This window comes from Psychrobacter glacincola, assembly GCF_904846215.1.
GTDB lineage: Bacteria > Pseudomonadota > Gammaproteobacteria > Pseudomonadales > Moraxellaceae > Psychrobacter > Psychrobacter glacincola.
Window position 1 is genome coordinate 173,015 of record NZ_CAJGZK010000003.1, and the last position, 57,671, is coordinate 230,685.

Sequence of the window (57,671 nt, forward strand, 5' to 3'; positions counted from 1 at the left end):
CAATCACTACTGAGGTTGTTTTTTTTTGCTTGCTGGGCCTACGCAGATATAGGCTGCAAATAATTAACCTTAGTAGCGCTGTGCTCTTTAAAAAGTAGAACAACTATATCTTAGTTGGGGATAGATAAAAAATTTTATTTTACGTTTCACATGAAACTGTGTATAACTTTGTTTCACATGGAACGCTTAATCTAACCTAGCGTTCAAATTATAAAATAAGTTGTTATTAATCAATTACTTAAGCGGATTTTATTATTACTTTAAACCATGAGTATAAATCAAAGCTATTGTGGATAACTTATTAATAATCAAGGTTTTATATGCTTTTTTAAAGCGCTGCTCACTATTTATCCACAACTTATCCTATGTGTTATTAATAAAGCTCAGACCATTGCTTAGAAATACCGATACGTTCAAACGAGGAACACTGTCTATAATGACAATATAGTCAATCCTAAATAAAAGAAATACAAATATTATCAATCACTACTGAGGCTAATTTTTCTTACTTGCTGTGTCTACGAAGACAGAGGCTGCGAATAATTAACCCTAGTAGTGCTGTACTCCTTTAAAAGTGGATCAACTATACAATAATGAAAAGAGGTCGATATGTTTACTGGAATCATAGAGAGTGTTGGGAAAGTTAAATCGATGCAGCCTACGGGCGGTGATATTCGCCTCACTGTAGAGTCAGATGGGCTAGATTTTAGTGATGTAAAGCTGGGTGATTCAATTGCTTCTAATGGTATTTGCCTGACGGTTGTGGATTTTGGTAGTAATTATTACTCTGTCGACGTTTCACGTGAAACTATTGCCCGTACGGCGTTAGAGGATTTAAAACCGGGGTATATCGTAAATTTAGAAAAGGCGATGCTACCGACCACACGTTTTGGTGGGCATATTGTCGCAGGTCATGTCGATGGGATAGGGATAGTCAGGAAGCTACAAAAAGATGCGCGCTCAATTTATATCGAAATCGAGATACCAAAAGAGCTGGCGCATTATACAGCGACTAAAGGCTCTATTACCCTTGATGGTATTAGCCTCACGACCAACCTAGTACGCGATAATATTGTTTCTCTCAATATCATTCCGCATACAGCCCAAGTGACCAATATTGCACAGCATTGGTTAGTAGGAGACAAGGTCAATGTAGAAGTCGATATCGTGGCTCGCTACTTGGAGCGTTTATTGAATAAGTCGCAGGGAGATACGGCAAGTAATAGCCCGCAAAGTAATAGCCCGAAAAGTAATATCACCGAAGCTTTTTTAGCAGATAATGGCTTTATGAAATAGATATCATTTATTATTAAATACAAGAGGTGGCAAGCATTGTTGATTAGGTTTTAATAAATGATGCCAACACTTCTTGTAGTTTATCCTTATTGATAGGTTTGGCTAAAAACTCATCCATCCCTACCTCTAAGCACGCTGAGCGGTCTTCTTCGGTATTATTTGCTGTCAGAGCAACGATAGGAATATCATCGCCTTGCGCTCGGATAAATTGGGTGGCTTGTAATCCATCCATCACCGGCATCCGGCAATCCATTAGAATAAGATCAATCTCTTGTCGATTTGCTTGTAGTACATCTAATGCTTGCTGACCGTCTTCTGCCACCACACTACGATAACCAAGTTTGGCGAGCATTTTGCAGGCAATTTTTTGATTGGTAGGACTGTCTTCTACTACCAAAATCAGAGGCGAGATGGTTTCGGTTTCATGGACCATACTGTTCGCTGTTGCTATGTCGCTATCGTTATGTTTAACCTCTGCCTCTGGTATGAGCGTCTGTCTGGTAGGGAGCGTTAAGCGTAGGAGCTCAGATAGCAATAAGTTTGCATCTAGCGGTTTGGTCAAAAATCCATCACATTTATCCAATAGCATTGCGGCAATGCTGCGCTCAGATTTCATACTCAGTAATATCTTTGGTAACGACGCATTAGCCAATAAGTGATCTAATGCATACTGCCTATCAATATTACTAAGTACTTTATCTTGCAAATATTCTTCTTTTATTTGTTCCTCTATCATATTGGCATCGGTACTTTTGTCATCTTTTATTTCTGATTGATTGGATAAAGCAAGCGTAATGCTTTCGTAATAATCGTAATCGAGCAGTAATATCGGAGCAAGGGTTTGTTGATTTTGCATCAATTCGTCGCTGAGATGCTGTAGGGTCACGCTATCAGTAGACGTAAAAATAGTGAGTGTGATGGCTAAATGGTCACATAAGCGTTTTAGGTGCTCAGCGGTAAGGGGCTGATTGATGATGGCAATAAGATGCAAGCGCGTTAACTGCTGATTGAGATGGTAGATTGGCTGATAGTTTGGATTTTGACAAGGCAGATAAAGATCAAAGGTGCTCCCAACATCAGGTGTGCTATGCAACTCTATAAAACCGCCTAATAATTTAGCAAAACTATAAGCGGTCGTCAGTCCTACGTCTGCTTGAGTGATTTGCGTATGTATTTGACTGGTTTTTTGCGAGTAACTCGACTGGTCTGCTTGCGTGTTTTCTAGTTGAGCCATTTCTTTAAAATAAGTGTGCAACTTATCTCTTTGGGTTGTCTCTAAGCCAATGCCATTATCTTGGATGCTAAAGAGAACCCAGTCATGCGTATGGTTTGCTTCTTTGTTGGTATTATCAGCCACTAAGTCATTCGTTGCACCGCTGACTGAAGCATTAACCAAAATGGTGTTTTCGGCTGATAGTTGTTCAGCACTCAGCGCTTCGATCGTCAGCGCAACGTAGCCTGAGCTGGTATATCTAATGGCGTTATCCAGTAAGTTACGTAAGATTATTTGCAGACGTCTATGGTCGGTATCGATGAGGCGAGGGCAATCAGCAGCAAAAAAGTACAGCAGTTCAAGCCCATGCTGTCTTGCATCTTTTGTGACTAAATGACTGACTTGTTGCCCTGTTTTATAGATGTCGACAGTTTCAATACTCAAACGGGTTTTTCGAACCTCTATCTCGCCTATATCGAGCATCTCATTGAGCATAATGAGCATAGAATGACTGGTTTCAATCAACGTATTGACAATCTGATTCTCTTTGACAGTCAAAACGCTAGTATCAATCGGCTCCAAAGTATCAATCATCGCTTCTAGTGGTAGGCGTAAGTCATGACCCATAGTCGACTTGAGCGCGTTAAATTCATCAAGTTGTCGCTGTATTTCTATATTTTGTTGTTGTAACTGTGTGTTCTGGCTCACCAAATCATTGATGCTGTTTAGGAGTACGGTAAAACCGTGAACTTGACCGTGTTCACCGAACCACGGGGTCACATGCAGCTGATAGGCTTTTTTATTAGCCAATCCGTATACCGTAAGCGTACGCGTAACACGAAGATTTACCAGATGTTGTAATAGTAATTGGGTTGACTCATCTTCAGCAAAGACAAAATCTGTTAATTGATAGTTACTGTCATTTTGAAAGGCAGTCGAAAATACTTGCTCAAAACGTTGATTAAAAAAGCTAATTTGACCCTGTCTCATAATCATTAGCATTGGTAGCGGGGCGTGATCAACCAAACGCTCTAGGCGATGCTTTAGAGTGGTAATATGGCGATGATTGTTATGTAGCTGATAATGAATACGACTAAGTGCATGACCTAAATGCAAAAATTCAGCCGTGGATTTTTTGCTAACAAACGGCGGCGGTGTATAAGCCTCTTTTGCATGACTGCTCAAGTTGTCGGTATAAAGCAGTAACTGTTCCCAATTGGCACGGCGTTTTAAGGTATAAAGTAGTGCCAAAGTAAAAAACATAATGGCTGTCATTAAAGGTAGCCAATAGCGATAAGATACCCAATTAATATCGAGCGGCTTATGGCGCAACATGGTATAAAACTTATGACCGCTTTTAAGCTCAATGGTTCCCACCAGTTTGTCGGTGGATAACGTATAAGTGCTATGAGTATTCCTATTTGATAACAGCGAAGTCTCAATGCTTGGAAACATGATACCGTTAAATGCACGCTCATCAGCTTCGGTGTGATTGTAAATATAAGTTTGACCGGAGGGCATCATAAAAATCAGCTGATAACTGATCCCTGCCAAAAAAGGCTTTTCTACTATTTTTTTAACAGCAGGGTTTATAGGATTACTAAGCTCAGAAATCTGATATTGCAGGGTATGAAAAATCTCTACACTGTGCTGCTTGCTGTCATTCTTCATCTCGTGAAACATGATGAAGTAATATAATGACAACATGGCAAGTAATGTCAAAGTATAGAAAGCCAGTAAGCGCTGCAGAGACTGAAATTGTGGCATAAAGGCATGACCCTAAGTCGGCATGATAATACACAGTGAATTTAAGATGATTTCGTGAGATTTAATGGCTATCTTTTTTATTGTTAGCCTACGATAAAGCAATAAAAAATATCGAGAGCTAGCCATTATATGACAATGTAAAAAATGAGACTGAGTCTTAGTGCTATTATAAAGATAAATAGGCGCATTAATAGCGCTTGATTGTGGCTGTTACAATCATGGCACTGCACTACAATCATGGCACTGCGCTACAAACTCACCTATAATAGCTGCATTACTCATCAATACTGCCTAACTATGACGACACTTGCTTGTGCTCCTGATGTATCCCTTACTACTGATACCGCTAATACCATTGATGAACCGAAGCGTACTGCGCCATTGAGAGTGGTGTTTGCTGGTACGCCTGAGTTTGCAGCGATAAGCCTTGAGGTATTAATCAAGCAGCAACAAGCGTTGAATATCACTATTGTGGCGGTCTATAGTCAGCCTGATCGTAAAGCGGGACGCGGGCAAAAGCTTGCAGCATCGGCGGTCAAGCAAGTAGCATTGGCACATGATATTGCTGTTGAGCAGCCTGAAACCTTTAAAAAATCTAGTCATGAAGGCCTAGTAGCAAGGCAAACTTTGCAAGACTATCAGCCAGACGTGATGATTGTCGCCGCTTATGGTCTGATTCTTCCGATTGGTGTCTTGAATACGCCGACTTATGGTTGCCTAAATATTCACGCCTCATTATTACCACGTTGGCGCGGTGCAGCGCCGATTCACCGCGCATTGCTGGCGGGCGATAGTGAGACAGGCATTACCATTATGCAGATGGATAAAGGGCTTGATACCGGTGACATGCTCTATAAAGTCAGCGCGCCTATTGAGTCAGACGATACGGCTGCCAGCCTACATGATAAGATGGCTGCGCTTGGTGCGACTGCTATTACTACCGTGCTACAGGATTTACGACATTATCAAGCGCAGGCTATCGCTCAAGATGATAGCCAAGCGAACTATGCCGAAAAGCTGGTTAAAACGGAAGGCGAGATTAACTGGACACAGTCTGCTGCTGATATTGAACGCCAAATTCGCGGATTGACGCCATGGCCAGGTGCTTATACTTTTTTGGCAGGGCAGCGCGTTAAAATACTAGCCAGCTTGCCGGTGAATGCATCACAGCCAACCGATAAATCGGCAGGCACGATCATTAGCGTTGGGCGCAAGGCAATCTTAGTCGCTTGTGGCAAAGAAGCTGATACCAAACAAGCTGATATCAAACAAGCTAATAAAGCAGAAAACACTGAGCAATTAGCCAGTACTTTGGCTATTACACACTTGCAGTTTGCTGGCGGTAAGCCGATGTCAGCTGAGCAAGTTTGCCACGGTAATCAGCTAAACGATGGTGAGAAATTTACTGGTGAAACAACCTAATTTAACCGCATCTAATTTGATATTAATTTAATAATAAGTCGCTTATCTATAAATAATCTATTGATAAGCAACCTCACTTGCACAAGACGTCATCGATAATACGTCAAGGAAATAAAACTGAATGAGACAAACCAGCACTGCGCCAAGAAACAATAAGCTCAAACCGTCAAGCAACCTTATTATGAATGGTAGCGTCCGCGTCCGCGTCATTCGCACTTTACTGGCTATTCAAAACGGTAAGTCGCTCGCAAGTGTTCTTGACCCGTTATTGAACAGTATGCACGATGGCGATAGAGGGTTTGCTCACGCGTTGTTACTGACGACATTGCGCCAGTGGTATGCACTCTCACGTTTGCTCGATACGCTGGCGGATAATCCTATTGATGAGGTTGAAGTACGTACGACGATTCAAGTGGGTTTGGTGCAGCTGCTGTATTTAGAAGTGGCTGACCATGCGGCGATTCATGAAACAGTCGAAGCGGCAAAAGAAATCGAATTTGCGCATGCAACGGGTTTAATCAATGCTATCTTGCGTAAAGTCGCTAAGAACCCAAGTAAGTTCCGTAAAAAGTGTGATAAAAAGCACAGCTTACCGAATTGGCTTGCTTATCAGCTTAAGCAAGATTGGAGTGAGGAGTATGATGATCTGATGCAGGGTTTACGTCAACCTGCGCCGATGTTTTTGCGCGTGAATACAGCGGTTACTTCGATAGAGGATTATCAACAAGCATTAGTAGAATTTGAAGTTGAAGCAGATTTGGTTGAGCTTACGAGTGGTTTACAACTTGAGAACTCGTCGGATACAGCGACATCTAATAGTATATTAACCAAAGGTTTGAGATTACATCAAAGCACGGCAGTGAATGCCTTACCGCAATTCGCTGAAGGGGCTGCTAGTGTACAAGATATGCACGCGCAGCTTGCAGCGCCGCTGATCCATAGTGCTCTGCTCAATAAGCTGAGTATTAAAAACGATGATGCAGATGTCGATACGGATACGAATACCAATAACAATGAGATTCGTATTTTAGATGCTTGTGCAGCGCCGGGTGGTAAGCTTGCTCATTGGTTAGAATTAATTAGCTCAAATGAGTCTTCGTTGTTTCACGTGAAACAAGACAATGCTGAAACGTCGCCTGTGATTTCGAAAGTGAAGATTACTGCGATAGATAATGAAGCACCACGTATCGAGCGCATTCATACCAATTTACAGCGCTTAAATTTAAGTCAGCACGACTTGCAGCAAGCTGAAAAAAATATCGAGCTCAATATTGTTTGTGCGGACGCAACCACATGGCAAGGGGCTGGTAAGAAAAAGAGCAAGCTCGTATTTGACGCTATATTGCTAGATTCACCTTGTACGGCGACTGGCGTGATTCGTCGCCATCCTGATATTAGCTTATTGCGTACCGAAGAAGACGTCGAGCAAACGGCATTGTTACAAGCCGATATCTTGCATAACCTATGGCCACAGCTTAAAGTTGGCGGTTATCTGTTATATGTCACTTGCTCTATCCTAAAGCAAGAAAACGTCGAGCAGATGCAGGATTTCATGACTTACTATAATAATGTAGTAGCCGTTGAATTTAGCGACGATTGCAGTTGGGGTATCGAACAAGCGATCGGTCGCCAGTGCTTACCCATTGATAGCGAGAGCGGCGATGGCTTTTATTATGCCTTGCTGCAAAAAACTGCTGAATAAACTGTTTTAATCAATCATCTCATTGTAGACAGGACAATCTAATGAAATATATCAGTACCCGTGGTCAGACAGCGCCGATGGATTTTAGTGATGTGTTATTAATGGGTCTTGCGCCAGACGGTGGTTTGATGCTGCCTGAACATTATCCGAATATTGATAGTGCGACACTGACTGAATGGCGCGCGCTGAGCTACCCACAGCTTGCGATGGCGATTATGCAGCGCTTTGCGACCGATATTCCTGCCGCTGATTTGCAAGATATTATTGAGCGCACTTATACCGCTGAGGTATTTGGCTCTGATGAGATTGTTCCTGTCCGTAAACTTGAAGACAATTTATATATTTTAGGCTTGTCGAACGGTCCGACCTTGGCATTTAAAGACGTTGCCATGCAGTTTTTGGGCAATGCTTTTGAATACGTGCTTAAAAGAAAAGACGCTCGTATTACCATCATTGGTGCCACAAGTGGCGATACCGGTAGTGCGGCAGAATATGCCCTACGTGGTAAAGAAAATATCGAAGTCTTTATGCTATCACCACATGGCAAAATGAGCGAATTTCAGCGCGCACAGATGTATAGCCTGACTGATAAAAATATCCATAATATTGCCATCGACGGTATGTTTGATGATTGCCAAGATATTGTTAAAGCATTACAACAGGATGCAGAATTTAAAGCGGCTTATAACTTAGGTACCGTAAACTCGATTAACTGGGGTCGTATCCTAGCGCAGATTGTTTATTACTTTAAAGCTTACTTTGCCGTGACTACGAGCAACGATGAAAAAATCAGCTTTAGCGTGCCATCAGGTAACTTTGGTAATGTTTGCGCCGGTCATATTGCACGCGAAATGGGCTTACCAGTTGAGCGTTTAATCGTCGCGACCAATGAAAACGATGTGCTTAATGATTTCTTTAATCAAGGCGCCTATCAGCCGCGTCCGACTGCCAAAACTTATATCACCTCAAGCCCCTCAATGGATATCTCCAAAGCCTCTAACTTTGAGCGTTTTGTTTATCTACTCCTTGATAAAGACAGCGCACGCGTTCATGAGTTGTTTGACGGGGTGAAATCTGGTCAAGGTTTTGATTTGTCTGACTTGATGGAAGCGGTCAACAGCCGTTATGGTTTTGCTGCGGGTAAATCTGCTCATAGTGACCGACTGCAAACCATTAAGGCGCTTTATGAGCAGCATGGTGAGCTGGTCGATCCGCATACAGCTGATGGTATTAAGGTTGCCAAAGAATTGCAGCGTGAGGGCGAGGTGATTGTCTGTGCAGAGACAGCGTTACCTGTTAAATTTGCCGAGACTATTATTGAGGCCATTGGTCAAATAGATATCGCTCGTCCTGCTCACACCGAAGGCTTAGAAGCGTTACCACAAAATGTGGTGGTGCTTGATAATGATGCTGAATTGGTCGCTGAACAAATCCGTCAGCATGTCACGCCGAACCCTGTGTAATAGGATCATTTTCTGAACGAGTTTTAAAATAGACATCCAGTTTAAGGTTACGCCATTGTAATAAAGTGTTTATGATTGTGTTATGGTGGATATAATTGTAATATTAGAAATCGCGTCGGTAAGTCATCGTTTTACCAGACGTTTTTTTAGAAATCATACCTGTCACTCATATCAGTCACTAACACTGAATAGCTGCTCTATAAACGTTATGATAAGGTACTATGAGTCTTTATTTTCCTTAATTCTTTGTTGTTATTCTTGAAGAGAAGCAAAGTAAGCCAACTTAAATAGCCTTAATTATGGCGTTGCTACCAGCCTTACATATTGTGGATATAACCATGAAGATGAGCTTAAAAAATATAGCAAAAGCGCTATTGGTTACGACCTTTAGTGGTGCCATGCTGATGAGCACAGCCCACGCTAACAATCCGCCGCCGACCATCAAAGCGGATGCGCCCAATCGCTATATTGTCAAAAAAGGCGATACTTTATGGGATATCTCAGGGCGCTATTTGGACAGCCCATGGCGCTGGAAAGAGATTTGGGCGACCAATAAGCAGATCAAAAACCCCAACCTTATTTATCCTAATGATGTTTTGATTCTATGTGTCATTCAAGGTAAGACTTTGATCGGCGTTGATACGGGTGAGGGCTGTGCAGGGATTGAAAAGCAATTAACAGGCAATGTGGTCACTACGACGGTCGCTGTTACCTCTGCTGTCAATAGTATTGCACCCATTCCATGGTCTGCCATTCAGCATTGGCTTGATAAGACACTGATTGTCAATCCAGCAGACTTTAATACCACGCCTTATATTTTGGCCTCAAAAAAAGGCAACTTAATCACTGCTAGTGGTGACAAAGTTTATGCCAAAGGCGTACCACTGCTTGTAGGTCAACGTTATGGTGTCTACCGTGAAGGCGAGATGTATATCGAGCCAAGAACACAAAAAGTTATTGGCTTAGAAGTCACACAAGTGGCGACGGGGCTGGTTACTTCTACAGCAACCAATGGCGTGACGAGCTTACAGCTTATCGACAGTTACGGTAAAGAAGTGCGTGAAGGCGATCGAGTATTTGTTGAATTAGACAATGCAATCCCGCCAGTCTTTTATCCGACACCTGCAACCGTCAATCGCGGTGGTACGATCGTCCGCGTTATGGATTCTATCAGCTCAGCTGCTAAAGGTAGTGTGGTTGCTATCAATTTAGGTCGTGTACAAGGCGCTAAGCCGGGCGATGTGTTGACCGTTTATCAAAAGGGCGCAGTGATACGCGATATCAAGGACAATGATACACCAGTACGCTTGCCGAGCGAGCCAAGCGGTATGGTGATGGTATTCAATAGTTTTGATAATATCAGCTATGCTTATGTGCTTGAGTCTGAGCTGCCATTGAGTGTTGGTGATCAGCTGTTACCACCTCCTTATTTGTAATCTTGCATCAGGTTTTAGTGAGCAGATTTTAAATAAGCCTATACGAGTCGTACGATGATGACAGTAGCTACTTTTACTTTATCAGACGAGCAGCGCGCCATACTGGCGCTGTGGTTTGAGCTAAACGCGTCATTATCGTCTTATCATAAACTTATCCATACCTATGGCAGTGCGCAGCTGGCATGGCAAGCTGGCGTAGAGTCGTGGCGTCAGTTAGGTATTCATCATACTCATTTGGTACGCCACGGACAGCCAGAGCAAACGCGCGCTAGTATCGACAATATTCAACAGGCATTAATAGCAGAAAAGTACGGTCTATTATTTGCCGACCAGCCTGATTATCCTGCTCAATTATTAGAAATCTACGATCCACCGCCGTTATTATTTTACCGTGGTAATCGTGAATTATTGCGTTGGGCGCAAATCGCTATCGTTGGCAGTCGCAAGCCGACCCCACACGCGCAAAAAGCCACCTTTGATATGGCGCAGTATCTTGCACAAGCAGGATACGTCATTACCAGTGGACTTGCCATTGGCGTGGATAAGCGCGCCCATCTTGGTGCGTTGGCACAGACCGATGTAGCGTGCCAAGGTCGCACAGTAGGCGTCATGGGTACAGGTATTGATGTTAATTATCCCAATCACCACGATCATCTGTTTGGCCAAATCATTAAGCAAGGTGGCTGTATCATCAGTGAGCTGCTACCGCATACGCTACCACACAAGCATACTTTTCCACGCCGCAATCGATTGGTTGCAGGGTTGAGCCTTGCGACCATCGTGACTGAGGCAACCATCAAAAGTGGCTCGCTAATTACTGCGCGCTTAACTTCTGAGCAAGGTAAGCAAGTCTTTGCGATTCCAAGTCATATAGACAATAGCAATGCTGAAGGTTGCCATCATTTAATACGTGAGGGCGCGACCTTGGTTTACCATCCTCAGCAAGTATTGGATGATATCAGTGTGCAATTGCCAAGCCAGTCTCAGCAGCATCAGCTTGATAATAGCTCAAAAGCACAAAGCCTTGATAAGTCAGTATTTAGCTCGCCCGCTACTAGTAAAACAACAAAACCTCAGCAAACAAAGCCTCAGAAAACAAAGCCAGCACCTAGCATGACCATACCTGAGCATCTAACCACACTGTTTGAAAAGTTAGATTGGCATGGTCAAGATTTGGATGCACTCATCCTTGCGACTGATCTTACGCCCGCGCAATTGATTGGACAATTAATGGAGCTTGAGCTATTGGGTACAGTTACTGTCCAAGGTGGGCGCTATTTACGTATTTAAAAGTACTTATAGTTTTAAAAGTGCTCATGTTTCTACATTTCTTGTAAAATAAATTCACGATATCTATTCACAGTAACTCTTTTAACTATCTTTATCTTAAAGTCCTTATCTTATGTCCTTATCTGCGCCTCTCATTACTGACTCCACTATTGAAGCCGCTACTTGGCTTAAAAAAGGCCAATTACTTGCTTACCCAACCGAAAGCGTGTGGGGCATCGGCTGTGACCCATTCAATAAGCAGGCTGTGATGCAGCTACTGGATATCAAACAGCGCCCGATAGAGAAGGGGGTGATTGTGGTCACTGATAGCACAAGTCGCATTACGGCTCTGCTAGAAGGTTTAAGTGTTACCCAACATCAAAGGGTGCTTGATAGTTGGCAAACTGATTCGAAAGACACTACTGCCAAACAGGCGCATACCTGGTTATTGCCTGTCTCAAAAAAGCTGTCTATCGCTATACCAGCGTGGATTACGGGTGCTCATAATAGTGTTGCCGTGCGTGTGATTGACCATCCATTAGTCAAGCAACTATGCGCGCAGATGGCGTCAGCGAGCAATCCTTATGGGTTTGTCGTCTCGACAAGCTGCAATCCGTCAGGTCAATCTCCTGCGCTGTCACTCAGCGAAGCACAAGGTTATTTCTTAGGTCACCATGCAAACTTAAATGAGTGCGTTGGGTATCTTAAAGGGGAAACGCTGGGTTATCATTTACCAAGCCAAATAGGCGATGCATTAACAGGAAAAATCATTCGATAGTTTGACAGTCAAAATTTTGTATAACTATCTCTGCTTCTCGTTACTAAGTCCTGACTTCTACACTTGTCACCTTGTTTTTATAGTGTGCTTTTTGTCACACTGATTGTCATATAATCAATAATAAGGATAATAAGCAATGAATATTCTAATCAGCGGTGGTTCAGGGTTCTTAGGGAGCACGTTTAGTAAAGAGATAATGGCACGTTATCGGCTACAGAAAAAACCTGTGCATATTACTTGGCTGACCCGTGATAGTCATCAAGCACATCCTAGTGATATCACGATGATGACTTATGATGAGCTTGCAAATTCAGATACATACTTTGATGTGATTTTGAATCTAGCTGGGGCTGGGATTGCTGATGCGCGCTGGAGTGACGCTCGCAAAGAGCAATTGCTTAATAGTCGCCTTAAACCTACACAAGCACTATTGGCATTTATTGCCCGTGGCAACACGAAGCCTAAACTACTCATTAGTGGTTCAGCGATTGGTTGGTATGGTAATCAAGGTGATAAATCTTTGACCGAAGGCAGTGGTTTTCAGGAAGATTTTGCTCATAAGTTATGTGATAAATGGGAGAAGTTGGCGCTACAAGCGACTGATTTTGGCGTACCTGTGGCGATTGTGCGTACGGGTGTGGTGATCCATCCTAAGGGCGGTATGCTGAGTAAGCTGTTGACCCCTTTTAGAATGGGCGTCGGTGGGCAATTAGGTAATGGCAAGCAAATCATGAGTTGGATCAGCCGTGATGATTGGGTCGCCGCGGTGATATTTATTATAGAGCAGCAGCTTAACGATAGCGCTTATCAGGTTAATGAAGATACGCGGACTGCTCGCCATACACCAAGCAATAAAGTCGCGAAAGTTTATAATCTCACCGCGCCAAACCCTGTGACCAATCATACTTTTACCAAAGCATTGGGCGCTTGGCTACATCGTCCAACCTTTTTTACCTTACCAGCTTTTTTCCTTAAGCTAATATTTGGTGAAATGTCGACGCTACTTATTGATGGTCAAAAGGTATTGCCGCAAGCCTTGCTTGATGCTGGCTTTGAGTTTAAACATCAAACGCTTAAACAAGCCTTGGAGCAGCAAACAGCCGAAAAATAAATATTATCAAATCAGGCTTTATAAAAAAACTGTTTGTAGTCACTTTTTAAATTAAGGCAGCGGATTGTTTCATGTGAAACAATCCGCTTTTTCGATTTATATAAAAGCATAAGTACATATAGTTAAAATATCTCAAAAACGCTCCAGTACTGCTGGTATGAATTTTTTGCAGCCTCTGTCTGCCTAGGCACAGCAAGCAAGGAAAATTAATATCAGCAGTACTTGATGTATCGATATTACTTTTCTCTGACTATAAATGTCGTCAGGTTTCAATAAACAAAGACTCTGTCTTTAATAGGTAAGAATATTGACGTAATATACGTGCGTCTTTGGCTGGTTAAATTTTATTATGTTGTTTTTTATAATAGGTACGCAACTACTCTCGGTTATAAGTAGCATGATATTCTGGTGGTTAATCAACCCAAAACAGCGCTTTAGTCGTATCAGCTTAATCCTCAGTATTTTTGTGATTAATAATATTTTTCTTATTTACGGGCTGAGTGAGTTCTGGCGCGAGCGTTTTCATGTCTATCTGGTTATCAGTATTTTGCAAGGCTTTATGCTTTATGCTGGCTTGGTCACCGCTATCATTGCCATTATTTATACTCGGTTTTTTAAACGGAAACTCAATAACGTAGCCATTCGTGGGTTTGCATTCGCTGTTTACATAGGGATTATAAGCTTGGCAGTATTTAATGCCTATGCTCCAGTCGTCCATCATTTGGCAGTAAAAACGAACAAAAACTTAGCTAAACCGATGAAAATCGCCTTAGTTTCTGATACCCATTTGGGCAGATGGTTTGGTAATCGGCAAATAGATAAAATGGTTGCGCTAATAGATGAGCAAAGTCCTGATGTGGTGCTTATCGCCGGTGATGTGATGAACGACTCTACGGATGCCTATGATAAAACCAATATGCATCAGCATTTATCAAAATTGAAAGCGCCGCTTGGCGTCTATGCAACTTTGGGTAATCATGATTACTCTGGTAATGAAGTTGCGATTGCCAAAGCGATTGAGCGCGCCGGCATACAAGTGATTGATAATAAAAGTATCTGGCTAAATGATGCGGTATTATTGGTTGGGCGTTCAGATGCGACAGACCCTAAGCGTCCTGCAGCAGCAGATTTGATGAGTGACATTCAAACTGATAAACCTGTGCTGTTTTTGGAGCACAGCCCTGACGCTTTAGAGGAAATAAAAGGTTTACCTGTTGATTTACATTTATCAGGGCATACCCATGGCGGACAAATATTCCCTTTGACCGTGTTATTAAAATGGTTTACACCTTTGATTTATGGCTTTAAAGAGGTAAATGGCAGCCAGTTTTTGGTCACGTCAGGGTATGGTATCGGGGCGGTGCCATTTAGGCTTGGGACACGTTCTGAGATTTGGCTGATTACTTTGCAATCGACCTAATAAGTTTTAATGCATTGTTATTAAGTAGATTAACTCAAAATAGAAAAGATAGCAGTTAACTAGTGCCCAAATCTTGCTCAAGGATATCCTCATGCGTTACGCCTTTATTCTCACCATTATTGCACTGCTAGAGCTTTTTAGTATGGGCGCCGCACTTAGCTTGCAGTGGTGGCTGCAGCCTTGGATAGGTTCGACGACTACATCGGTTGCGGTATGGATAGGGGTGTTTTTAATCACCCATGTTTTATTGTTGCTGAGCATCACCAAGCTACTTGCTAATAGCTATCGCTGGATGAGCGGTTGGATGTTGGTGATGCACTTCATCATGCTGACCGCGGTAGCGACCGGTGTAATATATGGAGGGTTTTGGCTTTTAATACCCCTGCTTGATAGCACGATTGATCACTCAGAGATGATTGCTATTGGCTTACGTACTTTTGCGCTGCTGTTTTTTATAGCGCTGTTTGTATATTCTCTATATAGCGCTTATATTCCCGTGGTGCGTGAGCTTTCTATTACGATTCATAAGCCTTTAAAAAACCCACTGCGGATTGCGGTCGCCAGTGATTTACATTTAGGTCGACTATTTGGTAATAAGGCTATTGAGCGGCTGCGTATCATGCTGAGCAAGCACCAAGCCGATATCTTATTGATGCCGGGCGATATCATGGATGACAATACACAGGCATTTAACACTTATAATATGAAAGACAGCTTGGCAAAACTTGTCGCCAGCTTGCCATACGGTGTCTATGCAACGTTGGGCAATCATGATTTATATGGTCATGAGCAGCCCATCAGCGACTCTTTACGCGCGGCGGGCGTGCAGTTATTAAATGATGAAGTAACGCACTTAAACCATCAAGGAGAAGTGGTCTGGCTGATGGGACGCTTCGATAATCACAAGCATCAGCGCGTCGCAACAAGTGAGCTGCTAGCACAAGTGACTAGCGCTGAGCCCGTGATTCTTTTAGATCACAGACCCAGCGCTATCCTCGAACACAGTCAGCTGCCAATAGATTTACAAGTATCAGGACATACCCATAATGGTCAAATATTTCCCGTAAATTTTATCGTCAACGCGATTAACCGTTTGGGTTATGGTTATGAAGCCATCGGCGAAGGACATTTTGTGGTGTCCTCAGGCTATGGGTTTTGGGGGATACCGTTTCGACTAGGATCCCGTTCTGAGATTTGGATAATCAATCTTATAGGTACTAATATAGGTACTCAAATCTGATATCAATAAGCATTGAAACAGTAAAGATGCAATTATGCGCTCAATAGTGCCCGTGTTTTTATGATTTCACGCACAAAGCTAGCAAAGCCTGTGATGATATGCTGAGTTTCTTGCTCCAGTCTTTGATGAACACTCATAAAGTGAATAAAGCCATGCGGTGCGCCAAGGACTGTATGAGTCTGTACCGCTACGCCATAACTCTTTAGTTGATTGGCATAAGCAAACGCTTCGTCACGCAAGACATCCAGTTCTGCAGCGACGATATAACTGGGACAAACGTGTCGATTGTCTCCAAGCATCGGTGATGTCAGAATATGCTGGCGCGGTAACGGACTGTTATCTAAACAAGCGGCATCAAAAACGGCAACGTCGGCATGGTCGAGTAATAAGCCTTCACCATATAACGCCCAGCTTGGATAATCGGTCTCGACATCGGTCACAGGATATAAAGGCATTTGTGCCATAGGATGTGGCAAGCATTGCAATAAATCATAGGTCTGTTGACCGATATCACCTAGATCTAACCAAGCGTTTTCATTTGGGCTAATAATTTGTTGAGCCATCAACGTAGATAATCCACCACCTGCACTATCACCTGCCAATACGATACGTGATGGCAAAGCACCAAATTCTTCACAGTGTTCGGCCAACCATGCATAAGCCGCGATACAGTCTCTTACAGCAGTAGGGGCAGGGTGTTCAGGTGCTAAGCGATAATCAACACTGACGACAGGCCAGCCCGTCTGTTCACAAAGAGTATGACAAAATTCATGATGGGTATCGAGGTCACCAATACAAAACCCCCCACCATGAAAGAACAGTAACACGGTCTCATCAGGATTGTTATTTTGCTCTTTTTTAAAGCCAAAACCGTTATCAGATGTCTCATTTTGATAACAGCGAATGGTCATATCACCGTCGTCGGCATTGGCAATCGTTTTGTCTTGCCAACTGATAGCACCATCCCCGTTCTTATGAAACTGCTTCAAATTGCTAAAAAAACTATCAGAATTCTGCTGCCATACTTTTGGAGATTGCAAGGCGACCGCATCTGTTGCAAAGCGTTTACGCAGCTCAGTCATCTCTATCAGCTGTAAAGGTATTTTTAGCTTGCTATTAACTGCAAGTATCAAGCGCAGATGAGCATCGACTTGCAAATATTGCTTTGCAGTAGGACCATCTAAGTACTTTATCAAGCTCTCTAGGACAGGCGTAGGTAAGCAGCCAAAGCTCTTTATGGCATAGTGCAGTAGATGCGGCTGATAGTTGGTCATCAGATGGTGATCGAGTATCTTTTCTTTGATCGATAAGCATTTGTCGTCGCGACTATCTTGCGAAGTAAAATCGTCAATATCAATATCAATCATTTCATCTGATGTATTAATATCAGTGCTTTTATGGCCCTTATCTTGTCCAAATGACATAAGGTTTAGGGTCTTCACCGCTTTATTTAGTAAGGTGTTGACTGATAATACTGTTGAATGAGACATAACACCTCTTAGAAATCATGGTGAGTATTTATTAGTTGTCAATACTCACTGTTAGTATGTTGCTGATATTTGGCAAATGCGTGTTGACTATTATTTAACCAATTGTAGTTATAGTAATCATAAAATAATTAGCAATTAAGTTGAGTATGCTTTGGTAATAGTTTGGGTACAAAGCGTAAATGATTGGGAATAAATGACGACTTTTTGTACCTTTTGTTGGCGTAACTGCATATTTACAGTCAATAAAGACCAACAGTATGTATACAGACTAGATGAATATCGGGCTTTTTATCCTTTATTTAGCTAGGGTTTCTCATTGGTGAGAAAAATTCTTTATATTAGGCTTGAAATTTGCCTTCATAACCTTTATCAAGCAGCTATTGAGCGGTGATTACATATAGTTATATAAAAAACCAGTAATAAAGGTGAAGTAGGCAGTATAAGCCTATGAATCGTGAGTAAATGCATTAGTAATAAACACACAGTGGCGAGCGATGCGCCAATTTTTTGTGTGCTATATTCCATCATCATTATGACGCTATTAAACTATTAAACTATGACACGATTAAACTATGACGCTATCAAGGAGCTATCATGAGCGAGCAAAATAACAACCATGAATCGATTGAGAAAAATGTTTCACATGACAATGTTTCACACGATGAGAGTATCTTAGAAGAAACCTTAAAAGAGTTTGACCCACAAAATAACGCTGGCGAAGAAAGTGTCATCGAAAATGACATTGATATTGATACTTTTAAAGCCCGTATCGCCGAGCTAGAAGGCGAAGTTAAACAAGCCAAAGAAAATACCGCCCGCGCCAATGCCGAAACCTATAACGCGCAAAAGCGCATAGAGCAAGAGGCGGATAAGAGCAAACGTTTTGCACTACAGAAATTTGCCAAAGAGTTGTTAGCAGTGGTCGATAACTTGGAGCGTGCGATTGAGAACGCCAATGCAGACGATCCTGTTACTGAAGGCGTGAGACTGACACATAAAGCATTAATAGATGTGCTGAACAAAAACGGCGTCGAAGTGGTTGAGCCACAAGGCGAGAAATTCAACGCTGATTTTCATGAAGCGGTCGGTATCGACGCTGATGCCCCAGCTGATACGGTGGGTACAGTCTTACAAAAAGGCTACAGCTTAAATGGACGTTTATTACGTCCGGCGATGGTACGTGTCGGTCAGTAGTAGGACAGCCGTTAAAGCGATAGTATGTTAAGCATATAACGTCGCCAACGTAGTCCTAAATGGTCATCGAGTATATAGGCAAAAGATATTCAGTCTTTAACTGTGCTAAACCTTATTATTAGTGGGGATTTTGACAAAAAATCACACAAAAGGCATTATTTGCATGGTTAGCGACTTGAAAAAATACATAAGCAAACCGATATAAAGCAACAAGTGACCGACTACGATCTAGTGATCGACGGTCTGATGCAATAAAATTTTATTTAAAAATAAATTAGGAGCAATTCAGTATGGGTAAAGTCATTGGTATTGATTTAGGTACAACCAACTCATGTGTCGCAGTAATGGAAGGTGATAAAGTTAAAATCATCGAAAATGCTGAAGGTACGCGTACCACCCCTTCAATTGTCGCTTATAAAGATGACGAGATCCTTGTCGGTCAGTCAGCCAAGCGTCAAGCGGTTACTAACCCAAATAATACGCTTTTTGCTATCAAGCGTTTGATTGGTCGTCGTTTTGATGACAAAGTTGTGCAAAAAGACATCGGTATGGTGCCTTATAAAATCGCCAAAGCCGATAACGGTGATGCATGGGTAGAAATTAACGGTAAAAAACTAGCACCACCACAGGTTTCTGCTGAAATTTTGAAAAAGATGAAAAAAACAGCAGAAGACTATCTTGGTGAAACGGTTACTGAAGCCGTCGTAACCGTACCTGCTTACTTTAACGATTCACAGCGTCAAGCAACAAAAGACGCGGGTAAAATTGCCGGTCTTGATGTAAAACGTATCATCAACGAACCAACTGCCGCCGCTCTTGCTTATGGTATGGATAAAAAGCAAGGCGATAGCACCGTTGCTGTATATGACTTAGGTGGTGGTACCTTTGACGTATCCATCATCGAAATTGCTGATGTCGATGGCGAGCAGCAGTTTGAAGTGCTTGCGACCAATGGTGATACATTCCTTGGTGGTGAAGATTTTGACTCAGCGCTCATTGATTTCTTAGTTGCTGAATTCAAAAAAGACCAAGACGTCAACCTAAAAGGCGACTCTCTTGCGATGCAGCGTCTAAAAGAAGCGGCAGAAAAAGCGAAGATTGAGTTATCAAGTGCCCAAAGTACTGAAGTGAACTTGCCGTATATCACTGCTGATAGTACTGGTCCTAAGCATTTGGTGGTCACTATCAGCCGCTCAAAACTTGAGAGCTTAACTGAAGAGCTAGTACAACGTACGATGGGTCCTTGTAAGATTGCCCTTGAAGATGCAGGCATAAAAATCGGCGATATTGATGATGTCATCTTAGTTGGTGGTCAGACTCGTATGCCTTTAGTGCAGCAAAAAGTACAAGAGTTCTTTGGTCAAGAGCCACGTAAAGACGTGAACCCTGATGAAGCAGTAGCAGCCGGTGCAGCGATTCAAGGCGCGGTATTGTCTGGTGAAAAAACCGACGTATTGCTACTTGATGTGACACCATTGACGCTAGGTATCGAAACCATGGGTGGCATCTTGACGCCAATCATTGAGAAAAACACCATGATTCCGACTAAGAAATCACAAGTATTCTCAACGGCTGAAGACAACCAGCCAGCGGTTAGCATTCAGGTTTATCAAGGCGAGCGTAAAATTGCAAACCAAAATAAACAGCTGGGTCGTTTTGATTTAACGGACATTCCACCAGCACCACGTGGTTTGCCACAAATTGAAGTAAGCTTTGACATCAACGCTGACGGTATCATGAATATCTCAGCGACTGACAAAGGTACTGGTAAAGCACAAAGTATCCAAATTAAAGCGGATTCTGGTTTGTCTGATGAAGAAGTTGAACAAATGATTCGTGATGCTGAAGCCAATGCGGCTGAAGATGAGAAGTTCGCCAATTTAGCGCAAGTGCGTAACGAAGCAGATGGTCGTATCCATGCCGTACAAAAAGCGTTAAAAGATGCCGCAGATAAAGTATCTGATGATGAAAAATCATCAGTAGAAACGGCCATCTCTGAGCTTGAAGCAGCGGCGAAAGAAGATGATCATGAAGAGATCAAAGCCAAGCTTGAAGCATTAGACAATGCCTTCTTACCAGTTAGCCAGAAGATTTATGCTGATGCAGGCGCGGGTAGCGAGGGTATGGATCCAAACCAGTTCCAACAAGGTGCGGATAATGCAGGCGAGAGCAACCAAGCAGACGACGATGTGGTCGATGCTGAGTTCACGGAAGTAGAAGACGATAAAAAATAATTCTACTGCTAAGCTATTAAGTTAAGTGGTTAAATAAAAAACGCATCCTTCGGGGTGCGTTTTTTTATGCTTTAAAAGCACTCACGATCAGCACATCATAAGTTAAATTAACATGGTACTGCTCATTGTTATCTGATTCTGAGAAGTGATGCCAATAGTCTTGCTCAAATTGTTTTAGGCGTGCCTTGGTCCATGTAAAAGGCTTACCATTATTTGATTGCTCTTGCGTTTGATTGGTTGATACCCCAGTCAGTTTCATATGCGTAAGGACGGCGTAGGGATTGGCAAAAGGTACATCAAAGCGTTGGGTCGACAGTTCAATCTTCTCGAACCCAGCGTCTTCTAATGCTGATTGCCACTCACTGATAGCTGGATAGTGCAGCCCTTGACTCGTTAGTTGCTTAATTTGCAAAAAATTATCTGGCGTAAAAGTATTAAAGACTAATTGCCCACCTGCTTGTAAATACTGGGCTGATTGCGTTATAAATTTCAAAGGCTTATCAAACCACTGTACCGCATTGGCACTGACTATTAGGCTATGCTCTATCAGGTTGGGGTTTATTGAGTTAAAATCTGTGGATAATTGAATGCTTTCAGCATCACCAATCAGTATCTTGGCGGTCGGTACTATCGATTGTAATATCGCTTTCCGTTCAGAACATAGCTCATTAATAATCCAGTGCTGACTTTGAATATTTGCTGCCAATAAGCGTGTCATCTGACCTGTGCCGGCACCGATTTCTAATACGCTTTTCTGCTCGGTATGAGCGATATTGTCTAGTAAGTGGTGGCAGACTTGCTGTTGAATCTTGGCATGCTGGTCATAATCGTCAGCAGTAGCAAAATGCCGTGCGATGGCTTGTTTTCTTGCGCTAGAGGTATCAGGTAGAGTAGGAGCTTTCATATTGTTTATTAAATCCAAATAAGTCGATTATCGCTAGAATGAATCATTCATTAAAGAATAATAGCATTATAAGTGCGCTATCAGTCGCTGACAGTCATCAGAGCTCAGTGCTGCATTCATCACCAAGCGGATACGAGCAGTATTGGCAGGGACGGTTGGCGGTCTGACAGGCAAGGCATAAAACCCTGCTGCTTGTAGCTGCTTTGACTTTGCGATAGTGAGTGCATTATCACCTAATATGTAAGGCACGATAGGAGAGTGATAAGCTGAACTTTGATTGGTTGCTGAGATACGATAGGGTTCTGGAATAGCAGTACTTATCATCGTAGACAACTGCGCGAGATGAAGACGCTGCTCCGTTAAGCTTGGTATTTTCGCTAAAATAAAACGTGTCCATGCGTGATTGATGGGTGGCAAGGCGGTGCTAAAAATAAGAGGACGCATCTGATTAATCAGCCATTGTTTGACGACTTCATCACACATGATATAAGCGCCAATGGAGGCAAAAGCTTTACCAAAAGTCCCGACCAGATAATCAATGTCAGCCAGTGTTTGGGTTTCCTCTGCCAAACCCAAACCTGTATTACCTAAGATGCCGATGGCATGGGCTTCATCGACATATAGCTCAATACGAGCATCTTTTGCTTTTAGTTGTACCAATTGAGCCAAGTCAGCACAGTCACCATCCATACTAAAAATACTTTCGGTGACAATAATAATGCGCTCAAAGCTCAAGTCTGCTTGCTCAATAAATTTGGCTAAATGTTCATAGTCGTTGTGACGGTAACGACGATAACTGACCAGCTTACTTTGGCTTAGGCGTATGCCGTCGATAATACTAGCGTGCACCAATTTGTCTGCCAAAATTAAAGTTTTGATTGGCAATGTCGTTAGTGCGGGCAAAATACCTATATTGGCATGGTAGCCGCTGTTGAATACCAATACCGATTTTGATGAAGATAGATTTTGCTTTTCTACAGCGTTTTGATACCAGTCTTGTAGTTCGGACTCTAATGCTTGCAGATGTTCATCGTTACCTGTCAAGAGCCTAGAGGAGGTGGCGCTCATTCTAGGAATATTATCGACCGGCGATTGACTTAGTTGATTAAGGAACTCGCTTTGTAGTTGCTTATTACTGCCCAAACCTAGATAGTCGTTGCTAGCGATATTGAGTAATCGCGCCCCTTCACTAAGCACGTATCGTCCATGATGTTGTAAATCAGGTATTTGACGATATTGATTTGCTGTCACTAGCGCGTTGAGCGACTCTTGCAGATGATTGATAATAAGAGCAGTCATTGCTATCCTTTTATTTAAGAGCTATTTTCGCTAATTAAGTTTAATGATTCTATAAATAAGCTTTGGAATAAGTACGGATTATTGCACAAACTGAGTGGTTGTAACAAAAGATTTCATATATCGGTATTTGTAACTTGAACACTGATAAACACTTGCAAAACTTAACTTTCTTACCATTAAACACTGACAGAGTTTTTGACATGATTTGTTACTATGTATACATCGTTAGCAAACAAGGCGATATGACTAAAAAGTCCACATAAATACATAACTTGTTTGTCCACAGTGATTTTAAGGAGATACACATGAAAACTCTACAGAAAACTCTAATTGCATTAGCAGCCGGTTCATTACTAAGCGTTGGTGCACAAGCTGCCGTTTCTTATGGTAACGGCTATACTGGTCAACCATACGTTGGTGCTAAAGTCGGTCAATTTGATTTAGACGTTGACGGCGCTGATGATCCAACCGCATATGGCGTATATGCAGGCTACAATTTTGATCCTAACTTTGGTATTGAAGCTGAGTATGTCGGTTCAGATGACGCCGATTACAGAGGCGGCGACCTTGACGCAAAAACTTACGGGGCATACGGTACGTACCGTTATCAGTTTCCAAACACCGCACTTTATGCCAAAGGTAAACTAGGCGTTGCCAAAACTGAAGTAGAAGGTGATTATACTGTTGGTACAGTTAGAGTATCAGATTCTACTAGTGACACAGGCATCGCTGGCGGCGTTGGACTAGGCTACATGGTTAATCCTAACATGAGTATCGAAGGCGAATATGCCATGATGGATAGTGATGTTGATGCCAAACTACTTACAGTTGGCGCGCACTTAAAATTCTAAGTTTACCAGTATAGGTTGACTGCTATCTAATAATAGAATTAGTAGCTAAGTTCTTTAGATAAAAAAACGATCACTTCAGTGGTCGTTTTTTTACAGTATTATCTGTTATACAAAACAATTGTTTTCTATAACAGATAATACTGTTACTATACCGCCGTCATCTGTAGGCGAGATGATTTTTGGTGAAAAATAGTCTACATACAAGCTCAGTACCAACTAAACAAATTTGGGGAATCCAATGAAAATGTTACAAACCACAGTATTAGCGTTAGCAACTGCTTCTTTATTAAGTGTTAGTGCTCAAGCAGCAGTTAACTACGCCGGACAGCCATATATCGGTGCAAAAGTTGGTCAGTACAGCCCTGACATTGATGATGCTGATGACATTGATGACGCGACCTCTTATGGTGTTTATGGTGGTTATAAGTTTACACCAGAGTTTGGAGTAGAAGCTGAGTATTTAACAACCAGCGACACAGATGTATTTGAAGATGCTGTTGAGAAAGCAGAATATAGTGCTGATGTTTTAGGTCTTTATGCGACATACGATTATGCCTTTCCAACGACTGCCTTATATGCTAAAGGTCGTTTAGGTTTTGCAAAAAATGAAGTAAATGTAGATGTAACTAATAAAATCTCTTCTAGCCTTAATGAAAGTTTCAGTGAATCTGATACAGGTGTAGCAGGCGGTTTAGGTTTAGGTTATAACTTTACTCCTATGGTCTCTGCAGAAGCTATGTATAACTTTTATCCATCAATCGATTTAGGCGATGGTGATGACTTTGATGCAAGCGGCGTCACATTAGGTGCACATTTTAAATTCTAAAATTATCGCTATGAAGTCATAAAATAAAAAACGATCACTTAATGTGGTCGTTTTTTTTGTTTTAAATATTTATAGAATAATAACGCATTGGCATTTTTATTAAGCTGAGAGTGAAGGTGTAGGGTTAATTTAAGAAAACGGTTTTTATAGCATTGCTCTTAAAGCATTGTTTTCAAGATATTGTTTTTAGAGCGTTTTCAGGTAAGGAAATGTGCTACATTGGAAGTTAGAATAGCAAAAATAGGGAATATAGCGATGATGGAGATGCTTTGGATGATTGAGCCTTGGCATTGGTTGGTATTGGGCTTTTTGCTACTGATTGTCGAGATGTTTGTGCCAACCTTTGCAAGCCTTTGGTTTGGTGCCGCTGCTATCATAGTGGCTGCGCTTGCATGGTTGCTGCCTGTTTCGGTATCGGTACAAATTATTATCTGGTTACTCCTTTCCGCTATATTTTTGTTGGCATGGTTTAAGTTTATTAAGCCTTTATCCGTTGATCGTACCAAAGCTGGACTTGGCGGCAGTGTGATCGTTGGTGAAACGGGTATGATTATTGTGCAGCCGCAGCCAGATAGAGCGGGCATGGTGCGCTTTAGTGTGCCTATTGTGGGTGCCGCTGAATGGATGTGCCGTACCCGAGGTGAGCAAGTGGCAGTCGGTGATCGAGTGGTGGTAACAGATATCGTTGGTAACGAGCTGATTGTGAGTAGTATGACATCGAAGGCAGCTGTGAACCAAAATACGCACGTATAATAATAAGGATGAATTATGGAAAGCTTTAGTATTGTCATGGTGGTTTTGGTTGCACTGGTCGTATTTACCGTATTTAAAGGTGTGCGAATCGTGCCACAAGGGTACAAATGGGTGGTACAGCGTTTAGGTAAATATAGCCAAACGTTAGAGCCAGGTCTAAATCTTATCATCCCTTATGTCGATGATGTTTCTTACAAAGTCACGACTAAAGACATCGTCCTTGATATTCCCTCACAAGAAGTCATTACCCGAGATAACGTCGTTATTATCGCTAATGCTGTGGCTTATATTAATATTATCCGCCCTGATAAAGCAGTATATGGCATCGAAGATTATGAGTATGGTATCCGTAATCTGGTACAGACGTCTTTACGTTCAATCATCGGTGAGATGGATCTTGATAGTGCCTTATCTAACCGTGATGAAATAAAAATGAAGCTAAAGCATGCCATCTCAGAAGATATTGCCGATTGGGGTATCACGCTAAAGACAGTAGAGATTCAAGATATTAACCCCTCGCAGACGATGCAAGCGTCAATGGAAGAACAGGCTGCCGCCGAGCGACTACGCCGAGCGACAGTGACCCGTGCTGATGGTCAAAAACAAGCAGCTATCTTAGAAGCAGATGGGCGTTTAGAAGCCTCACGCCGTGACGCTGAGGCGCAGGTGGTACTGGCAAAAGGCTCAGAAGAATCTATCCGTCTGATTACTGCTGCGATGGGTACGGAAGAGATGCCGATTGTCTACTTACTGGGCGAGCAGTATATTAAAGCGATTCGTCAGCTGGCTGAGTCCGATAACTCAAAAATGGTGGTATTACCCGCTGACATTCTAAGTACAGTAAAAGGCATGGTCGGTGATAAGCTCAAGGTTTAAATCACCACCCTTTAATCATATGCTATAAATTTAATGCTTAAAAATAGTCAGTGAGTATCTAACGCGCTGGCTATTTTTTGGAACCGAATTTACTCATACTTTTTTTGATGATTCTTTTCGCGTGAAATATCGTTTTCTAAGCAATAAAAATACCTATAGTCAGTGAAAAGTAATATCGACACATTATGTATTACGGGTATCAATTTTTCTTGCTTGCTGTGCCTACGCAGACAGAGGCTGCAAAAAATTTATACCCGCAGCACCGTAGCGTTTTTAGAGTATTTTGACTATAAATAAGGAAAATAACAATGTCAACGATCATGACTGAGCAAAAGCTAAATACAGGAATAATCTCAATAGAGGATTTCCCACAAGGTTGCCCGTTACCGTATAGCGTGCTTGATGCGACGCACATCAATGCCGCCTATCCTGAGCAGAAATTAGAGATTCGCGGTGGTGGTTATGGCTCGGACGCCGCAGCGCATCCAAGCAATGCCACTCAATTCTACGTGCTTACCGATCGAGGTCCCAATGCCGACTTTGACGGTATTGCTGGTAAAGGTAAGCAGTTTTTAGTGCCCGATTATACGCCGTCTATTGGCTTGTTTGAGTTGCAAGCTGACGGAAAAATCATCAAGGTAAAAGAGATATTGCTTAAAGATAGCAATGGCAATCTTATCTCTGGACTACCGAATCCAAAAGCCTTTGGCGGCACCAATGAAGTACCTTATGATATTAATGCTCAACCGATGACGGTGAACCCAGATTTACCTTTTGATGAAGTGACCAATCCTGTTAAAAGCGATATCAATGGCTTAGATCCCGAAGGACTTGCCGCGCTCAAAGATGGCAGCTTTTGGATCAGTGATGAATATGGTCCACATCTCGTTCACTATGACGCGGATGGGGTAGAGATTGCCCGTATCAATCCTTTTGCCCATGATGAACGCAATAACGTGATTATTAATGGTAAGCAGGTATTATTACCGACGGAGTTTACCAAGCGCCGCGCCAATCGTGGCATGGAAGCATTAACCATTACGCCTGACCAGACTACGCTTGTAGGTATCATGGAATCTTCTATGGACAATCCCGACAAATCGGGTCGTGGCTCTAGTTTGGTGCGTATCGTTGCTATTAACCTAATCTCAGGTCAGATAGCACAATATTTATATCGTCTTGATATTGCAGAGCACGTGGCGTCAGGGATAGTCGCTATCAATGAGCATGAATTTTATCTTATTGAGCATGACCGCAAGTTTCCACTACAGGATGACTCTGCAAAAAAACTCATTTATAAAATAGATATCTCTCAGGCGACAGATATTGAAACCATTACCAGTGCTGATAATCCACATATCATCCAACAAAATGACACTTTTGGTTTGACTATTGATGGTCAAACGCTTGAGCAATTGATAGCAGAAAATGATGCAAACTGGCAACTACTTGAAACTATGACTATCAAGCCTGTTAAAAAAACCTTGGTCGTCGATGTGCTTGCTACGCTAGATTATCCACATGATAAGCTTGAAGGATTATGGTTACGGCAAGATGGCTCGTTAGGTTTGCTCAATGATGATGATTTTGCGATAACAGATACAGAGATAATCAATGCAACAAGCACCGTTGAGCAAAAATACCTAGATAAAGAAAAAACCATAGAGGATGCCAATCGACTGTATCTTGTGATGCCGACTGAATAGATATGGATAATGATTTATAAGTTATAATATTTATCGCTGACCAAAAAAAGACCTCAATCGAGGTCTTTTTTAATGTTGAAAATCTTAGCCTATAATTTCATTATTCAAATAACTTTTGAGAAGCGGTCTTTATGTTTTTTATCCAGATATTCATCGAATATCATGGCGACGTTGCGACCCAATAAGCGACCTCTTGGTAACACACGAATGCCAGCAGCATCCATATCAATCAAGCGGTCTTCTTGCATTTCACCAAGCTGTTGAATCTCATGAATAAAGTAGGTAATGGCATCGATACCGAATTTCTGATTGATGTCTCTAAAATCCATATAATCATGACATAATAAATTCATAATCACGTACTTACGTAAGCGATCTTTGATGGAGGTTTTAATCACGTTAACCGCTGGCATGATAGTAGGATTATTACGTGCCAAATCGATAGTGTCTTTATATACTTGCAAATCGGTGTGATTTTGTAGGATATAGCTGTTATTAGCATTGGCAATTTGACTGATAGAAGACACACCAAAGCCCAATAAATCACAATCGCCCATGATGGTATAACCCTGAAAATTACGATGCAACTTGCCCTCACGTTGGGCAACGGCAAGCTCGTCATCAGGTTTGGCAAAATGGTCAATACCAATATATTGATAACCGGCTTCAGTTAAAGTGTTGATGGTATTACCGAGCATCGTGAGCTTAGCAGATGGAGTAGGTAAATCGTCCTCTTTGATTTGACGTTGAGACTTAAAGCGTTCAGGCAGATGAGCATAATTAAATACCGACAAGCGATCTGGTGACATCTCGATAATACGGCGTATGGTTTTATCAAAGGTTTCTGGCGTTTGATGTGGTAAACCATAAATTAGATCGACATTGATAGAATGAAAGCCTAATTCGCGCGCCTCATTTAATACATTTTCAATAAGCTCTGCTGAATGGACACGATTGACCGCGATTTGTACAGTCTCGTCTAAATCCTGTACGCCTAAGCTGATGCGGTTAAAGCCAAGGTTGCGCAATACTTTTAACGTCTCACCACTGAGCTCCCGTGGGTCAATTTCGATAGAGTAATCACCTTGGTCTTCCGGCAAAAACTCGAACTGGGTCTGCAAAAAATCCCACAGTTGTATCAACTCATTATCTTGCAGGAAAGTTGGGGTGCCACCACCAAAATGTAGCTGTTTAACCAAGGGTTTTTTGCTGTTTTCTGGTAACGTCAATAAGCTGCGTTTGTGCTTAATTTCAGCCATCAAATACGCTAAGTAATCGCCCGCATCGCTGTTCTTTTTGATGATGATTTTATTGCAAGCACAGTAATAGCAAAGGTGACGACAAAATGGAATATGGAAATAAAGCGATAACGGCGCATGGGCTTCGCGCTCTTGGAGGATTTTTGTTTCAAGCCCTTCTGGTAACGGAGAAAACTCTAAAGCAGTTGGATAGGAGGTATAGCGCGGTCCGGAACGATTATACTTATTAATGATATCTTGATCGAATGCTGGCAGCTGTTTGCTGGTGATGCTGCCACGAGTACTGGCATAGGGATTGTCCGGCTGCATAACAGGACGCACCGTGGTAGGCTGCTCGCTTGCATTGATGGCGTGCTCAGGTGTGCTATTGATATCAAGTTGTTCTGACATGCGAGATTCCTCGTTTGACTGTATCAATCGCCATTTTGCTCAACAAGTATATGGCTTTGCTAATAGCTATATTTCTCAAGAAAGCCAATAAAAAAGCGATTGAAATAAGTAATGGCTAGTATAACAAATCACAGCTTATAGTGGCATGGACAATGACTTTGGTATATATGGTTAAAATATCTCAAAAACGCTACAGTGCTGCTGGTATAAATTTTTTGTAGCCTCTGTCTGCATAGGCACAGCAAGCAAGAAAAATTAATATCAGCAGTACTTGATGTATCGAGATTACTTTTCTCTGACTATACCCATAAGGTTGTATGGTTAGGTAGTAAAAAAGACTTTAGGGTTGCCCTAAAGTCTTTTTTACTATTGTTATAAATCTCGCTGCTGCTATTCTCTTAATTGAATCTTATTGCCAACGGCTTGTTTAGAGATTTCACCAGCGCTGAAAGGCAGACGAATCCAGTCCTTAGCTGAGTAGCGGCGCGTCTGATCACGGTGGTAAGGGCGCGTCGTATCTGAGGCTTGTGAATAAGCCAACAGCGCTTCTACTACTGGTCCTTTATTATCAAATGTTACTGATTGCATATAAGTTGGACCATTGGTCACTGGACCATAAGTGCCATCGCTGTTTTGACTTGAGCTTGCGACGTTGAAGACACCTTCAGGACCAAAGCCACCATGCATAGGAATTTTCTCACCGTTTTTGCCCGCATCAATAACGAACTGCAAGCTGCCTAATGGGGCATCAAGCGCGATATTTTTACTATTAAAGTAAGCAATTGAATCACCTAATGCTCTACGCGTGTTCTCATTAATGATTAGATCACGTGGTGTATTCACTGGATCGGCTTCGTTAAAAGGAGTTCTGAATCCTGCATTAGTAAGTCCACTAACACGAAGGTTGGTCCAAAATTTTCTAAAGATATGAGCGCCTTTGCTATCAAGGTTATTACGACGATCCCAAGTAGCTAAGACATTGCATGCTTGAGTGGCATCAATAGTACTACCGCCAGTCAGAGGTAATATAGGAAGTTCTTTACAATTATCTATTACATCATTGAGTACCAGTTCAGCCGCATAACTACGATTACCATAGACAACTTCTTCCATATTTTTTATGTTAAAAGTAGTTCCACCTAAACCATCTTTATTATCTAATCGATCCAAGATTTGCGTAAACGCCATGCGAGTTCGCAATGACAAGGGAGTGGCTTCAGGAGTTGATACTCCAGCGAAAGATACTAAATTACGTTGTAGTAGTGGTGAGAATCCAGTTAATGGTTGTTCTGCATTACTGAGCCAATAACTGTCGTTAGAATTAAGGGCATAATCATCACGTATTATGAATGGTAAGTTTGAACCACCAAAAATCCCCGCTTGCGGAGAGTCAGCATCATTACCCCATTCACAGGCAGCAGTACTACCATTAAGTGCAGGTAAGTCTGAGGCAATCAGCAGAGGAAGAGCAGCTCCAGCGTTAGCACTACAAGCTGCTAACTTTTCTCTAGTGACATTAGGTACGGTTGAAATATCAGCATAAAGCGCTTTACCGTTACGATCAGTAGCAATGGTATTGACAAACCCTAGGCCTAGAATGTTTTGCATTCTATCGACGAGATCCTCAACGCTGGTGGCCATATTCATACTGCGCCACTGATTAAGTGCTCTTGGGTTTTCAGAGGCCGCGTCACGGATAGTATAAACGACGTTATTAGCATCACCCCATGCTGGTAAACCACCATTGAGTAGTTTAGCGTTTAAGATTGGTCCATATTGTGAAACATATATGTTTCGAGTCATTGTTTGATTGTTTGGCATCTTAATAGTGACTGGAACTGTTTCAATGTCACGTTGTTCAACCACACCTGCGCTGTTGACATAGTTGTATTTAAAAGGATTACCCTTGACTAGACTAAGCTGATAAAGCGTAAAGCGCTTAGCAGTCGATACCGTATGGCTCCAAGCCACGTCTTTATTAAAGCCGATATTGATAAAAGGTTGCCCTTGCTGAGCCGAACCCATAACGTCAAGCTCACCTGGTATTGTGGTATGGAACTCATAAAAACGCTGTACGCCTTCCCATGGTTCATGCGGATTGCCATACATCACGCCACTATCAGTACCTGTTACTTCACTACCAAAGGCATAAGCGTTACTACCGCCATCTAATACATTGATAGTCGTCATATCGAATTTTTCATCCGACTCTGCTATAGGTTCAGGGCTACTCATTCTAGAGCTACCCATGACGATACCTGACACTGGGGGAGCTGTGTCTACGATTTGTCTGACGAAGTTAGAGAGTCCACCACGTAAGTTGGCTTTGCCATAAACCGTCAACAAATCATCTAGCGTGATCTCACGTACCCATTCGGCATTGGCACAAGCAGGATCAATATTAGCCACACCTGTATCACGTAGATAACGGCTAAATCCTGCAGCATAGCCTGTGACCGCATCGATAGTTTCAGGGTCTTGCGCTGCTAAAAATTCAGCACGCCTAGCGGGAGTGTTATACCACGTGTAAAAAACGTCACTTCCTTCGTTACCTTGAGCACCTAAATAAAGCAGGCTTTCACCTCTAGCAACGACAACTTCACGCGCTAGTGAACAAAAATTATCTTCGGCAAAGGCATAACCTACACCGTAGCCCAAGCCTTTATAGTCTTTGGCAGTGATATGAGGAATACCGAACTCAGTACGTTGAATGTCTGCAGCATATTCAGGAGGAGTAACTTCCGGAGGAATGACGACTTGATCGTTGAAACTATTATTACTATCTGAACAGCTGAGCAGTCCTAGAGAGACTGCCGCCGTTAATAGCGTAAGTGTATACACACGCCGATTAAGCACTTTGATGCTCATAAGCTTACCCATCCATGGTTAATTGGTATTATTTAAAGCTGTAGCAGAGAATCATCCAACATGCTTTAAACGATCAATAAATTCCTTTTATTGCTCATGCTTTTTTATTGTTTAGGTTTATTAATCGTCAGGCTTTTCAATGGTTAATCATGATGTCAATTAAAACATCAAAATATACGTAAAACCTATAGAAATTTGATGAATAAGATAAACAAAAAGCATTTCTCAATCATATAACAATTTCAAACGTCTACGCTAGTGAATAAACCAAACAAATAAATACGCAACATTTGCGCACTTATTGATAATGCTCTATTATCGATAAATATCTATATTAGGAAGGGCTCATGTCATTTGCTCAAGTCTATACTCGTTCAGTCGTCGGACTACATGCACCCAAGGTGATTATTGAAGTACATCTGTCACAAGGGTTGCCGGCATTGACCATTGTAGGTTTACCTGAAGCGGCGGTACGTGAGAGTAAGGATAGAGTGCGCTCAGCGATACTCAATTCTGGATTTCAGTTTCCTAATAGACGCTTGACGATTAATTTAGCGCCCGCCGATTTACCTAAAGACGGTGCTCGTCTTGATTTGCCTATAGCCATCGGTATTTTGGCAGCCAGTGATCAGTTAGATCCAGAGGTGCTAGCAGGATTTGAGTTTATTGGTGAGTTGGCACTCAATGGTGAGCTGCGCCAAGTGAGCGGTAGCTTAGCGGTCGCACGGGCAATAAAAGCTGAGGTGTTGGCAGAGCAAATTTTAGAAGGTAATAAGCAGGTGATATCAGTCAAAAGGCAATTGATTGTCCCAACTATCAACGGGGCAGAAGCAAGTCGCGTCGATGGCATCACCGTATTGGCCGCGACAAATTTAAAAGCTGTATGCAATCACTTGCAGTCACTTACCGATAGCAGTCTTTCGGATGAGCGCTTAGCGGCAGTAGAGCCAAGCCCTACCCAGCAGCATATAGGCTATCAAGTAGATTTGGCGGATGTAAAGGGTCAACATCATGCGCGTCGTGCCTTAGAGATTGCCGCAGCAGGTGGTCATTCGCTGTTATTTACAGGACCACCGGGTTCGGGTAAGACTTTAATGGCATCACGCCTGCCAACGATTTTGCCAGATTTGAGTGCAGAAGATGCGCTAGAGGTTGCCAGTACGTATTCGGTTGCCGATAGTGATTATGATTATGGCACACGCCCTTTTAGGCAAGTTCATCACACCATATCAGCGGTGGCATTGGTCGGTGGGGGTTCGCGCCCGAAACCGGGTGAGATTACCCTTGCCAATAAGGGCGTATTATTTCTTGATGAATTACCTGAATTTGATCGTACGGTATTGGAAGTCTTAAGACAGCCATTAGAGGCAAAGCAGATTACCATTAGCCGTGCCAACTCGCAGATGACTTTTCCGGCAAATTTTCAACTGGTGGCGGCGATGAACCCGTGCCCGTGTGGCTATGATGGCGATGGCTCTGGGCGTTGTCGCTGCCGACCGGAGCAGATTAAACGCTATCAAGATAAATTATCAGGACCACTACTTGATCGTATTGATTTACATATTACCGTACCGGCATTGCCGATTGCGGATCTACAAAATGCTCAGGCGGGAGAAACCTCCGAGCAAGTACGTACTCGAGTATCTGCAGCACATAATCGTCAGTTAATACGGCAAAACAAGGTCAATAATGAGCTCAATCCTAGTGAGATTGATAAATATATTCAGCTAGGAGAAGGCGAGCAACAACTATTACAGCTTGCTCAGCAACGCCTAAATTTATCTGCTCGCGGCTATCATCGAGTATTACGCGTTGCACGAACGATTGCAGACCTTGCCGACAGTGTCGATATTACCAGCGTTCATTTATCTGAAGCGCTGAGTTATCGTAGCAAATAATAGTTTTGAGATCCAATATAATAGATACACTTTTAAAAGAATACAGTGCTACTGGGGTTCATTATTCGCAGCCTTTGTCTGCGTAGGCACAGTAAGCAAGAAAAATTGATACCAGTAGCACCTTATAATTTTTGTACTTCTTTTATTTAAGACTGACTATATTTGCAGGCTAACTCTTTAAAAGATAGTCCACCAAAGACGCAAAGTCATCGAAGGCTTCGGTAGGATTAAGCTCACGAATATCTTGCCCATAGTTATAGCCATAAGACAACCCAAGGGTATCCATATTGGCATTTTGCCCTGCTAAGATATCGTTTCTTGAATCACCAATCATCACTGTTTGTTCTGGATTAATATTCAACGCTTTACAGACATGCAATAACGGCGCAGGGTCTGGTTTTTTGCTAGGCAAGCTATCACCGCCCAGTACTTCAATAAATAAATCTTGCCAGCCAAAGGATTGTAGTATTTTTGGCACAAAACGAATCGGCTTGTTGGTGACCAATGCCAGCTTATACCCTGCGGCTTGTAGTTTTTTTAGCCCACTATCCACGTTTGGATAGGCGACGGTTTTACTGCCGCCCATTTTGCTATAAGCATCAAAAAACACTTGCTCAGCATGGTCGACGGCTTCTTTGGCTAATTCACCCTCTAAAACCTCTATCTTACCTACCAAAGCGCGCTCAACAAGCATTCTTGAGCCATTACCAACCCAGTTACGAATGCTGTCGAGAGGATAGGGCGTTTTGCCAAGGGTCGTTAGCATTGCATTGGTTGCATCAGCCAAATCTGGTACGCTATCAATAAGAGTGCCGTCGAAATCAAAAATTAAAAGTTGCTTATCCATTATTTCCGCCCGTTAAATGTGCTGCATTTTTTATTAGTATTCGCTTAATGGTGATTACCATAACATAAGCAATCAGCAAGTCTTAATTCTACTCGCCTATTCAATCTCTTTGTAACGCTCGCGGTGTTCAGCTTTCATCGCTAAATAATCTTTATTTTCACGGCACAAGTCCCATTTTTCTTTAAAAATACGTGCCGACTCTGCTTTGATAGGATCCTCGGTTTGCCGTGGCAGCTCTTCACGTCCATGCGCACCGCTTTGACCTTTTTTATCAGTAGGGACGGCCCCTTTATATTTTTTACCGCCTTTATGATTGGCATAGCGGCGGGCGCGGGTAAAACCCATCTGGATAAATTTGCGTGCCATATCGGCTCCGACAAAGTCATCTGCTGCCAGATAATCCAAAAACATCTGATAAATGGTATCGCTACTCTCAAGCGCAATCTCTGGAGTAGCAAAGCGCCAGTGCGGCAATATCTCAGACTTATAAGGCTCTACCAATAATACACCTTGTTCACCGCGACCGACACGGTACAGCTCAGGCTGCATACGCAAATCTAGATTCTTATAATCCAAGTCATAATCAAATTCTCTCATTATTTTACCTATCGGCTGTCCATAGATGCCTTAGTATAAAGAGACTACACGATTTAAATGTAGCATAGATATGTTATAGATCGGTGAAAGTGAGTATTAATAGAAGTGAGCCATTAATGAGCCATAAAAAAAGCCCCAAACATAAATGTTTGAGGCTTTTTAGAATGCTTTAAACGAATGGTGGCTCGAGGCAGGTTCGAACTGCCGACACACGGATTTTCAATCCGTTGCTCTACCGACTGAGCTATCGAGCCGTCTTCGTTGAGGCGCTATTAAACTAAATATAGCGCTTACTGTCAAGAGGTTTTTGCATTATAGGTGATAAAAGAGCAAAAATAATGAACGATTCATCGAAATAAGCCTATTTAGGCTAAAATTAATCCTTGACGCGCAGTAGCTCGTACTCGCTCATAATACGATGGATATCGGCATCGACCGGAACAAATGCACGTACGCCTTTTTTAACTTCAGCATCATAGACCAGTTTGATAAATTTGGCGTCAATCGCGCGACCACGATTTTGTAGATGTACGGTGAGGTATTGCAAGCGTTTGGTATCGGTTTGCCCATCATCAAAGCAGCCAACTGCGGCAATAGGTTTGTCATTAAACATCCCGACATATAGCGTTTGACCACGTTTAAACCCTTGTTCAATAATAGCCAATACCTCAGCACCATTAGGCTGGCTATCATCGGTGTCATAGAGCGCCTCTAAGCGCTCGGCTAATTCGTTTTCACGAGCAGGCTTTTTGATAAGCGGCGCATCCAAACTATTGATGGCAATGGCTTCTAAAGGCATGTTCAATTCCTATAATTTGATACAGCAAGGCATAATAGAATCAGCAAAGGTCATGATTGATAAAACTGAAGCGATTATTTTAGCAGAATGAGATAATTTTGTGCGTGGTTTACTGCTTGGTCATGGCAGTAAATGGTAGGGTTTGCTATGATGAGACGAGGCCGTGTCCTCAAAGTGTAAAACCAATGTTTTGGTCTCTGATATTTGACATAAACACTGCCCCTGCTTATATAGTCGATTCATTTTAAGAACGATACAGTGCTATTGGCTATAAATTTTTTGCAGCCTCTGTCACGCCTGCGAACAGCAAGCAAGAAAAAATTATAGCCAATAGGACGTTATTACAATCGTATCGCTTTTATTTTGAACTGACTATAGTTTTTTCTGTTATAAAACGATTTAGATGCTAATGAACAGGTATTGGGCGCTTTTTTGCCCTATTTTATTGACCGCTTTTAATGAATAGAGAGTAGCCATGACCGCCAATTTAATGACGACAGCCAATACACCCAATACAGCTGAGCAACATCCTACGCAAAAACTAAATTTACATGGTCGCCCTGAACGTATCGCGACTGTTGAGCGTATTACTGCTGAGACCCAAGTGATCTGTACGGTCAATCTTGATGGTACGGGTCAAGGTACTGTGGACACTGGCGTGCCGTTTTTGGATCACATGATTGACCAAATCAAGCGTCACGGATTGTTTAACTTAGACATCAAATGTACGGGCGATACTTTTATCGATGATCATCACAGTGTCGAAGATACCGGCATTACGCTTGGTCAAGCATTTAACAAAGCATTAGGTGATAAAAAAGGTATCCGTCGTTATGGGCATTTTTATGCGCCACTAGACGAAGCATTGACGCGTGCGGTTGTTGATTTATCCGGTCGTCCAGGTCTGCATATGGACATTCCTTTTACGCGCTCGCATGTTGGAACGTTTGATGTCGATTTATTCAGTGAATTTTTCTACGGTTTCGTCAATCATTCGTGGATGACCGTGCATTTGGATAATCTAAAAGGCAAAAACAGTCATCACCAAATAGAATCTACTTTTAAAGCCTTTGCGCGTGCGCTACGTATGGCATGTGAATACGATGAGCGCGCGCTAAATACCTTGCCGTCGACCAAAGAGGCGTTTTAGATGAGTCGTGCCACAAAAATTGCACTATTAGATTATGGTATGGGTAATTTGCACTCAGCCAGCAAAGCATTGTCAGCGGTCGGGGCGGAAGTCTCTATCACCAATGATCCAAAAGTCGTTGCCGCTGCCGATAAGATTTTCTTCCCAGGTGTTGGTGCCATGCGTGATTGTATCGCTGGCATGCATGAGGCAGGTATTGATGATGTCATACGTCAGGCAATATTTAATAAGCCTGTTATGGCTATCTGTGTTGGCATGCAGGCGTTGTTTGAGCAGTCTGCTGAAAATGGTGGCACGCCCTGTTTGAGTATCTTAGATGGTACAGTACCCGCTTTTGATCCAGCATGGAAAGATGAAAAAGGCGCACAGATAAAAGTACCGCATATGGGCTGGAATACTATTAGTGGTATGGATTTTGCTCACCCATTATGGAACGGCATCGAGGACAACTCGCACTTTTATTTTGTGCACAGCTATTACTGCGAGCCTGCCGATAGCTCACAAGTGGCTGCTATTTGCGATTATGGTCAGCCGTTTTGTGCCAGTATTTTGCAAGACAACTTATTTGCCACCCAATTTCATCCAGAAAAAAGCCATACCGCAGGCTTGCAGCTATTAAAGAATTTTGTAGATTGGGATATTTAGTAGATATATAGTCAGAGAAAAGTAATATCGATAAATCAAGTACTGCTGATATTAATTTTTCTTGCTTGCTGTGCCTACGCAGACAGAGGCTGCGAAAAATTTATACCAGCAGCACTGTAGCGTTTTTGAGATATTTTAACTATAACTAAAATACTGAATTAAAAGGTAAGGTGGGTTGGCAAAAGCGTCACTCACTTTTTTATTATTTAAGCTGTTACTAGCTATTATGTACGGAAACACAAGTGGATTTTACCGTCTTTAAAATCGATATTATTGAAATAACTGGACTGGCAAAAGATGCTTTGCATATCTATGTTGGCGTCGGCGTTTATCTGCTTTGTCTAATTGTGCTATTTCCTGTCATTAAAAAGCAAGGTATTAGGTCATTCATGGCTTTAATCGTCGTGACTTGCATTGCTTTATTGGGTGAATATTTAGACAACCGCCATATCATTAGACCTAGAGGCTTTTTTGCATTAGGAATGGTAGACATAAAGGCAAGCCTACATGACCTGATCAATACTTGCCTGATACCTTACGTGCTTTATGCGTTGAATAAGTGGACGACCATTTTTCATCCAACCAATAGACCTCAATCAATGACTAAGCGGCAGAAAAAAATGGACTCTTAATGAGTCCGTTTTTTGTTTTTAAGATAAAAGGTTTTTATTTAGCCTTGTCATAAAGCTCGCGTACCACCTCTCCAATCACCTTGATACCATCAGTTAGCGTCTGCTCGTCAGCCGCGATACTCATACGAATACACTCGTGCGCATGCTGATAATCGCTAACATCGACACCGGGGAAGAAATACTCACTTGGTACAATAAGGGTGCCTTTTTCTTTGAGGCACTCGTACAGCTCAAGCGTACTAATCGGCAAGTCTTTAAACCACAACCATAGGAAAATCGCGCCTTCAGGCTTATGGATCATCAGTGGATAATCACCCAACGCTTCTTTTAACAGCTTCACAGCGAGGTTCGCCTGCTTTTGATAAAACGGCTTAATTTCATTATCAGATAATTGCTTGATACGATCGTTTTCTACCAATGGCGTGGCAATGGCTGCACCAAAACGCGTGGGCGCTAGATTCACTACCGCATTCATCGCGCTGACTGCTTCGATCACTTTGGCATCGGCAACGATAATACCCGTACGCATACCGGGTAGGCCAATTTTAGACAGGCTAAAGCAAAGAATTGTATTGTTATCCCAATTCAGATGCGCGTCCGTATAGATGATATTCGGGAAGGGCATACCGTAGGCATTATCAATAATCAGCGGTATGTCATACTGTTTGGCAATCTTGGCCAAATGTGCCATTTCCTCATCCGTTAAGACATTGCCCGTCGGGTTGGTAGGACGTGAGCAGCAAATCGCACCGATACGACCTTCCTTTAATGCTGGCAAGTTCTCTAGTGCGTCAAAGTCGACGCGATATTTAAAAAAGCCTTCCTCGCCATCATGCGTCACTTCATCGATATGCGGTAGTACCGCTGCGAAATGCTGACCTTCGACATGCACGTCGCTATAGCCGATATACTCAGGGGTCAATGGCAGAAGAATCGACTTGTCGACATATCCTTTATTTTCATCAATGAAGGCACCGCCGAATAGATTAAACAGATAGAAAAACGCATTCTGTGAGCCATTGGTAAGGGCGATATTTTCTGACGTTAGATTCCAGTCATAATGACGGTTAAAGAAGCCAACTAAGGCGTCAATAAAGGCCGAATCACCTTGCGGATTAGAGTAATTCGCCATACTAATAATCGCGCTACTGTTGGCCTCACCGGTATCATTATCAGCACCCAGTGCTTTATAAGTCTCCAAAAACAACTCATTAACGGCATCAATTTTGGCAGGATTACCACCGCCCAGCATATTGATAGGCTGATCGCTTTTTAGCGCGTCACCCAAATCGTCCATCAATTGCGAGATACCAGTGGGCTGGGTAAATTTTTGACCAAATTTTGAGAATTTCATAAGGCTACCGCGTATTATAGAGGGTTATTAATGGGGTATAGAAGTGCATACCCCTACTGATAATATGGGCGTTAGTATAGCAAATCGTCAGTTCTAAACGAGTTGGAATCGCACAATAAGATGATATTAAATCATCGCCCGAACCCTAGCCATAATCCCACGCCCAATCACCAATCTTACATAAATAATGGCAATGGCAAATAGCAATACGATTAACGCTATACTACCGATACTCAGGCTTGCCCACGGCACACTAAAGCGTAGATCAAACCATTGGGTGAGGGCAGCCCATGCGCCAACGCTGGCGATAATGATCGCAAATGTCGCCGCACTAATTCCCAATACCCCAAGCTCTAGTATGTTCAGCATATACAAGTCGCGTTTTTGCATCCCTAGCAGTCTAAATGACGCGCTTTCTTGCAGACGGTCTTGTGAAGTAGATAATAACGAGCTGATCAAGACCATAACACCAGTCAGTAAGGCGAGTAGCGTAAAGACGTAGACCAAACGGCTCATTTGTACCACAAGCTCTTGGATTTGCTGAGCGATTGCGGTTCCGTCTATCGTTGTCACTGCAGGGAATTGTCGGACCATTTTTCCTTGCAGGTCTGGAATATCATCAGCGTTTACATGAGCGGTGGCAAATTGAATTTGCGGGGCAGCAGAGAGAACGGCTGGTTCAAATAAAAAGTAGAAATAAGGACTGGGACCTTGCTCGAAACGCGAGCGGATACTGGTAATCTGCCCGACGATTTCAATCCCTTGAATATTAAAAAGCACCTCATCACCCATACCAACATTCAGTAAGCTGGCAGCAGTATCCAAAATAGATAAAGGCGCAACGGTTGATACTGTATCTTTATTTTCAGTGTTAATGGGCGCGTACAGCTGATTGTCTGCTACAGCATCCGTAATAAATTCAGTGTTCATGACCTTATCTGCATAGCTTAGATTGAAGACACGTGCAGGGTCATCAAAGCCATCAGCAGGCTCGATATCCTGTACCGGTATATTATTGGCAGTCACTACTCGAGCGCGAATAACAGGGTAGTAGCTCACTGGTGCGCCAATAATGCTATCAATCTCATCATGCTGATCGCTCTGAATATCTAACAAAAACAAATTGGGTGCATCTTCAGGATAAGCGTTAATAAACTGGGCGTTGATACTGTGATTAAGCGTTGTAATGAGGGTCAGTACGGCTACCGATAATGATAAGGTGACGAAAAATAATGCCGATTGGTTGCCTTTACGCGCAAGGTTATGAATCGCAACACGCTGCATCCAGCCGATTTTAGCGTTACTTGCGATACGTGCCAGTAACCACAGCCAGCCGCGTGCCAATAGCCAAAATATACTCACAAAGCCAATTAAACCGATTAATAACTGCGCGCCAAATAACCACCCACCTACTTCATAAACAAAAAACACATATAGACCAGCCAGCATTAACCCATACCAAGCTAGCGGTAAACGTTTATACCAAGGCAGGTGTTGTACAGCTAAGCTTGCACCTTGATTGAGCAAGGTAGCAGGTTTGGTGGTATTCAATGTGCTCAAGCCACGTTGGGCGATGAGTAGCGTGAGCACCAAGGCTATGATGGTGGTTTTGATGGCACTGATAGGGTTAATAGCCAAGCTGACATCCGCTGGCAAGATAGCCACAAGATAAGGCTGACCGACTTTGAGTAAGCCAAAGCTAACTAAAATCGCTGCGATACAAGCGATGATAGCGGTAATAATGAGGAGCCGATAGTAGCTGCGTTTCAGCGACTTAAGCGGCTCACCCAGTGCCAAACGTATTGCATTGCTTGACTGCTGCTTGGTCACAAAGGCTGTGATGACGCCATACATAGCCACTGCGGACAATAACAATACAGCAATGACCAAAAGCTTTAAAAACATTAGTACATTGTCAGAGATGCGCGACACGGAAGTGTCTGCAGACTCAGCGTCAGAGAGCTCGATATCAGGATAATTGGTCAATATTTGCGTCAGTTTATCGCGCTGGGTTGCCATCAATTCTGCATTACCGGCAAGCTCAATACGATAATTAATACGGCTACGCTGTCCCAATAGATTGGTCGCCTCTAACGCCTGCTGGGGCATCAAAATACGCCCACCAAAGCCAAAGGCGCTCAGCGGACGATCAGGCTCTTTTGTCAGCACATCACTAATGGTAAATTGCGCATCACCAATAGTGATTTGGTCACCAATATCAGCGTTTAAGCTTTCGAGTACTTCGGGGGCAACGACCACATTATTGGCTGTGAGCTGCTGCCATAATGGCTGTCCTGATGCCAGCTCGACGTCACCATATAATGGGTAGGATTGGGAGACCGCTTTTATGCTGGCAAGCAAAGTCTGCTCATCAGTGACGACCATCGCAATAAACTGATAATCAAAGACCGTTTGTGTCTCGGCAAGGGTATCAATCTGCGTTAATACTTCGCTTGGCCAGTCTTGCTTACTGTTTAAGATTAAATCGCCACCGACCAGAGCACGCTGATTGTCATTGATATAGGTGTCAACTGACTGCTGAATAGAGTCAAGCGTGAGGTAGGTCGCAAGTGACAGCGTCAAAGTCAGTAAAAATAATACGGGATATATCCAGCGCTGCCACCAGCTGCGGCTGAGTGCTTGCGCGCCCAATCCTTGTAAGCCTGATTTTTGTAAACCAAGGGTACTAGTCAATAGCTGGCGTACGATACCGCCACTAGCGTCTGACTCTTCAGCCATGCTGCCGGTATTATCAGTCGATGAAGTGTCTTCTATATTCTTATTATCCATCACGATACAATCCGCCCATCATGCATGGTAATGACGCGATCTGCCATGTCAGCAAGGGCTGAATCATGGGTCACGACCACCAGCGCCGAGCCAGTTTTCTGACGCAAATCCAGTAATAGCTGCATCACTTGATTGGCATTTTGTTCATCTAAGTTGCCGGTAGGCTCATCAGCAAAGACAATCTTTGGGCGTGATACCAATGCGCGTGCAACCGCCGTACGCTGCTGCTCGCCACCGGATAGTTGATTTGGCAAGCTATGACGCCTATGACCCAAATCAACCGCCTCAATCAATTCATCGACACGCGCCGCATCTGGACGACGGGCGATGTCCAATGGAAAGGCAATATTTTCAGCAACGGTTAGCGTTGGTAGCAGATGAAAAGACTGAAAGACAAAACCCATATCACGCTGACGAATAACTGCCAAGGCATCTTCATTTAATCGGCTTAAGGCTTGACCTGCCAGCTCAACGTCGCCGCTATCAGGATAATCTAATGCCGCTAATAAACCCAACAAAGTAGATTTGCCAGAGCCAGATTTACCCATGATCACCACAAACTCGCCAGCATTAACATGAATGTCGACATCTTTAATAATAGATAAAGACTGGTCGCCAACGTGTACGGTTTTATTTAGCTTAGTGGCAGTGAGCAGCGCTGCTTGCGAGGTAGGTAATGCTGATGTCATTGTGCAGTCTCAGTAGGCGTGTTGGTCACATTCGACGGATTTATTTTTTTAAGCTCAGGCTGCAATATCGGCAAGATATTGTTATTAACGATCAGCGTATAACCTTCTTTGGTCGGATGAATGGCATCGGCTTGATTGAGCTTAGGGTCGCCGCCTACACCGTCTAAAAAGAAAGGAATAAGCGTCACGTTCATGTCTTTTGCCACTCTTGGATATATAGCTGCAAAGGATTTTACATAATCAGAACCAAGGTTGTCATAGATCTGCATACCACCTAGGATGACCACGCTGTCATTGTCCTGTAGCCGCTTTACGGCAGTACGAATATTGGCCTCAACCGTCGCCACATCAATACCACGAATAGCATCATTGGCACCAATGGTCAAAATAGTAACATCAGGTTTGGTCTGCAATACCCAATCCAATCGATTGACCAAGCCCGTACTGGTCTCGCCGCTCAATCCTGAATTGATAACTTTAATATCTTTATAACCAAGCTCCTGCAAGCGTGTTTGTAGCTGGGCAGGGTAATTGGCATTATTATCGACCCCAAGCCCTTCTGTTAACGAGTCGCCTAATGCCAATATGGTCAAAGACGCTGGTTGTTCAGCAGGGTTGGTCGTAGATGCGGTTTGAGACAGTTGGGTATCGGAAATTTGACTGCTGTTTTGACTGCTGTCTTGAGTGCCAGTATCTCTCTGAGCTTCATTAGCATCAGGCGTTTTTTGACAACCGCTGATGGCGATTGCTATCGTCAATGCAGTGACCGTGAGCACGTGCTGCGGTAAGCGAAAAGGTCTGTTTATCATAATTCTGCTGTCCTATATGCGATGGCATCAGTCTAGCAGAATCAGATAAGCAGCAATATGGTGCAAAAGTTAATTGATTCATGATAAAAACTAAATCTTCTTACCATCGACCATTACCGGACGGCTGACCATCCACGCAAATCCTACGTTTACCACCATCAATATCAGCATAATAAATAAGGGTAAATCCCAGCTGTCCGTTGCTTCATGTAACCAACCAGTCCCTAATGGACCAAAAAACGCAATCAAATAACCGACCGCTTGCGCCATACCCGACAGCTCACTTGATTGATTGGCGGTATAAGTACGCATCGAAAACAGCATCATACTTAAAGTAAAAATCGCTGAACAACCAATGCCCATTAGCGCCGACCACAACCATGCCAAATCAGCAGATAAATAGCTGACTCCTAAGATACCAAGCACATTTAAAACCGCTGCAAATACTGCCAGTGCCTGAATAGGTCGTCCACGATTGACCAGCCACGTTAAGCTTAAAATCGCTACAGGTGCCATAAACTGAAATACCGAGTTCATCTGTCCTGCGCTTACCGCTGACAAGCCTTTACTAAGCCAAATCGACGGTAAAAAACTGGCAGCTGTATAAAAAAGCAACGATTGTAAGCCCATGAATATGGCAATTTGCCAAGCAAAGCTGGTACGCCACATAGAAATATCAGAGGAACCTTGCGTAGCGATAGGCACAATCTGGTCGCTCGACGAGCCTAAACGCAGTCGTAAAAACACCCAAATAACGATGGCAAACACACCCAAAATTGACCAACCACCAAGCGCCCATTGCCAGCCTACTTGCTCAGATAATGGCAAGACCACGCCTGCGACAATCCCTGCCGACACGGTCATGGTGAGACTGAATAATCCAGTAATTAAAGGAATATGATTGGGCGTACGTTGCTTGATAACAGGCGCCGCAAGGGTATTGGCAAAACCAATCGCCAACGTCAGCAGTAATGTACCGCCCAAAAAACCCATCCAAGTAGGAATAAGGCTACGAACAATCATGCCCATTGTTAAGAGGCTAATCATCGAAATTAAAGTGTTTTCAAGCCCAAAACGCTTACCTATCGCTGGTGCAATAAACGCCCCAAGTGCAAAAGTCAGCATCGGCACTGCGCCAAGCCAGCCGATTTGGGTTTCGGAGATATGGAGCGCTCCTTGAACCACCGGCGCAATAGAACCTAGTGCCACAATCGGCGAGCGCATATTGGTCGCCAATAGAATCATGGCACATAACACCAGCCAAAACGTAAAGCGCGAAGAGGGCAGCTGAAACGGTGCAGGAGTATCCGTCTGAGAGGGTAAAGGCAAATCATTTTGCACATTAGGAGAGGTAGACATAGCAGCACGACTATTATTAGAATAAGAAAAAGGACACGTCATTAAACAGCGCCGAAGAGTCGTCGCTTGCAAAATAACACCAGAAAAATCTCACAAAGAAGATGAGTGAGACAAAAAAATAGAATGTCGAAATATTGGCAGAAAGCAATTCATATGAACTTGCTGCCTTAACGGGTAAGGCAATATGAATATACATAAGTAACGATGTGGAGCAATAACACTGCGCCATAAAAAATAGCGCCAGCCCTTTTTTTATAAGGCTTAACGCTATTATAAGAACAAAGAATGACTAAATACTACCAGCGTATGGTAACAAGCAGGCTATTTACACCGATTTGCCCAATTGAGCCGCTTTTAAAGCGTTTTCTTGTTGTTCGGCGATGAGAGAATCGCATTTATTAGGGTCATCACCACAGTATGAGCATTTTTCATTGCCCATCAATTTGACAACACCGCCACAAGACCCTCTAAGCGGCTTTTTACTAACCATATAACCGATACCCATAAAGATAAAAAACAGCATGAATACGGTAAAGGTGATAGCAAGCATGGGAAGCAGTTGGCTAAGCATAGAGGAAACCTCGCATTAAAAATAGGACGGTTATCTGTGTGATAACCTCTTAATAGTATAGCAAAAATTCATCTTGTCCGTTTGAGCTTCTCAGCTTAGTAAGACAATTTAAGAAATATACCGAATTAGCTTCTATTAGTGTTTTTAGATTTAGCTAGATTTTTTATCAGCACGTAATGCTTGCATAGCAGGTGTTTGCACCACTTGCCAATCATCAATGCTGTCTGCGGCTGCTTCTATACCCACACCATCTGCCAATACGACAAACAGTGCCGCTATGTTTTGCTCTTTGGCAACGCTCAATGCTTTTTTATAGGGCATCGCGGTCAAGGCAGTTGCCCAAGCATCAGCCAGCGCGACGGTTTCTGCTGCGACCGTTACCGATGGCGCACCACCTACAATCGGTTCTCCTGTGGTCGGGTCAATGGTATGACTGTAGTGCTTACCAGCAAAGATGACTGAATTACGATAGTTGCCAGAGGTCGCTAGATGCATATTATTACTGATATTCATTGGTTGGCGAATCACTGCCATCGTTTGCCGCTCGCTGACCGTACTACCCTCAATCGGGGCATCAATCGCAATTTTCCATGGTTGCTGTTGCGCACTGACGCCAGCGGTTGCCACCTCACCGCCAATCTCAACCATGTAGTTGCGAATTTGGTAATTGTTTTTTAGCACATCAGCGATGACATCGACACCGTAGCCTTTAGCCACTGCTGAAAAATCAAGCTCGATGCCATCTTTGGCTTTATAGATGGTCTTATCTTTTTGAATGACACTGTCAAAGTCGACCAAGGCTTTGGCTTGCGCAATCTCCAATGCGGTAGGTGGGCGTTGTAAACGCTCAACGGTCATCGTGCTACCAAAGCCCCAAATATCTACTAATGGCATCACTGTAGGGTCAAAAGCACCACCTGATAACTGATACACTTGTCTTGAGGCAGCCAAAACATGACTAAAATCTGCATCGATGGTAATAGGCTCATCTTTGCCTAATTGATTAAATTTAGAGATGGTAGAGTCGGCTTGATAAGTGGACATACTGTCATTGATATCTTGCAGACGCTTATCGATGGCTGCTTGTATGGCTGCTTCATCAGCGCCTTTAGGCAACTGATAGCTAATATGGTAGCTGGTACCCATCGTCTCACCGCTCAGATTATTATAATCTGGCGTTTGCTGGCAAGCAGTGAGGCTCAGCGTACCGACAAGACCAATAATGCCATATAGGGCGGTAGTATTATTTTTATTGGCAGACAAGGAAGACATTAAATTTTTCATAAACTCTTTTCTATAGCATCAAGGGGTGAGTGGGGCTTTAGCCAAGCATTGCCTATTTTACACCCCTTAGTGCTCATAACGCCAATAACTATAAAATTGCAAAGTTCAGCGAGCGTATGAATAAATACTTAGGGTGTGTCGAACATTCATAAGTGCACCCTAATGTATTCATACTTGTTATTTCACTTGTGACTTGCGTATCAACTTATAGAGCTTTGGCGGTGATAATCGATTGACCCTTGTAGCCAGTTTTTCTTGTTTGCCACCAATGATAATATATTCTTCACCTTTGGTGAGTGCCTTGACGACTTGCTTGGCAAAATCAGCTGCTGTTAGGCCATTACTGGTCGCTTCATCCATTGACCCTTGCGCACTACCGTCGCCCGTTAAAGCGTTGATAGAAACGTTGGTTTGAATAAACCCTGGAAATATCGTTGCCACTTCTATCCCTTGATCATATAGCTCAGCCCGCAAACTGTTCGCCCACATATGCAGGGCTGCTTTGGCTGCACCATAAGAACCGCGATATTGTGTGCCGAGTAGGCCTGCGACACTTGATATCATCACTATTTTGCCGCCACCTTGTGCAAGCATATCTGGCAATACCAATCTGCTTAGACGCGTTTGTGCAAAATAGTCTATCTCCATGATTTGTCGCTCGACGTCTTCGCTAGTATCTATGATTAACGATCGTTGACTGATGCCTGCATTATTAATCAGCCAATTGATTTTTCCTGCTTGAGCGATAGCAGAATCATAGGCTTCTTTTGCTTGCTCGGCATCGGTTACATCAAAAGGAATAACGATATGGTGTTTGCTGTTTTTACAGCGGCTTTTTACCATGGCCAATTTTTCTTTATCACGTCCACTTAAAATAATACGGGCGCCGCGTTTGGCAAAGGCGATGGTTAATGCTTCGCCGATACCGCTTGACGCGCCTGTTATCCAAATGGTCAAATCTTTATAGTTGGTTTTCATAGCAATCCTTTTCGTTTCGCCCATAAAAAAGAGCCTCAATTGAGACTCTTAATTTAGCATATATTATTCTGTTCATTGTGGTTGCTTAACGATTGCGCTTAACCAACCAGATTAATCAACTTTTTTAACCACCAAAGTCATCAAGCATGATGTTTTCGTCTTCCACGCCTAAACTATGCAACATGTCGATTACCGCCGCATTCATCATCGGTGGCCCACACATGTAGTATTCACAGTCTTCTGGGCTTGGATGGTCTTTTAGGTATTCTTCCAGTAAGACGTTATGGATAAAGCCTGTATAGCCATCCCAGTTGTCTTCTGGTAATGGGTCAGACAATGCCACATGCCACTCAAAGTTAGCAAACTCTTCTTCTAGCTGATCGTAATCTTCAACGTAGAACATCTCACGAATAGAGCGGGCGCCATACCAAAAACTAATCTTACGATCGGAGTTTAGACGCTTAAGCTGATCGAAAATGTGCGAGCGCATCGGTGCCATACCAGCACCACCACCGACAAATATCATCTCAGCTTCCGTCTTTTTGGCGAAGAACTCACCATAAGGACCAGATACGGTGACTTTATCGCCAGGTTTTAGGCTAAAGGTCCAAGAAGACATTTTGCCTGGCGGAATACCATCAGGACCGCGCGGCGGCGGAGAAGCAATACGAATGTTAAATTTGATTAACCCTTTTTCATCCGGATAGTTGGCCATTGAATAGGCACGGATAACAGGCTCATCGACTTTCGAGACGTATTTAAAGATGCCAAAGTTATTCCAGTCGTCTTGATATTCTTCTGCAATATCAAAGTCTTTATAATGCACTTCGTGCGCTGGCGCCTCTAACTGTACATAACCACCAGCGCGGAAGTTTACTTCTTCGCCTTCTGGGATTTTAAGTACCAATTCTTTAATAAAAGTGGCAACGTTATCATTAGAGATAACCTCACATTCCCACTTTTGTACATCAAAGAATTCAGGATCAATCTCAATTTTCATGTCTTGCTTAACGGCTACCTGACAGGCAAGACGCATGTGATTGCGAATCTCACCTTGAGTAAAATAGCCTTCTTCGGTGGGCAGGATAGAACCGCCCCCTTCAATAACGCGGCAGCGACATTGGGCACAAGTACCACCACCACCGCAGGCTGAAGATAAAAATATACCTTCACCAGCCAGCGTTTGTAGTAGCTTGCCACCTGCTGCTGTTATCACATCATTGTCGGGATTATCATTGATGTGAATGGTCACATCGCCTGAACTGACCAGTCTTGAGCGCGCCGCCAAAATAATGACAACCAAGCCCATGATGATCAAGGTAAACATAGCAACGCCACCAATCGCCGTAGCATAATCCATGGTAGGTATCCTTAATCTATGGGGCAGGGGTGCGGGCATACGTCAGTGCGTTTTGTCCCGAACCCCTACCTAATAAATGAATTAAATAGGTCAAATAGCCAATTATGGTTTTACTCATAAAGGCTGAAATAAACAAGCGCTTAAATCGACATGCCACCGAATGACATAAAGCCAAGCGACATCAGACCAACCGTAATAAAGGTAATACCAAGGCCTTGTAGCGGCGCTGGAATGTCTGAGTATTTAAGTTTTTCACGGATACCGGCCAATACGGTAATGGCGAGTGCCCAGCCAAAACCAGCACCAAGACCATATACCATCGATTCACCAAAGTTGTAATCACGCTCAACCATAAATAGCACACCACCTAAGATGGCACAGTTGACCGTAATCAGTGGTAAGAATATCCCAAGCGCGTTGTATAGACTTGGCACAAACTTATCCAAGAACATCTCTAGAATTTGGACGACGGCCGCAATGAGACCAATATAACTGAGTAGACCTAAAAAGCTTAAATCAATATCAGGGAAACCTGCCCAAGCGAGCGCACCATCTTTAAGAATGAACTGAAACAATAAATTGTTCAGCGGTACAGTAAGCGCCATAACGAAAACGACAGCGACTCCAAGACCAATAGCAGTAGAGACCTTTTTTGATACCGCTAAAAAGGTACACATGCCTAAGAAATAGGCCAGCGCCATGTTTTCAATAAAGACTGAGGTTATAAATAAACTAACATAATGTCCCATTAGTGACCGCCCCCTTGAGCCATGCCTTTAGACTGCGGCTTCATTACAAATTCAGCATCTTCAACCTGTTCTGGTTTCCATGTACGGATAATGACGATAAACAAGGCAATGATAAAGAATGCTGACGGCGGTAATAGCAATAGACCATTTGGTACATACCAACCACCATCAGTTGCTGGTTGCAATAACGTCATACCGAACCAGCTGCCTGCGCCCAAAATCTCACGGATACTGGCAACAAATAATAGTACAGCTGAATAACCCAGACCGTTACCGATACCATCCAAGAAACTTGGAATAGGCGGATTGCTCATGGCAAACGCTTCAGCACGACCCATGACGATACAGTTGGTGATAATCAAACCAACGAATACTGATAAACCTTTACTGACATCATAAGCGACGGCTTTTAATATCTGATCGACCACAATAACCAACGAGGCAATAATCGTCATCTGTACAATAATACGAATGCTTGATGGGATTTGCTTACGAATAGTAGAGATAAAGAAGCTTGAAAATGCCGTTACCAAGGTCAACGCCACACTCATGACCAATGCATTAGCGACGGTAGTCGTTACTGCTAGAGCGGAACAAATACCTAAAATTTGCAAACCAATAGGATTGTTATCAAAAATAGGGGAAACTAAAATACTTTTTGTATCAGCCATGTTAAGCCTCCTTGCCGTGTGCTGCTGGTGCTATCGATGCCAGCTCGGTTACGGGATGCGTCTCTTGTTGAATAAGCTTTTGACTCGCTTGCTTATCAGAGCTCTCAATGGTTTGACCGCTTTCTTTACGTAGAGAGTCTAAATAAGGCTTATAACCTTGCTCACCTAGCCAAAACTGAATCATGTTACTGACGCCACGACTGGTCAAAGTTGCACCACTGATACCATCGACCCAATTTTCTTTGGGACCTGACGTGGCAACACCAGTGGCAACCGCACCGTTTTCATCATAAGAATGAATACCAGTCCACATCGCACGCCATTTTGGCTCTTCGATACGAGCACCTAAGCCTGGGGTTTCTTTATGCTCATAAAAGCTGATGCCTTTGATGGTATTCATATCGCCTTCAAGTGTTAAGAAGCCGTAGATGGTGCCCCAAAGACCATAGCCTTGAATCGGTAACACGATTATTTCGGGTTTACCAGCATCGTCGTTTTTGACATAGACTTTCGCGTATTTAGGCTTACGACCAATACTTGCAGGGTCATTAGCCCCTAAGTCGTCGCTCAATGCTTTATTCTTAGTGGCTTGACTGGCATCATAAGTATTACGATCAGCAATACCAACGGCTTTTAAGGCCTCATCATCTAAGTAATTGCCTTTATTTAAATCGACAATTTCAACATTAAAGTCTTTGAAACGCTCAGCCACATCTTCATTGGTATCAGTTTCTGGATCAAACATGCCAGCCGCGACCAAGATGTTCTTATTGCGATCCAATTTAGCATTCTCAACTTGCGCTGGCTTCAAGCCAACGGCTGCTGCTGCAACCAATACTGAACACACCAAGCATAGCGTCAACGCTACGATGATGGTTTTCATATTATTGCTTTTAGGCTTAAGGTTACTTTTGGGCTTGGACATGGCGAAGCCTCCGTGCTGTTTGGCGTTTAATATTTGCTTGGGTGACAAAATAGTCAAACAATGGCGCAAATAAGTTAGCAAATAGGATGGCAAGCATGATGCCTTCTGGGAAGGCTGGATTGATGACGCGAATCAATACCGTCATAAAACCAATCAAGATACCGTAAGCCCAGCGACCTTTGTTGGTATGGGCTGCTGATACAGGATCAGTTGCCATAAATACGGCACCAAAGGCGAATCCGCCGATCACTAAATGCCAGTAAAATGGCAAGCTCATCATCATATTGTCTTCAGAGCCAATCATATTAAAGATAAGCGATGTGGCAACCAAACCAACCACACAACCTAGCATAATGCGCCATGAAGCGATACGCGTCCAAAGTAGGACAGCAGCACCCATGAGGATTGCCAAGGTTGATACTTCACCGATACTGCCTTGCATGTTGCCTAAGAACGCATCACTCCACGTGATAGCATTGCCATAAACATCGACAAAATCTTGTGGGACGACGCCAAGTGCGGCAAGACCAAGTGGCGTGGCACCTGAGAAACCATCAACCGCGGTCCATACTGAGTCGCCAGACATATAAGCAGGATACGCAAAATATAAGAAAGCACGACCTGATAGGGCAGGGTTAAGGAAGTTTTTACCCGTACCGCCGAATACTTCTTTTGCCACAACCACACCAAAGATAATACCTAAGGCAACTTGCCATAATGGAATATCTGGTGGCAGACATAGCGCAAACAGTACAGAGGTAACAAAGAAACCTTCGTTGACTTCATGACCACGGACGACGGCAAAGACAATCTCACAGAAAATACCGACCGCAAAGGTGACGATATAAATCGGTAAGAACTGCATCGCTCCGTAGACAAAGCTTGCCCAAATACTGTCTGGGTTATAGCCCGCCATACTAGTAATAATGGTACGCCAGCCTTCAGGCTGCAAGCCAAGTTTATCGATGGCAGTCAATGCTTGATGACCGATATTGTACATACCCCAAAACATCGCTGGAAAGGTACATAACCATACAGTGATCATAATACGCTTAAGGTCAATACCGTCGCGTACGTGTGATGAGGCGTATGTCGTTGAGCCTGGTTGACGCAAAAACGTATCAAACATCTCAAAGATGGCATAGTATTTTGTGTGTTTGCCACCCTTGGTGAAAGACGGCTGCATACGATCGAACATATTGTATAAAAATTTCATCGTGGTTAGCCCTCCAGCTCAATGCGCGTTAAGTTATCACGCAAAATATCGCCGAATTCATATTTGCCAGGAGATACGAAGGTGCATAATGCTAAATCTTCTTCGTCCAATTCAAGTACGCCCAAATCTACGGCAGTGATGATGTCTTCGACAATCAAAGCACGTAGTAATTGCGTTGGCAGATAGTCTTGTGGCATGACCTCTTCGTAGACACCGATTGGCACCATCGCTCTAGGTGAGCCGTTGCTTGTGGTAGTGAAGTTATATTTTTTGCCACCAAAAAACTGGGAGATATAGATAGGCAGTTTAGAGAAACGGTTTGCGCCGGGTGTAAAGAAGTGGAACGCTGGACGCTCACGACCTTCTGCCAGCACACTGACTTGATTATCAAAACGACCAAGATAGGCAATATTGCCGAATACTTGACGCCCAGACAGCACTGAACCTGAAATCACACGGTTCTCGCCAACCGCCAAATGACCTTTGGTCAGGGCAGCAATATCAGCACCGCGCTCGGTGGCAATGATATGCGGGTTACTGACAGCAGGACCAGCTAAGCTAAGCAAACGACGCGTATATAAATGCCCGCTCGTGAATAACTTACCAATCGCAATCACATCTTGATAACCAATCGTCCAAACGCTTGTACCGCGCATGATAGGGTGCAAGAAATGAATGTGCGTGCCTGCAAGACCAGCAGGATGTTTACCTGCAAAGCTATGATACTCAGTGACATTATTCGCCGCCGTTTTTGCAACGGGCGTCAACTGACTATCGCCATGATGGCAGACAAAGGTCTTTGGGCTGAGGGTCGATAATACGGCAAGTCCATCATTGAACGCCTGCAGTTGCTCATTGATAAGCAACATCGGGTCAAATGCCAATGGATTGGTATCCATGGCTGTGACGAAGATAGCATGAGGACGAGCACCGATTTCAGGAGCACGGCTAAAGGGGCGCGTACGGAACGCTGTCCATTCACCAGAGGCAAGCAGTTGGGTTTCAACGACTTCAGAATCTAGGTCAGCAAGTTGCTGGGAGTCATAGCGCTGAAATTCTACTTCCGCACCATTTGGGTCGACCGCAATTACAAGACTTTCAAACACACGACGTTCACCGCGTTTAATGGCGATGACCTTACCAGCAGCAGGCGCAGTGTAGATAACGCCAGCCCGTTTTTTGTCTTCAAAAACGGGTTGACCTTTTGCTACGATGTCGCCTTCTTTAACATTCATCGTCGGCTTCATGCCAACGTAATCATAGCCAATAAGTGCCACATGGGCAGGTCTGTGCTCAGATATCTCGCGGGAGGGTTCACCAGTGATGGGTAAATCCAAACCTTTCTTGATGGTAATCATAAGCGAAAACTTAGTCCATAGTCTAAAACGATACCAGACGTCCTGTGTGGTATATCGGCAGCATGAAAGGTAACGTCATCACTAAAACAACCAAATCATATCCTATAACAAGACGGCGATAAGGAGTTCTAAAAATGACACTTCATGACTACTATTATAAGAGTATTAACGCTGACCTTAGACTCCTTAACAACACGTTAATGTCTTATTCGAATGACCAAAGTGGCGACTGGCTACCAAGGTGTATACTAAAACACTGCCATCTAATTCTCATCTCAAAAAGAAATAATGTTAGACAAAATACAGTTTTACCATACGATTTATTAAAACCTTAAAATTCATACTATTTGTGAGATTTAAGCAGCACTATTCATGTGGTTAAATACAAATGAGAGATACATGACTTATGATACTGAGTAGAAGCTATCTAAGCGCTATTGAATGACCTAGGATTATAGGGTAAATATAGTCGATCCTAAATAAAAGAAGTACAAATGTTATAAAGAACTAATGGGGTTAATTTTCCTTGCTTGCTGTGCCTACGCAGACAGAGGCTGCGAATAATTAAGCCCATTAGTTCTGTACCTTTTTAAAAGTGGATTAACTATAGTAAGACTCAGTAACAGCCGTTGCTAAGCGAAACGTTTGAAAGCGTATCAATACCGCGCTGTCATCCATCTTATGCTTATCGAAATCATCTGCCGGTAGCAGATGATCGGGTTTTTTACACAAATACAAATTTACCTAGGATTATACGCTAAACTGACCTAAAATTGCCAGTTGGTAAGCGAATTTACCCAATGTTGCCAGTCGTCCTTTGTGCTAAAACTTATGGTTATGACTGTCTGTTTTCTGCTGCACTAGAGAGAAAACTTTAGTTGATTTTATGACTGGAGTACTTACATCATTTTCAAATCATGATCACGCTTATGCATCTTTCGTAGTGAATTGACTGTATCGTGGTCTGTTTAAATTGGCAGTTCTAGACATTTTATATTAAGTTTGTGTTTAAATGGCTTTTGTAAGCCTGTAACCTACCTCCAAGTTTTGATTATTAATATCGTTTTATAAGGAATCCTATATGTGCGCTGTCCCTGTCATTATCCCTGCTATCGATCTAAAAGATGGCAAGTGTGTGCGCTTAAAACAAGGTCGTATGGAAGATGATACGGTGTTTTCTGATGACCCTGTTGCGATGGCGGCACGTTGGGTAAAAGAAGGCGCGCGCCGTCTACATTTGGTCGATCTAAATGGGGCTTTTGATGGGATTCCTGTGCATAAGCAAGTGGTGCATGATATTGCAAAAGCCTTCCCTAAGCTGCCGATTCAATTGGGCGGCGGTGTGCGCAATATGCAAACCATTGAGCAATATATTGCTGCCGGTCTGACCTATATCATTATTGGTACCAAAGCGGTTGAAGATCCGAATTTTGTTGCCGAGGCATGCCGTGAGTTTGCTGGACATATTATCGTTGGTATCGATGTCAAAGATGGTATGGTCGCAACCCATGGTTGGGCAAATGTCACTGATACCAAAGCCACTGAGCTTGCTAAGCGTTTTGCCGATGTTGGCGTTTCTTCTATCGTCTATACCGATATTGCCCGTGATGGCATGATGCAAGGCGTTAATGTCGAGCAAACCGTCAATTTAGCACGCGAAGGTGGATTGCCAGTGATTGCGTCAGGTGGCGTCACCGATATGAAAGACATCGAGCTGTTAAAACCTTATGGTGATTGTATCGAAGGTATCATTACCGGCCGTGCTATTTATGAAGGTACGTTAGATTTGGGCGAGGCACAACTTTATTTGGACGGTAAGTAATATCGAGAAATACACTGATTAAATTTAGGATCAATAAGGCATAATCAAGGATGCTTATGGCCGCTTATTTTGACCACATGATATTGCGCAAGTGCCTAAAAGTGTGGGGTCAACTGCTGCTATTCAGCATCCTATTAAATTTGCCAACTTACGCCGCTCAAGAAAGCGAGACCGTTAATCCTACTGTATTAGATAATAGTGCTGCCAAGCCTGCGCTTGATAGCAGTGCATTACCTAATACCGCTAATGACATTAATACCACCCCTCTTCCTAGTAATATTTCTGATAGCAGTATTTTGCCTGCTCAAACGCCAACTGCACCAACTCTGCCAATACCCATTTCTATTGAGCCTGTACCTGCTATCAACGGCGAAAGCAGTAATAATACTCAAATTGAGACC

General features: G+C 43.0%; 47 protein-coding genes and 1 tRNA gene (1 of these 48 cut by a window edge). 23 read left to right on the forward strand and 25 right to left on the reverse strand.

Translation table 11 applies throughout. The features are described from left to right. Window positions 1–609 precede the first annotated feature (609 nt). Window positions 610–1,296, forward strand: coding sequence for a riboflavin synthase (locus JMW90_RS03060; RefSeq protein ID WP_201561627.1), 687 nt, complete (start codon window positions 610–612; stop codon window positions 1,294–1,296). A gap of 43 nt (window positions 1,297–1,339) precedes the next feature. On the opposite strand, the gene JMW90_RS03065 is transcribed toward JMW90_RS03060, so the two are convergent. Further along, complete coding sequence (locus JMW90_RS03065) at window positions 1,340–4,276, reverse strand: response regulator (protein ID WP_201561628.1); 2,937 nt, start codon at window positions 4,274–4,276, stop codon at window positions 1,340–1,342. 297 nt (window positions 4,277–4,573) lie between these two features. Here JMW90_RS03065 and fmt point away from each other — a divergent pair, with 297 nt between their 5' ends. The 9 genes from fmt (at window position 4,574) to JMW90_RS03110 (ending at window position 16,117) form a co-directional block, all read left to right on the forward strand. Then, the gene (gene fmt, locus JMW90_RS03070; protein ID WP_201561629.1) at window positions 4,574–5,698 is read left to right on the forward strand and encodes a methionyl-tRNA formyltransferase; all 1,125 of its coding nucleotides are present in this window, start codon (window positions 4,574–4,576) and stop codon (window positions 5,696–5,698) included. Between the two features lie 121 nt (window positions 5,699–5,819). Continuing rightward, complete coding sequence (locus JMW90_RS03075; RefSeq protein ID WP_201561630.1) at window positions 5,820–7,400, forward strand: transcription antitermination factor NusB; 1,581 nt, start codon at window positions 5,820–5,822, stop codon at window positions 7,398–7,400. 41 nt (window positions 7,401–7,441) lie between these two features. Further along, a complete protein-coding gene (gene thrC, locus JMW90_RS03080; RefSeq protein ID WP_201561631.1) occupies window positions 7,442–8,863 on the forward strand; it encodes a threonine synthase in 1,422 nt (473 codons plus the stop codon). Window positions 8,864–9,201: 338 nt separating this feature from the next. Beyond that, on the forward strand, window positions 9,202–10,299 hold the full coding sequence (locus JMW90_RS03085) for a LysM peptidoglycan-binding domain-containing protein (protein ID WP_201561632.1): 1,098 nt from the start codon (window positions 9,202–9,204) through the stop codon (window positions 10,297–10,299). Between the two features lie 54 nt (window positions 10,300–10,353). Then, the gene (gene dprA / locus JMW90_RS03090; protein ID WP_201561633.1) at window positions 10,354–11,589 is read left to right on the forward strand and encodes a DNA-processing protein DprA; all 1,236 of its coding nucleotides are present in this window, start codon (window positions 10,354–10,356) and stop codon (window positions 11,587–11,589) included. 112 nt (window positions 11,590–11,701) lie between these two features. Then, window positions 11,702–12,346, forward strand: a complete 645-nt coding sequence (locus tag JMW90_RS03095; RefSeq protein ID WP_201561634.1) for an L-threonylcarbamoyladenylate synthase — start codon at window positions 11,702–11,704, stop codon at window positions 12,344–12,346. Window positions 12,347–12,482: 136 nt separating this feature from the next. Beyond that, window positions 12,483–13,457 (forward strand): TIGR01777 family oxidoreductase, encoded by a 975-nt coding sequence (locus JMW90_RS03100; RefSeq protein WP_201561635.1) that lies wholly within the window; start codon window positions 12,483–12,485, stop codon window positions 13,455–13,457. A 397-nt stretch (window positions 13,458–13,854) separates the two neighbouring features. Continuing rightward, a complete protein-coding gene (locus tag JMW90_RS03105; RefSeq protein WP_227691838.1) occupies window positions 13,855–14,877 on the forward strand; it encodes a metallophosphoesterase in 1,023 nt (340 codons plus the stop codon). A 91-nt stretch (window positions 14,878–14,968) separates the two neighbouring features. Then, complete coding sequence (locus tag JMW90_RS03110) at window positions 14,969–16,117, forward strand: metallophosphoesterase (protein ID WP_201561637.1); 1,149 nt, start codon at window positions 14,969–14,971, stop codon at window positions 16,115–16,117. Window positions 16,118–16,149: 32 nt separating this feature from the next. Here JMW90_RS03110 and JMW90_RS03115 read toward each other — a convergent pair whose 3' ends face one another. Further along, window positions 16,150–17,607 (reverse strand): alpha/beta hydrolase, encoded by a 1,458-nt coding sequence (locus tag JMW90_RS03115; protein ID WP_201561638.1) that lies wholly within the window; start codon window positions 17,605–17,607, stop codon window positions 16,150–16,152. A gap of 594 nt (window positions 17,608–18,201) precedes the next feature. Between JMW90_RS03115 and grpE the strand changes: the two genes are divergently transcribed. Next, window positions 18,202–18,801, forward strand: a complete 600-nt coding sequence (grpE, locus tag JMW90_RS03120; RefSeq protein WP_201561639.1) for a nucleotide exchange factor GrpE — start codon at window positions 18,202–18,204, stop codon at window positions 18,799–18,801. Window positions 18,802–19,091: 290 nt separating this feature from the next. Next, window positions 19,092–21,035 (forward strand): molecular chaperone DnaK, encoded by a 1,944-nt coding sequence (gene dnaK, locus JMW90_RS03125; RefSeq protein ID WP_201561640.1) that lies wholly within the window; start codon window positions 19,092–19,094, stop codon window positions 21,033–21,035. Window positions 21,036–21,099: 64 nt separating this feature from the next. On the opposite strand, the gene JMW90_RS03130 is transcribed toward dnaK, so the two are convergent. Together JMW90_RS03130 and JMW90_RS03135 are read right to left on the reverse strand one after the other, a co-directional pair. Next, window positions 21,100–21,939 carry a methyltransferase domain-containing protein gene (locus tag JMW90_RS03130; protein WP_201561641.1) on the reverse strand — a complete coding sequence of 280 codons (840 nt, stop codon included), beginning with the start codon at window positions 21,937–21,939 and terminating at the stop codon, window positions 21,100–21,102. Window positions 21,940–22,005: 66 nt separating this feature from the next. Then, window positions 22,006–23,238, reverse strand: coding sequence for an 8-amino-7-oxononanoate synthase (locus JMW90_RS03135; RefSeq protein ID WP_201561642.1), 1,233 nt, complete (start codon window positions 23,236–23,238; stop codon window positions 22,006–22,008). A 305-nt stretch (window positions 23,239–23,543) separates the two neighbouring features. Between JMW90_RS03135 and JMW90_RS03140 the strand changes: the two genes are divergently transcribed. From JMW90_RS03140 to JMW90_RS03160, 5 genes are all read left to right on the forward strand, one after another. Next, window positions 23,544–24,089, forward strand: coding sequence for a porin family protein (locus tag JMW90_RS03140; protein ID WP_201561643.1), 546 nt, complete (start codon window positions 23,544–23,546; stop codon window positions 24,087–24,089). 238 nt (window positions 24,090–24,327) lie between these two features. Next, a complete protein-coding gene (locus JMW90_RS03145) occupies window positions 24,328–24,915 on the forward strand; it encodes a porin family protein (RefSeq protein WP_201561644.1) in 588 nt (195 codons plus the stop codon). A 255-nt stretch (window positions 24,916–25,170) separates the two neighbouring features. Beyond that, complete coding sequence (locus JMW90_RS03150) at window positions 25,171–25,668, forward strand: NfeD family protein (RefSeq protein ID WP_201561645.1); 498 nt, start codon at window positions 25,171–25,173, stop codon at window positions 25,666–25,668. 15 nt (window positions 25,669–25,683) lie between these two features. Then, entirely contained in the window at window positions 25,684–26,544 is an 861-nt protein-coding gene (locus JMW90_RS03155; protein ID WP_201551603.1) for an SPFH domain-containing protein, read from the forward strand. A gap of 320 nt (window positions 26,545–26,864) precedes the next feature. After that, entirely contained in the window at window positions 26,865–28,250 is a 1,386-nt protein-coding gene (locus tag JMW90_RS03160) for an esterase-like activity of phytase family protein (RefSeq protein WP_201561679.1), read from the forward strand. Between the two features lie 104 nt (window positions 28,251–28,354). On the opposite strand, the gene hemN is transcribed toward JMW90_RS03160, so the two are convergent. Together hemN and JMW90_RS03170 are read right to left on the reverse strand one after the other, a co-directional pair. Continuing rightward, window positions 28,355–29,818, reverse strand: coding sequence for an oxygen-independent coproporphyrinogen III oxidase (gene hemN / locus JMW90_RS03165; protein ID WP_379607136.1), 1,464 nt, complete (start codon window positions 29,816–29,818; stop codon window positions 28,355–28,357). 471 nt (window positions 29,819–30,289) lie between these two features. Next, window positions 30,290–32,767, reverse strand: coding sequence for a penicillin acylase family protein (locus tag JMW90_RS03170; protein WP_201561646.1), 2,478 nt, complete (start codon window positions 32,765–32,767; stop codon window positions 30,290–30,292). A gap of 347 nt (window positions 32,768–33,114) precedes the next feature. Here JMW90_RS03170 and JMW90_RS03175 point away from each other — a divergent pair, with 347 nt between their 5' ends. Continuing rightward, entirely contained in the window at window positions 33,115–34,665 is a 1,551-nt protein-coding gene (locus JMW90_RS03175; RefSeq protein ID WP_201561647.1) for a YifB family Mg chelatase-like AAA ATPase, read from the forward strand. Between the two features lie 169 nt (window positions 34,666–34,834). Here the strand turns inward: JMW90_RS03175 and JMW90_RS03180 are convergent, their stop codons facing one another. The 4 genes from JMW90_RS03180 to JMW90_RS03195 form a co-directional block, all read right to left on the reverse strand. Beyond that, a complete protein-coding gene (locus JMW90_RS03180) occupies window positions 34,835–35,512 on the reverse strand; it encodes a phosphoglycolate phosphatase (protein WP_201561648.1) in 678 nt (225 codons plus the stop codon). Between the two features lie 96 nt (window positions 35,513–35,608). Next, window positions 35,609–36,109, reverse strand: coding sequence for a DUF4385 domain-containing protein (locus JMW90_RS03185; protein ID WP_201561649.1), 501 nt, complete (start codon window positions 36,107–36,109; stop codon window positions 35,609–35,611). 178 nt (window positions 36,110–36,287) lie between these two features. Continuing rightward, a tRNA-Phe gene (locus tag JMW90_RS03190) sits at window positions 36,288–36,363 on the reverse strand. A gap of 122 nt (window positions 36,364–36,485) precedes the next feature. After that, complete coding sequence (locus tag JMW90_RS03195; protein ID WP_201561650.1) at window positions 36,486–36,908, reverse strand: hypothetical protein; 423 nt, start codon at window positions 36,906–36,908, stop codon at window positions 36,486–36,488. Window positions 36,909–37,383: 475 nt separating this feature from the next. Here JMW90_RS03195 and hisB point away from each other — a divergent pair, with 475 nt between their 5' ends. From hisB to JMW90_RS03210, 3 genes are all read left to right on the forward strand, one after another. Further along, window positions 37,384–38,058 (forward strand): imidazoleglycerol-phosphate dehydratase HisB, encoded by a 675-nt coding sequence (gene hisB, locus JMW90_RS03200; protein ID WP_227691841.1) that lies wholly within the window; start codon window positions 37,384–37,386, stop codon window positions 38,056–38,058. Next, window positions 38,059–38,703, forward strand: coding sequence for an imidazole glycerol phosphate synthase subunit HisH (hisH, locus tag JMW90_RS03205; protein ID WP_201561651.1), 645 nt, complete (start codon window positions 38,059–38,061; stop codon window positions 38,701–38,703). A gap of 242 nt (window positions 38,704–38,945) precedes the next feature. Next, window positions 38,946–39,335 (forward strand): hypothetical protein, encoded by a 390-nt coding sequence (locus tag JMW90_RS03210; protein ID WP_201561652.1) that lies wholly within the window; start codon window positions 38,946–38,948, stop codon window positions 39,333–39,335. A gap of 34 nt (window positions 39,336–39,369) precedes the next feature. On the opposite strand, the gene JMW90_RS03215 is transcribed toward JMW90_RS03210, so the two are convergent. The 15 genes from JMW90_RS03215 to JMW90_RS13880 all read right to left on the reverse strand — a co-directional run bounded on the left by JMW90_RS03215 (window position 39,370) and on the right by JMW90_RS13880 (window position 56,180). Next, window positions 39,370–40,689, reverse strand: coding sequence for a valine--pyruvate transaminase (locus JMW90_RS03215; protein ID WP_201561653.1), 1,320 nt, complete (start codon window positions 40,687–40,689; stop codon window positions 39,370–39,372). A gap of 126 nt (window positions 40,690–40,815) precedes the next feature. After that, window positions 40,816–43,479, reverse strand: coding sequence for an ABC transporter permease (locus JMW90_RS03220; protein WP_201561654.1), 2,664 nt, complete (start codon window positions 43,477–43,479; stop codon window positions 40,816–40,818). Next, window positions 43,479–44,168: an ABC transporter ATP-binding protein gene (locus JMW90_RS03225; protein ID WP_201561655.1), complete on the reverse strand. Its 690-nt coding sequence runs from the start codon at window positions 44,166–44,168 to the stop codon at window positions 43,479–43,481. The genes JMW90_RS03220 and JMW90_RS03225 overlap by 1 nt, the downstream gene beginning before the upstream one ends. Continuing rightward, window positions 44,165–44,977, reverse strand: coding sequence for an arylesterase (locus JMW90_RS03230; protein WP_201561656.1), 813 nt, complete (start codon window positions 44,975–44,977; stop codon window positions 44,165–44,167). The genes JMW90_RS03225 and JMW90_RS03230 overlap by 4 nt, the downstream gene beginning before the upstream one ends. A gap of 90 nt (window positions 44,978–45,067) precedes the next feature. Continuing rightward, window positions 45,068–46,336 (reverse strand): MFS transporter, encoded by a 1,269-nt coding sequence (locus tag JMW90_RS03235; protein WP_227691842.1) that lies wholly within the window; start codon window positions 46,334–46,336, stop codon window positions 45,068–45,070. Window positions 46,337–46,661: 325 nt separating this feature from the next. Continuing rightward, window positions 46,662–46,907 carry a (Na+)-NQR maturation NqrM gene (nqrM, locus tag JMW90_RS03240; RefSeq protein WP_201561658.1) on the reverse strand — a complete coding sequence of 82 codons (246 nt, stop codon included), beginning with the start codon at window positions 46,905–46,907 and terminating at the stop codon, window positions 46,662–46,664. A 150-nt stretch (window positions 46,908–47,057) separates the two neighbouring features. Next, window positions 47,058–48,191, reverse strand: a complete 1,134-nt coding sequence (locus tag JMW90_RS03245) for an FAD:protein FMN transferase (protein WP_201561659.1) — start codon at window positions 48,189–48,191, stop codon at window positions 47,058–47,060. Window positions 48,192–48,368: 177 nt separating this feature from the next. After that, window positions 48,369–49,175, reverse strand: coding sequence for an SDR family NAD(P)-dependent oxidoreductase (locus JMW90_RS03250; RefSeq protein ID WP_379607138.1), 807 nt, complete (start codon window positions 49,173–49,175; stop codon window positions 48,369–48,371). A gap of 118 nt (window positions 49,176–49,293) precedes the next feature. Then, entirely contained in the window at window positions 49,294–50,529 is a 1,236-nt protein-coding gene (gene nqrF / locus JMW90_RS03255) for an NADH:ubiquinone reductase (Na(+)-transporting) subunit F (protein WP_201561661.1), read from the reverse strand. A gap of 140 nt (window positions 50,530–50,669) precedes the next feature. Then, on the reverse strand, window positions 50,670–51,278 hold the full coding sequence (gene nqrE / locus JMW90_RS03260) for an NADH:ubiquinone reductase (Na(+)-transporting) subunit E (RefSeq protein WP_201561662.1): 609 nt from the start codon (window positions 51,276–51,278) through the stop codon (window positions 50,670–50,672). Further along, complete coding sequence (locus tag JMW90_RS03265; protein WP_201561663.1) at window positions 51,278–51,949, reverse strand: NADH:ubiquinone reductase (Na(+)-transporting) subunit D; 672 nt, start codon at window positions 51,947–51,949, stop codon at window positions 51,278–51,280. The genes nqrE and JMW90_RS03265 overlap by 1 nt, the downstream gene beginning before the upstream one ends. A gap of 1 nt (window position 51,950) precedes the next feature. Further along, entirely contained in the window at window positions 51,951–52,874 is a 924-nt protein-coding gene (locus tag JMW90_RS03270) for a Na(+)-translocating NADH-quinone reductase subunit C (protein ID WP_201561664.1), read from the reverse strand. Beyond that, on the reverse strand, window positions 52,855–54,090 hold the full coding sequence (locus tag JMW90_RS03275; protein ID WP_201561665.1) for an NADH:ubiquinone reductase (Na(+)-transporting) subunit B: 1,236 nt from the start codon (window positions 54,088–54,090) through the stop codon (window positions 52,855–52,857). The genes JMW90_RS03270 and JMW90_RS03275 overlap by 20 nt, the downstream gene beginning before the upstream one ends. Window positions 54,091–54,095: 5 nt before the next feature. After that, entirely contained in the window at window positions 54,096–55,448 is a 1,353-nt protein-coding gene (locus JMW90_RS03280) for a Na(+)-translocating NADH-quinone reductase subunit A (RefSeq protein ID WP_201561666.1), read from the reverse strand. Window positions 55,449–56,048: 600 nt separating this feature from the next. Beyond that, window positions 56,049–56,180 carry a hypothetical protein gene (locus tag JMW90_RS13880; RefSeq protein WP_265089214.1) on the reverse strand — a complete coding sequence of 44 codons (132 nt, stop codon included), beginning with the start codon at window positions 56,178–56,180 and terminating at the stop codon, window positions 56,049–56,051. A 349-nt stretch (window positions 56,181–56,529) separates the two neighbouring features. On the opposite strand from JMW90_RS13880, the gene hisA reads away from it, so the two are divergent. Both hisA and JMW90_RS03290 read left to right on the forward strand, forming a co-directional pair. Beyond that, on the forward strand, window positions 56,530–57,270 hold the full coding sequence (gene hisA / locus JMW90_RS03285) for a 1-(5-phosphoribosyl)-5-[(5-phosphoribosylamino)methylideneamino]imidazole-4-carboxamide isomerase (protein ID WP_201561667.1): 741 nt from the start codon (window positions 56,530–56,532) through the stop codon (window positions 57,268–57,270). Between the two features lie 56 nt (window positions 57,271–57,326). Continuing rightward, on the forward strand, window positions 57,327–57,671 hold the start of the coding sequence (locus JMW90_RS03290) for a mechanosensitive ion channel family protein (RefSeq protein ID WP_201561668.1). Its footprint extends 1,395 nt past the window's final position; only the first 345 of its 1,740 coding nucleotides appear in the window; the start codon lies at window positions 57,327–57,329; the stop codon falls past the right edge of the window.

What these genes read in the sequence shown, in the direction of transcription:
- JMW90_RS03060 (WP_201561627.1), top strand. Translation starts at nt 610, where the DNA reads ATGTTTACTGGAATCATAGAGAGTGTTGGGAAAGTTAAATCGATGCAG.
- JMW90_RS03065 (WP_201561628.1), bottom strand. Translation starts at nt 4,276, where the DNA reads ATGCCACAATTTCAGTCTCTGCAGCGCTTACTGGCTTTCTATACTTTG.
- fmt (WP_201561629.1), top strand. Translation starts at nt 4,574, where the DNA reads ATGACGACACTTGCTTGTGCTCCTGATGTATCCCTTACTACTGATACC.
- JMW90_RS03075 (WP_201561630.1), top strand. Translation starts at nt 5,820, where the DNA reads ATGAGACAAACCAGCACTGCGCCAAGAAACAATAAGCTCAAACCGTCA.
- thrC (WP_201561631.1), top strand. Translation starts at nt 7,442, where the DNA reads ATGAAATATATCAGTACCCGTGGTCAGACAGCGCCGATGGATTTTAGT.
- JMW90_RS03085 (WP_201561632.1), top strand. Translation starts at nt 9,202, where the DNA reads ATGAAGATGAGCTTAAAAAATATAGCAAAAGCGCTATTGGTTACGACC.
- dprA (WP_201561633.1), top strand. Translation starts at nt 10,354, where the DNA reads ATGATGACAGTAGCTACTTTTACTTTATCAGACGAGCAGCGCGCCATA.
- JMW90_RS03095 (WP_201561634.1), top strand. Translation starts at nt 11,702, where the DNA reads ATGTCCTTATCTGCGCCTCTCATTACTGACTCCACTATTGAAGCCGCT.
- JMW90_RS03100 (WP_201561635.1), top strand. Translation starts at nt 12,483, where the DNA reads ATGAATATTCTAATCAGCGGTGGTTCAGGGTTCTTAGGGAGCACGTTT.
- JMW90_RS03105 (WP_227691838.1), top strand. Translation starts at nt 13,855, where the DNA reads ATGATATTCTGGTGGTTAATCAACCCAAAACAGCGCTTTAGTCGTATC.
- JMW90_RS03110 (WP_201561637.1), top strand. Translation starts at nt 14,969, where the DNA reads ATGCGTTACGCCTTTATTCTCACCATTATTGCACTGCTAGAGCTTTTT.
- JMW90_RS03115 (WP_201561638.1), bottom strand. Translation starts at nt 17,607, where the DNA reads ATGTCTCATTCAACAGTATTATCAGTCAACACCTTACTAAATAAAGCG.
- grpE (WP_201561639.1), top strand. Translation starts at nt 18,202, where the DNA reads ATGAGCGAGCAAAATAACAACCATGAATCGATTGAGAAAAATGTTTCA.
- dnaK (WP_201561640.1), top strand. Translation starts at nt 19,092, where the DNA reads ATGGGTAAAGTCATTGGTATTGATTTAGGTACAACCAACTCATGTGTC.
- JMW90_RS03130 (WP_201561641.1), bottom strand. Translation starts at nt 21,939, where the DNA reads ATGAAAGCTCCTACTCTACCTGATACCTCTAGCGCAAGAAAACAAGCC.
- JMW90_RS03135 (WP_201561642.1), bottom strand. Translation starts at nt 23,238, where the DNA reads ATGACTGCTCTTATTATCAATCATCTGCAAGAGTCGCTCAACGCGCTA.
- JMW90_RS03140 (WP_201561643.1), top strand. Translation starts at nt 23,544, where the DNA reads ATGAAAACTCTACAGAAAACTCTAATTGCATTAGCAGCCGGTTCATTA.
- JMW90_RS03145 (WP_201561644.1), top strand. Translation starts at nt 24,328, where the DNA reads ATGAAAATGTTACAAACCACAGTATTAGCGTTAGCAACTGCTTCTTTA.
- JMW90_RS03150 (WP_201561645.1), top strand. Translation starts at nt 25,171, where the DNA reads ATGATGGAGATGCTTTGGATGATTGAGCCTTGGCATTGGTTGGTATTG.
- JMW90_RS03155 (WP_201551603.1), top strand. Translation starts at nt 25,684, where the DNA reads ATGGAAAGCTTTAGTATTGTCATGGTGGTTTTGGTTGCACTGGTCGTA.
- JMW90_RS03160 (WP_201561679.1), top strand. Translation starts at nt 26,865, where the DNA reads ATGACTGAGCAAAAGCTAAATACAGGAATAATCTCAATAGAGGATTTC.
- hemN (WP_379607136.1), bottom strand. Translation starts at nt 29,818, where the DNA reads ATGCAGCCGGACAATCCCTATGCCAGTACTCGTGGCAGCATCACCAGC.
- JMW90_RS03170 (WP_201561646.1), bottom strand. Translation starts at nt 32,767, where the DNA reads ATGAGCATCAAAGTGCTTAATCGGCGTGTGTATACACTTACGCTATTA.
- JMW90_RS03175 (WP_201561647.1), top strand. Translation starts at nt 33,115, where the DNA reads ATGTCATTTGCTCAAGTCTATACTCGTTCAGTCGTCGGACTACATGCA.
- JMW90_RS03180 (WP_201561648.1), bottom strand. Translation starts at nt 35,512, where the DNA reads ATGGATAAGCAACTTTTAATTTTTGATTTCGACGGCACTCTTATTGAT.
- JMW90_RS03185 (WP_201561649.1), bottom strand. Translation starts at nt 36,109, where the DNA reads ATGAGAGAATTTGATTATGACTTGGATTATAAGAATCTAGATTTGCGT.
- JMW90_RS03195 (WP_201561650.1), bottom strand. Translation starts at nt 36,908, where the DNA reads ATGCCTTTAGAAGCCATTGCCATCAATAGTTTGGATGCGCCGCTTATC.
- hisB (WP_227691841.1), top strand. Translation starts at nt 37,384, where the DNA reads ATGACCGCCAATTTAATGACGACAGCCAATACACCCAATACAGCTGAG.
- hisH (WP_201561651.1), top strand. Translation starts at nt 38,059, where the DNA reads ATGAGTCGTGCCACAAAAATTGCACTATTAGATTATGGTATGGGTAAT.
- JMW90_RS03215 (WP_201561653.1), bottom strand. Translation starts at nt 40,689, where the DNA reads ATGAAATTCTCAAAATTTGGTCAAAAATTTACCCAGCCCACTGGTATC.
- JMW90_RS03220 (WP_201561654.1), bottom strand. Translation starts at nt 43,479, where the DNA reads ATGGATAATAAGAATATAGAAGACACTTCATCGACTGATAATACCGGC.
- JMW90_RS03225 (WP_201561655.1), bottom strand. Translation starts at nt 44,168, where the DNA reads ATGACATCAGCATTACCTACCTCGCAAGCAGCGCTGCTCACTGCCACT.
- JMW90_RS03230 (WP_201561656.1), bottom strand. Translation starts at nt 44,977, where the DNA reads ATGATAAACAGACCTTTTCGCTTACCGCAGCACGTGCTCACGGTCACT.
- JMW90_RS03235 (WP_227691842.1), bottom strand. Translation starts at nt 46,336, where the DNA reads ATGTCTACCTCTCCTAATGTGCAAAATGATTTGCCTTTACCCTCTCAG.
- nqrM (WP_201561658.1), bottom strand. Translation starts at nt 46,907, where the DNA reads ATGCTTAGCCAACTGCTTCCCATGCTTGCTATCACCTTTACCGTATTC.
- JMW90_RS03245 (WP_201561659.1), bottom strand. Translation starts at nt 48,191, where the DNA reads ATGAAAAATTTAATGTCTTCCTTGTCTGCCAATAAAAATAATACTACC.
- nqrF (WP_201561661.1), bottom strand. Translation starts at nt 50,529, where the DNA reads ATGGATTATGCTACGGCGATTGGTGGCGTTGCTATGTTTACCTTGATC.
- nqrE (WP_201561662.1), bottom strand. Translation starts at nt 51,278, where the DNA reads ATGGGACATTATGTTAGTTTATTTATAACCTCAGTCTTTATTGAAAAC.
- JMW90_RS03265 (WP_201561663.1), bottom strand. Translation starts at nt 51,949, where the DNA reads ATGGCTGATACAAAAAGTATTTTAGTTTCCCCTATTTTTGATAACAAT.
- JMW90_RS03270 (WP_201561664.1), bottom strand. Translation starts at nt 52,874, where the DNA reads ATGTCCAAGCCCAAAAGTAACCTTAAGCCTAAAAGCAATAATATGAAA.
- JMW90_RS03275 (WP_201561665.1), bottom strand. Translation starts at nt 54,090, where the DNA reads ATGAAATTTTTATACAATATGTTCGATCGTATGCAGCCGTCTTTCACC.
- JMW90_RS03280 (WP_201561666.1), bottom strand. Translation starts at nt 55,448, where the DNA reads ATGATTACCATCAAGAAAGGTTTGGATTTACCCATCACTGGTGAACCC.
- hisA (WP_201561667.1), top strand. Translation starts at nt 56,530, where the DNA reads ATGTGCGCTGTCCCTGTCATTATCCCTGCTATCGATCTAAAAGATGGC.